General features: G+C 66.5%; 50 protein-coding genes, 1 tRNA gene and 1 pseudogene (2 of these 52 only partly in view). 36 read left to right on the top strand and 16 right to left on the bottom strand.

What is annotated here, in order from left to right; translation table 11 throughout:
* A protein-coding gene (locus ACYVJ8_RS14480) for a GH92 family glycosyl hydrolase (RefSeq protein WP_460713768.1) crosses the window boundary here: on the bottom strand, positions 1-408 show its start. The gene continues 2028 nt to the left of window position 1, outside the view; 408 of the gene's 2436 nt are visible here — the first part of the coding sequence; it begins with the start codon at positions 406-408; the stop codon falls past the left edge of the window.
* A gap of 283 nt (positions 409-691) precedes the next feature.
* Here ACYVJ8_RS14480 and ACYVJ8_RS14475 point away from each other — a divergent pair, with 283 nt between their 5' ends.
* From ACYVJ8_RS14475 to ACYVJ8_RS14460, 4 genes are read left to right on the top strand one after another with little or no spacing between them, the layout of a single operon-like run.
* Positions 692-1777, top strand: a complete 1086-nt coding sequence (locus ACYVJ8_RS14475) for a LacI family DNA-binding transcriptional regulator (RefSeq protein ID WP_460713591.1) — start codon at positions 692-694, stop codon at positions 1775-1777.
* 55 nt (positions 1778-1832) lie between these two features.
* Positions 1833-3104, top strand: coding sequence for a sugar MFS transporter (locus ACYVJ8_RS14470; RefSeq protein ID WP_460713589.1), 1272 nt, complete (start codon positions 1833-1835; stop codon positions 3102-3104).
* A gap of 45 nt (positions 3105-3149) precedes the next feature.
* Positions 3150-4133 (top strand): carbohydrate kinase family protein, encoded by a 984-nt coding sequence (locus tag ACYVJ8_RS14465; RefSeq protein WP_460713587.1) that lies wholly within the window; start codon positions 3150-3152, stop codon positions 4131-4133.
* 22 nt (positions 4134-4155) lie between these two features.
* The gene (locus tag ACYVJ8_RS14460; protein WP_460713585.1) at positions 4156-4896 is read left to right on the top strand and encodes a copper homeostasis protein CutC; all 741 of its coding nucleotides are present in this window, start codon (positions 4156-4158) and stop codon (positions 4894-4896) included.
* 13 nt (positions 4897-4909) lie between these two features.
* Here ACYVJ8_RS14460 and ACYVJ8_RS14455 read toward each other — a convergent pair whose 3' ends face one another.
* On the bottom strand, positions 4910-5905 hold the full coding sequence (locus ACYVJ8_RS14455) for a N(4)-(beta-N-acetylglucosaminyl)-L-asparaginase (RefSeq protein ID WP_460713583.1): 996 nt from the start codon (positions 5903-5905) through the stop codon (positions 4910-4912).
* 128 nt (positions 5906-6033) lie between these two features.
* Here ACYVJ8_RS14455 and ACYVJ8_RS14450 point away from each other — a divergent pair, with 128 nt between their 5' ends.
* On the top strand, positions 6034-7299 hold the full coding sequence (locus tag ACYVJ8_RS14450) for an AGE family epimerase/isomerase (RefSeq protein ID WP_460713581.1): 1266 nt from the start codon (positions 6034-6036) through the stop codon (positions 7297-7299).
* A gap of 95 nt (positions 7300-7394) precedes the next feature.
* Here ACYVJ8_RS14450 and ACYVJ8_RS14445 read toward each other — a convergent pair whose 3' ends face one another.
* Together ACYVJ8_RS14445 and ACYVJ8_RS14440 are read right to left on the bottom strand one after the other, a co-directional pair.
* Positions 7395-8927 (bottom strand): tryptophan halogenase family protein, encoded by a 1533-nt coding sequence (locus tag ACYVJ8_RS14445; RefSeq protein WP_460713579.1) that lies wholly within the window; start codon positions 8925-8927, stop codon positions 7395-7397.
* 130 nt (positions 8928-9057) lie between these two features.
* Positions 9058-12138 carry a TonB-dependent receptor gene (locus ACYVJ8_RS14440; protein WP_460713577.1) on the bottom strand — a complete coding sequence of 1027 codons (3081 nt, stop codon included), beginning with the start codon at positions 12136-12138 and terminating at the stop codon, positions 9058-9060.
* 591 nt (positions 12139-12729) lie between these two features.
* Here ACYVJ8_RS14440 and ACYVJ8_RS14435 point away from each other — a divergent pair.
* The gene (locus ACYVJ8_RS14435; protein WP_460713575.1) at positions 12730-14277 is read left to right on the top strand and encodes a discoidin domain-containing protein; all 1548 of its coding nucleotides are present in this window, start codon (positions 12730-12732) and stop codon (positions 14275-14277) included.
* Between the two features lie 72 nt (positions 14278-14349).
* Here ACYVJ8_RS14435 and ACYVJ8_RS14430 read toward each other — a convergent pair whose 3' ends face one another.
* Positions 14350-15933, bottom strand: a complete 1584-nt coding sequence (locus ACYVJ8_RS14430; protein WP_460713573.1) for a serine hydrolase domain-containing protein — start codon at positions 15931-15933, stop codon at positions 14350-14352.
* 138 nt (positions 15934-16071) lie between these two features.
* Between ACYVJ8_RS14430 and ACYVJ8_RS14425 the strand changes: the two genes are divergently transcribed.
* The 8 genes from ACYVJ8_RS14425 to ACYVJ8_RS14390 all read left to right on the top strand — a co-directional run bounded on the left by ACYVJ8_RS14425 (position 16072) and on the right by ACYVJ8_RS14390 (position 24528).
* Positions 16072-17232 (top strand): DUF819 family protein, encoded by a 1161-nt coding sequence (locus tag ACYVJ8_RS14425; protein WP_460713571.1) that lies wholly within the window; start codon positions 16072-16074, stop codon positions 17230-17232.
* Positions 17233-17234: 2 nt separating this feature from the next.
* Positions 17235-18626 (top strand): C40 family peptidase, encoded by a 1392-nt coding sequence (locus tag ACYVJ8_RS14420; protein WP_460713569.1) that lies wholly within the window; start codon positions 17235-17237, stop codon positions 18624-18626.
* 37 nt (positions 18627-18663) lie between these two features.
* Entirely contained in the window at positions 18664-19761 is a 1098-nt protein-coding gene (locus tag ACYVJ8_RS14415) for a dipeptide epimerase (RefSeq protein WP_460713567.1), read from the top strand.
* The gene (locus tag ACYVJ8_RS14410) at positions 19758-20537 is read left to right on the top strand and encodes a L,D-transpeptidase family protein (RefSeq protein WP_460713564.1); all 780 of its coding nucleotides are present in this window, start codon (positions 19758-19760) and stop codon (positions 20535-20537) included. The genes ACYVJ8_RS14415 and ACYVJ8_RS14410 overlap by 4 nt, the downstream gene beginning before the upstream one ends.
* Positions 20538-20587: 50 nt before the next feature.
* Complete coding sequence (locus ACYVJ8_RS14405) at positions 20588-21883, top strand: dicarboxylate/amino acid:cation symporter (RefSeq protein WP_460713562.1); 1296 nt, start codon at positions 20588-20590, stop codon at positions 21881-21883.
* Between the two features lie 93 nt (positions 21884-21976).
* Positions 21977-22552, top strand: coding sequence for a TetR/AcrR family transcriptional regulator (locus tag ACYVJ8_RS14400; RefSeq protein WP_460713560.1), 576 nt, complete (start codon positions 21977-21979; stop codon positions 22550-22552).
* Positions 22553-22649: 97 nt separating this feature from the next.
* Positions 22650-23486, top strand: coding sequence for an oxidoreductase (locus tag ACYVJ8_RS14395; protein WP_460713558.1), 837 nt, complete (start codon positions 22650-22652; stop codon positions 23484-23486).
* A 40-nt stretch (positions 23487-23526) separates the two neighbouring features.
* Complete coding sequence (locus tag ACYVJ8_RS14390; protein ID WP_460713556.1) at positions 23527-24528, top strand: NADP-dependent oxidoreductase; 1002 nt, start codon at positions 23527-23529, stop codon at positions 24526-24528.
* Positions 24529-24617: 89 nt separating this feature from the next.
* On the opposite strand, the gene ACYVJ8_RS14385 is transcribed toward ACYVJ8_RS14390, so the two are convergent.
* The 3 genes from ACYVJ8_RS14385 to dtd form a co-directional block, all read right to left on the bottom strand.
* A tRNA-Ile gene (locus ACYVJ8_RS14385) sits at positions 24618-24693 on the bottom strand.
* Between the two features lie 161 nt (positions 24694-24854).
* Positions 24855-26714 carry an RNA polymerase sigma factor RpoD gene (gene rpoD / locus ACYVJ8_RS14380; RefSeq protein WP_460713554.1) on the bottom strand — a complete coding sequence of 620 codons (1860 nt, stop codon included), beginning with the start codon at positions 26712-26714 and terminating at the stop codon, positions 24855-24857.
* A 133-nt stretch (positions 26715-26847) separates the two neighbouring features.
* Entirely contained in the window at positions 26848-27288 is a 441-nt protein-coding gene (gene dtd, locus ACYVJ8_RS14375; protein WP_460713552.1) for a D-aminoacyl-tRNA deacylase, read from the bottom strand.
* Positions 27289-27389: 101 nt separating this feature from the next.
* Between dtd and ACYVJ8_RS14370 the strand changes: the two genes are divergently transcribed.
* From ACYVJ8_RS14370 to ACYVJ8_RS14360, 3 genes are read left to right on the top strand one after another with little or no spacing between them, the layout of a single operon-like run.
* Complete coding sequence (locus tag ACYVJ8_RS14370; protein WP_460713550.1) at positions 27390-28319, top strand: lauroyl acyltransferase; 930 nt, start codon at positions 27390-27392, stop codon at positions 28317-28319.
* Between the two features lies 1 nt (position 28320).
* Positions 28321-28824, top strand: a complete 504-nt coding sequence (locus tag ACYVJ8_RS14365) for a PH domain-containing protein (protein ID WP_460713548.1) — start codon at positions 28321-28323, stop codon at positions 28822-28824.
* A gap of 40 nt (positions 28825-28864) precedes the next feature.
* Positions 28865-30346 carry a PH domain-containing protein gene (locus tag ACYVJ8_RS14360; protein WP_460713546.1) on the top strand — a complete coding sequence of 494 codons (1482 nt, stop codon included), beginning with the start codon at positions 28865-28867 and terminating at the stop codon, positions 30344-30346.
* 1 nt (position 30347) lies between these two features.
* On the opposite strand, the gene ACYVJ8_RS14355 is transcribed toward ACYVJ8_RS14360, so the two are convergent.
* The gene (locus ACYVJ8_RS14355; RefSeq protein WP_460713766.1) at positions 30348-31400 is read right to left on the bottom strand and encodes a CDP-glycerol glycerophosphotransferase family protein; all 1053 of its coding nucleotides are present in this window, start codon (positions 31398-31400) and stop codon (positions 30348-30350) included.
* On the opposite strand from ACYVJ8_RS14355, the gene ACYVJ8_RS14350 reads away from it, so the two are divergent.
* Positions 31396-32196: a glycosyltransferase family 2 protein gene (locus ACYVJ8_RS14350; protein ID WP_460713764.1), complete on the top strand. Its 801-nt coding sequence runs from the start codon at positions 31396-31398 to the stop codon at positions 32194-32196. The two genes, ACYVJ8_RS14355 and ACYVJ8_RS14350, sit on opposite strands and share 5 nt — an antisense overlap.
* A gap of 20 nt (positions 32197-32216) precedes the next feature.
* On the opposite strand, the gene ACYVJ8_RS14345 is transcribed toward ACYVJ8_RS14350, so the two are convergent.
* The 4 genes from ACYVJ8_RS14345 to def form a co-directional block, all read right to left on the bottom strand.
* The gene (locus ACYVJ8_RS14345) at positions 32217-33917 is read right to left on the bottom strand and encodes an ArnT family glycosyltransferase (RefSeq protein ID WP_460713544.1); all 1701 of its coding nucleotides are present in this window, start codon (positions 33915-33917) and stop codon (positions 32217-32219) included.
* Between the two features lie 71 nt (positions 33918-33988).
* On the bottom strand, positions 33989-35281 hold the full coding sequence (rsmB, locus tag ACYVJ8_RS14340; RefSeq protein ID WP_460713542.1) for a 16S rRNA (cytosine(967)-C(5))-methyltransferase RsmB: 1293 nt from the start codon (positions 35279-35281) through the stop codon (positions 33989-33991).
* Positions 35278-36198 carry a methionyl-tRNA formyltransferase gene (gene fmt / locus ACYVJ8_RS14335; protein WP_460713540.1) on the bottom strand — a complete coding sequence of 307 codons (921 nt, stop codon included), beginning with the start codon at positions 36196-36198 and terminating at the stop codon, positions 35278-35280. Before fmt ends, rsmB begins: the two co-directional genes overlap by 4 nt.
* Positions 36199-36213: 15 nt before the next feature.
* Positions 36214-36729: a peptide deformylase gene (gene def / locus ACYVJ8_RS14330; RefSeq protein ID WP_460713538.1), complete on the bottom strand. Its 516-nt coding sequence runs from the start codon at positions 36727-36729 to the stop codon at positions 36214-36216.
* 274 nt (positions 36730-37003) lie between these two features.
* Between def and ACYVJ8_RS14325 the strand changes: the two genes are divergently transcribed.
* From ACYVJ8_RS14325 to ACYVJ8_RS14260, 14 genes are all read left to right on the top strand, one after another.
* Positions 37004-38152, top strand: a complete 1149-nt coding sequence (locus ACYVJ8_RS14325) for a LysM peptidoglycan-binding domain-containing protein (RefSeq protein ID WP_460713762.1) — start codon at positions 37004-37006, stop codon at positions 38150-38152.
* Between the two features lie 141 nt (positions 38153-38293).
* The gene (dprA, locus tag ACYVJ8_RS14320; RefSeq protein ID WP_460713536.1) at positions 38294-39466 is read left to right on the top strand and encodes a DNA-processing protein DprA; all 1173 of its coding nucleotides are present in this window, start codon (positions 38294-38296) and stop codon (positions 39464-39466) included.
* A gap of 84 nt (positions 39467-39550) precedes the next feature.
* Complete coding sequence (locus ACYVJ8_RS14315) at positions 39551-40039, top strand: DUF494 family protein (RefSeq protein ID WP_460713534.1); 489 nt, start codon at positions 39551-39553, stop codon at positions 40037-40039.
* Between the two features lie 84 nt (positions 40040-40123).
* Positions 40124-40870, top strand: coding sequence for a GYF domain-containing protein (locus tag ACYVJ8_RS14310; RefSeq protein ID WP_460713532.1), 747 nt, complete (start codon positions 40124-40126; stop codon positions 40868-40870).
* Between the two features lie 16 nt (positions 40871-40886).
* On the top strand, positions 40887-41603 hold the full coding sequence (locus tag ACYVJ8_RS14305; protein ID WP_460713530.1) for a pilin: 717 nt from the start codon (positions 40887-40889) through the stop codon (positions 41601-41603).
* A 10-nt stretch (positions 41604-41613) separates the two neighbouring features.
* Positions 41614-42651, top strand: coding sequence for an RDD family protein (locus tag ACYVJ8_RS14300; protein WP_460713528.1), 1038 nt, complete (start codon positions 41614-41616; stop codon positions 42649-42651).
* A 216-nt stretch (positions 42652-42867) separates the two neighbouring features.
* Positions 42868-45381 carry a DNA topoisomerase I gene (locus ACYVJ8_RS14295; RefSeq protein ID WP_460713526.1) on the top strand — a complete coding sequence of 838 codons (2514 nt, stop codon included), beginning with the start codon at positions 42868-42870 and terminating at the stop codon, positions 45379-45381.
* A gap of 13 nt (positions 45382-45394) precedes the next feature.
* The gene (locus ACYVJ8_RS14290) at positions 45395-45958 is read left to right on the top strand and encodes a Sua5/YciO/YrdC/YwlC family protein (RefSeq protein ID WP_460713524.1); all 564 of its coding nucleotides are present in this window, start codon (positions 45395-45397) and stop codon (positions 45956-45958) included.
* 91 nt (positions 45959-46049) lie between these two features.
* Complete coding sequence (locus ACYVJ8_RS14285; RefSeq protein WP_460713522.1) at positions 46050-46664, top strand: DUF1579 domain-containing protein; 615 nt, start codon at positions 46050-46052, stop codon at positions 46662-46664.
* 122 nt (positions 46665-46786) lie between these two features.
* Positions 46787-47491, top strand: a complete 705-nt coding sequence (locus ACYVJ8_RS14280) for a DUF4124 domain-containing protein (protein ID WP_460713520.1) — start codon at positions 46787-46789, stop codon at positions 47489-47491.
* Positions 47491-48183 carry a DUF4124 domain-containing protein gene (locus ACYVJ8_RS14275; protein WP_460713518.1) on the top strand — a complete coding sequence of 231 codons (693 nt, stop codon included), beginning with the start codon at positions 47491-47493 and terminating at the stop codon, positions 48181-48183. The genes ACYVJ8_RS14280 and ACYVJ8_RS14275 overlap by 1 nt, the downstream gene beginning before the upstream one ends.
* 148 nt (positions 48184-48331) lie before the next feature.
* Entirely contained in the window at positions 48332-48733 is a 402-nt protein-coding gene (locus ACYVJ8_RS14270) for an OsmC family protein (RefSeq protein ID WP_460713516.1), read from the top strand.
* A gap of 13 nt (positions 48734-48746) precedes the next feature.
* Positions 48747-49157, top strand: coding sequence for an OsmC family protein (locus ACYVJ8_RS14265; RefSeq protein ID WP_460713514.1), 411 nt, complete (start codon positions 48747-48749; stop codon positions 49155-49157).
* Between the two features lie 28 nt (positions 49158-49185).
* On the top strand, positions 49186-49737 hold the full coding sequence (locus ACYVJ8_RS14260; RefSeq protein ID WP_460713512.1) for an NADPH-dependent FMN reductase: 552 nt from the start codon (positions 49186-49188) through the stop codon (positions 49735-49737).
* 4 nt (positions 49738-49741) lie between these two features.
* Here ACYVJ8_RS14260 and ACYVJ8_RS14255 read toward each other — a convergent pair whose 3' ends face one another.
* Complete coding sequence (locus tag ACYVJ8_RS14255; protein WP_460713510.1) at positions 49742-50518, bottom strand: SDR family oxidoreductase; 777 nt, start codon at positions 50516-50518, stop codon at positions 49742-49744.
* A gap of 69 nt (positions 50519-50587) precedes the next feature.
* On the opposite strand from ACYVJ8_RS14255, the gene ACYVJ8_RS14250 reads away from it, so the two are divergent.
* Positions 50588-50821 (top strand): hypothetical protein, encoded by a 234-nt coding sequence (locus ACYVJ8_RS14250; RefSeq protein WP_460713508.1) that lies wholly within the window; start codon positions 50588-50590, stop codon positions 50819-50821.
* A gap of 517 nt (positions 50822-51338) precedes the next feature.
* Here the strand turns inward: ACYVJ8_RS14250 and sppA are convergent.
* Both sppA and ACYVJ8_RS14240 read right to left on the bottom strand, forming a co-directional pair.
* Positions 51339-53258 (bottom strand): signal peptide peptidase SppA, encoded by a 1920-nt coding sequence (sppA, locus tag ACYVJ8_RS14245; protein WP_460713506.1) that lies wholly within the window; start codon positions 53256-53258, stop codon positions 51339-51341.
* 164 nt (positions 53259-53422) lie between these two features.
* On the bottom strand, positions 53423-54778 hold the full coding sequence (locus ACYVJ8_RS14240; protein WP_460713504.1) for an MATE family efflux transporter: 1356 nt from the start codon (positions 54776-54778) through the stop codon (positions 53423-53425).
* A gap of 181 nt (positions 54779-54959) precedes the next feature.
* On the opposite strand from ACYVJ8_RS14240, the pseudogene ACYVJ8_RS14235 reads away from it, so the two are divergent.
* The 3 genes and pseudogenes from ACYVJ8_RS14235 to ACYVJ8_RS14225 all read left to right on the top strand — a co-directional run.
* A pseudogene (locus ACYVJ8_RS14235) lies at positions 54960-55934 on the top strand (DUF3667 domain-containing protein); the annotation flags it as partial.
* Positions 55935-56191: 257 nt separating this feature from the next.
* Positions 56192-56521, top strand: a complete 330-nt coding sequence (locus ACYVJ8_RS14230) for a DUF4286 family protein (protein WP_460713502.1) — start codon at positions 56192-56194, stop codon at positions 56519-56521.
* 509 nt (positions 56522-57030) lie between these two features.
* Positions 57031-57032, top strand: a 2-nt sliver of a protein-coding gene (locus ACYVJ8_RS14225) for a primosomal protein N' (RefSeq protein ID WP_460713500.1). It continues 2185 nt past the right edge of the window; only 2 of the gene's 2187 nt are visible here; the start codon is cut by the window's right edge — 2 of its three bases fall inside, at positions 57031-57032; its stop codon lies beyond the right edge, outside the window.

Here is a 57032-nt window from a genome sequence, read left to right as displayed (position 1 = left end):
GACTTCGCCCGCATGCGAATAGGTCGCGGCGTAGCGCTTGTAGTCGAAGACTTCTTCCGGCTTGCCCTTGGTATCGAAGTCACCGCCAGGGCCGATCGTGCCGGTCACCGGCAACACGGCGACCTGGCCGCCCTGCTCCCAGCAGCCCGCGCCGGAAATGAAGGAATGACCGAAGCCGCGGATCTTCGCGTCGGTGTAGCGATAGCCCGCGTAGTGGTCGGTGATCGGACTGACCTGGATCAGGCCGAACGGCGCGGACGCGCCAGGGAACGTGTTGCCCTCGTCCTGCGTGCCGATGAAGGTGTTGACCTCGGCGACCGGATCGACGGCCGATGGGCCAGCGAGGGCGGAGAAGTAGGCGATGCCGCACAGGCAGCCCAACCAGCGCAGATGACGACGGACTCGCAACACTCGCTACCCCCGTGCAGAGCCGGAAATGCGCCGGCCGATGGGCCGGCCTGACGTCCGGCGATTCACGTTACGCGACACCGCCGAGCCGCCAATGCGACCGGCGTCCCGAATTAGAGCGATCTAATTTGACGAATGCAAGGGCGGGCGAAGTTACAAGAGGCTGGGCCGGCTCCGGCGGCCGCATTCCTTCGCATGTTGCAGTGCGGAAGCCGAAAAAACAGGCCCCAAGCCTCAGCGAGGCCGTTTTTTGCCCTTGCGGGCCGCATCCAGAACGGTCAGGATGGCTCCGTCTAGAACGATCCAAAAATGCGCTCCAGGGGGACGTCCATTGGCTAACAACCGCAAGGTGACTTTGAACGATATCGCAGAGGCCTGCGGTGTCTCCCGAGCCACCGTCTCCCTGGTCCTGCGCAATAGTCCGCTGGTGCACGCGGATACCCGCCAGCGGGTCAAGGACGAGATGCGCCGGCAGGGTTATGTCTACAACCGCGCAGCCGCCGGTCTGCGCACGCGGACCTCGTCCACGATCGCACTGGTCGTCAACGATCTGTCCAACCCGTTCTTCGCGGAATTCGCCGCGGGCGTCGACGAAGCGCTCGCCGCCGCGGGCTTCGTCACACTCCTGGGCAGCAGCGGTGAATCCGCAGAACGCCAGCAGGCGGTGCTCTCCTCGCTGGTCGAATACCACCCGGCCGCGATCATCCTCTCGCCCGCGGAAGTGAGCGACTCCGCCCGCATCGCGCAGGCGATCGGCCCTTCGACGCCGCTGCTGGTGTTCAACCGTCAGCTGACCGGCGACGCTCCGACGGACTTCGCCTATGACTTCCTCGGCCTGGACAACCGCGCCGGTGCACGCCGCGCCACCGAGCATCTATTGCAGCTTGGCCACAAGCGCATCGCGTTCTTCGGCGGGCACCAGGATTCGAGCTCGTGCCGCGAACGCCGCCTGGGCTACCTCGATGCGATGACGGAAGCGGGCCTCAAGCCCGAACCGCAGTGGACGATCGAATGCTCGCCGACGCGACTGGAAGCCGCAGCCCAGACCGGCGCGCTGTTCGTACGCGATCCCGCGCCCACCGCGGCGGTTTGCTACAACGATGCAGTGGCCTTGGGCCTGGCGCTGGGACTTGCGCGCCGCGGCCGCCATCCCGGCCACGATTTCGCCATCACCGGCTTCGACGACATTCCCGAAGCCGGCGCCAGCACGCCGCCATTGACCACGATGAGCGCCGAGCCGCGCGAGCGCGGCCGTCAAGCCGCGATGCTCGCCCTGCAACGCGTGCGCGAACCCGCCGGCGATCACGTGCACGTGATCGCGCCGGTGGAGCTGGTCGAACGCGGCAGCACCTGCCCACCCACTTCCTGAGCGCGCCGCCCCCACCGGCAGCTCCACCTCCGACGATCACACGGTTGGACATCGAATGACGACAAGACCGAACGGCAACAAAGCGTCGCTCGCCTTCGCGGCGGTGACCGCGATCTTTTTCATGTGGGGCTTCATCACCGAGTTGAACGACGTGCTGATTCCGCACCTCAAGTCGGTGTTCGAACTCAAGTACTGGCAGGCGATGCTGGTGCAGTTCTGCTTCTTCGGCGCGTATCTGGTGATGGCCTTGCCGGCGGGCGCGGTGGTCGCGCGCGTGGGCTACAAGGCCGGCATCGTGATCGGCCTGCTCGTCGCCGGCGGCGGTGCGTTGTTGATCCTGCCTGCAGCGCAGGCCGGCGTTTACATGATGTTCCTGGTGGCGTTGTTCATTCTCGCCAGCGGCATCGTGTTGCTGCAGTGCTCGGCGAACCCGTACGTCGCACTGCTGGGTGCGCCCGAACGCGCGCCCAGCCGACTCAATCTCGCGCAAGCGATCAACTCGGTGGGCCATACCATCGGCCCCTGGGTCGGCGGTGCGCTGATCCTCGGTGCCACACATCTGAGCGCACAGGAACTCGCCGCGCTGCCCGCGGCCGAGCGTGTGCACACCGTGCAGCCGCTGTACCTGGGCGTCGCTTCCGCGTTGGTGGTGCTCGCGATCGCGGTTGCGCTGTTCCGTCTGCCACCGCATGCGGAAGCCACGGAGAAGGCGGATCCCCAGCACCACACCTTCCGCGAGGTGCTGAAGCACCCGCACGTGCGCTGGGGCGTGCTGGCGATCTTCCTGTACGTGGGCGCGGAAGTCGCGACCGGCAGCTTCCTGGCCAATTACGCGATGCGCCCGGATATCGGCAACATCGCCCCGGACAAGGTCGGCCGCTTCGTGTCGATGTATTGGGGCGCGGCGATGATCGGCCGTTTCATCGGCGCCGGCTTGCTGCTCAAGTTCGATCCACGGCAAATGCTGCGGCTCTACGCGATCGTCAACATCGCCCTGATCGTCGCGACCAACGTGCTGGCGGGTCCGGCCGCGATGTACAGCGTGATAGTGATCGGGCTGTTCAACTCGATCATGTTCCCGACCATCTTCACCCTGGTGATCGACCGACTCGGCCCGCTGGTGCCGAAGGCGTCGAGCCTGCTAGTGATGGCGATCTTCGGCGGCGCGGTGATTCCGTTCCTGCAGGGCCACCTGGTCGATACGATCCAGGCGGCCACGGGCAACGAAACCACCGGCCTGCGCCTGGCCTTCGTGCTGCCGGCGCTGTGCTACGCCTATATCGCCTGGTACGGCTGGAAGGGCTCGCGCCGCGTCGCGGCGGCCTGAGCACCGCAGCGACACGCGGCACTACACAACGACAAGACGCAGGCAATGGGCCACATCATCTGTTTCGGCGAAGCGCTGATCGATTTTCTCGCCACCGAGAGCGCGCCCGGTCAGCCGCGCGCCTTCGTGCAACACGCCGGCGGCGCGCCGGCGAACGCGGCGGTCGCCGTTGCGAAACTGGGCGGCCGCGCCGAGTTCGTCGGCATGCTCGGTACCGACATGTTCGGCGACTTCCTGCTGCACAGCCTGGAAGAAGCCGGCGTCGGCACGCACCACGTGCATCGCACCAGCGAGGCGAAGACCGCGCTGGCCTTCGTCTCGCTGGATGCGCATGGCGAACGCAGCTTCAGTTTCTATCGCCCGCCCGCGGCCGACCTGCTGTTCCGTGCCGACGATTTCGACCCCGAGGCGCTGCGCCGCGCGAGCGTCTTCCACGTGTGCAGCAACAGTCTGACCGAAGCCGAAATCGCCGCGACCACGCTGGAAGGCATGGCGCGCGCCCGCGCGCACGGCGCGATCGTGAGCATCGACCTCAATCTGCGTCCGGCCTTGTGGTCGGCGAACGTGGACCCGTTGCCGCGCCTGTGGCAGGCGCTCGCCGCCGCGGACCTGGTGAAGCTCGCCGGCAACGAACTGGAATACCTCGCCGCGCATGAGCAAGGCGGGGCTGACGCCGTGATCGCACGCTTGCTGCAGACCGCGCGCCTGGTCGTCGTCACCGACGGCGCCGCACCGTTGCGATGGCATGCGCGGCAGGGTGCGGGCGGAACGTTGGACACCTTCCCGGTGCGCGCCGTCGACACCACCGCTGCCGGCGACGGCTTCATCGGCGGCCTCCTGTTCCAACTGCAGCAGCGCGATATCGATGGCGCGCGCCTGGACAGCTTCATCGCCGACCGCGACGCCCTTGCGGCGAGCCTGCGCTTCGCCGCGGCCTGCGGCGCGCTGGCGGTCACGCGGCACGGCGCCTTCGCCGCGCTGCCCACGCGCGACGAGGTCGACGCGCTGTTGAAAACCATCGCAATCTGAGCCGCATGCACGCGCCGGTGCCATGACCCAGCCCCTGCCCGCCCTGCTCGAAGTGGCCGCGAACTCCGTGGCTTCGGCGCTCGCGGCGCAGGCGGGGGGTGCGCAGCGTGTCGAACTGTGCACGGCGCTGGAACTCGGAGGCCTCACGCCTTCGCATGCGCAGATCGCGCAGGCGCGCGAGTGCCTGCGTATTCCGCTGTACGTACTGGTGCGGCCCCGCGCGGGCGACTTCCTCTACAGCGACGAGGAATTCGAAACCATGCGCCGCGACATCGAAGCCTGCGCCGCGCTGGGTTGCGATGGCGTGGTGCTGGGTGCGCTCGATGTCCATGGCGACATCGACGTCGTGCGCTGCGCCGAACTGATCGCCGCCGCGCAAGGCATCGGCGTCACGTTCCATCGAGCGATCGATGTCAGCCGCGATCCGCTGCGGGCGCTCGAGGACGCGATCGCCCTGGGCTGCGAGCGTTTGCTCAGCTCCGGGGCGCGATCCAGCGCGCTGGAGGGTTCGGAGCTGCTGCGCGAGATGGTGGTACGCGCGGGCGACCGCATCGTCGTGATGCCCGGCGCCGGGATCACCGCGGGCAATATCGCGCGGCTGCGCGAACTGACCGGCGCGCGCGAATTTCACGCCTCTGCGAAGTTCGCCCGGCCTTCAGCGATGCTGCATGCCGCCGATCCCGCGCTGGGCATGAGTGCGGGCGAAATCCGCACCGACGCCGACGCCGTGCGCTGCCTCGTCTCGGCCTTGCAGGACGGATGAGGCGATCGTGGACTCAGCTGCCCGCGTACACCGAGCGCGAGTCGAGCAGGGCATCCTGTTTCGCCGCGTCGCAGACCGCGTAGACGAAACCCTTGTGCAACGCGAAGGCACCCACCTCGCCGTCGCGATTCATGGCGAGGAAGCAGACCTGCAGGGTCTTGCTGGCTTCCGGACGCTTGCGCACCACGCGTTCGATGGCCTCGCGGCAGGCGTCCATCGGCGAGCGGCCCTGCCGCATCAGTTCGACGACGAGGAAGCTGGCCGCGTTGCGAATCATTTCTTCGCCCACGCCGGATGCGGTCGCCGCGCCGACTTCGTTGTCCACGTACAGGCCTGCGCCGACGATCGGGCTGTCGCCGACGCGGCCGTGCAGCTTCCACGCCATGCCGCTGGTGGTGCAGGCGCCGGCAAGGTGACCGCTTGCATCGAGGGCGAGGATGCCCAAGGTGTCGTGGTTCTCTTTGTTGCCGGGCAGCTTCGCGCGCTCGGCATTGATCTGCGGCTGGTACTTGGCCGTCTTCAGCCACTCCTGCCAGGCCTGCTTCGCTTCGGGCGTGAGCAGCGAGCGCTTCTCGTAGCCCTGCTGCACCGCGAATTGCTGCGCACCTTCGCCGACGAGCATGACGTGCGACGTCTTCTCCATCACCGCGCGCGCGACCGAGACCGGATGCAGGATGTCCTCCAGCGCCGCGACCGAACCGCACCGGCCGTCGCCGTCCATGATGCTGGCATCCAGAGTCTGCACGCCGTCGCGATCTGGATAGCCGCAGTGGCCCACGGTGGTATTGCACAACGTGCCTTCGGCCCAGCGCGCGCCAGCTTCGACGGCATCGAGCGCACTGCCGCCTTCGGCGAGTTTTTGCCACGCGGCCTGGTTCGCGCCGACGCCGAAGTCCCAGGTGGAGACGACACGTGCGAGCGGCGCGGCTTTCTTCGCCGCGCCCGCCGGCAGCGCCAAAGCCGTCGCGGACAGCAGGCTCGATTGCAGGAAACGGCGACGACTCGTCATGGCGTGTTCTCCCGATGCGGTGAGTGCCGACGGCGCGTTGCGTCGCACGCGGCGGTGTCCGCCAAGGTACAGGACGCTCGCCGCGCGATGAAGTCACTTCTTCTCTCACAGCTCAGACCGAGACTGACATGACCCCTACACCCGACTTCCGCAGTCAGGATTTCCTGCGCGACCACATCCGTACGACGATGGCGTTCTACCATCCGCGCTGCATCGATCCGGCGGGCGGCTTCTTCCACTATTTCCGCGACGACGGCAGCGTCTACGACGCCAGTCACCGGCATCTGGTCAGCAGCACGCGCTTCATCTTCAACTACGCGACCGCTGCCAACGAGTTCGGCAAGGAAGATCCGAAGCTGCACGCCGAATACCTCGAAGCGGTGCGCCACGGCCTGCGCTACCTGCGCGACAAGCATCGCGATCCGGTGTCAGGCGGCTATTTCTGGACGCTCCGCGACGGGCAGCCGGAAGACGACATGCAGCATTGCTACGGGGCGGCGTTCGTGCTGCTCGCCTACTCGATCGCGGTCAGCGCCGGCATCGACGAAGCCCGGCCGTGGATGGCCGAGCACTGGAACCTGCTGGAGTCGCGCTACTGGGAGCCGGAATTCGGTCTCTACCGCGACGAGGCCACGCGCGACTGGCAGTTCTCCGGCTATCGCGGGCAGAACGCCAACATGCATATGTGCGAGGCGATGCTCGCCGCGTATGAGGCCAGTAGCGAACCACGCTACCTGCAACGTGCGCTGACCCTCGCCGATCACATGACCCGCCGCCAGGCCGCGCAATGCGACGGATTGGTGTGGGAGCACTACGACACGCAGTGGCGGGTCGACACTGATTACCACCGCGACGATCCGAAGCACCTGTTCCGGCCGTGGGGTTTCCAGCCCGGCCATCAGACCGAGTGGGCGAAGCTGCTGCTGATCCTCGACGGCCACCTGCGCGCGACCGGAACGCCGGCCGACTGGCTGGTGCCGCGTGCGCGCGAGCTGTTCGATCGCGCCGTCGCCGCGTCCTGGGACAACGAATTCGGCGGACTGGTGTACGGCTTCGCGCCGGAGTCGCTGCGCAAGGACATTCCCGGCCCGTCGCTGCCAGGCGGCGAGTATTTCGTCTGCGACGACGACAAGTATTTCTGGGTGCAGGCCGAGTCGCTCGCGACCGCCGCGCGCCTGGCGGCAGCTACCGGCGAAGCACGCTATTGGCAGTGGTACGACCGCTTGTGGGATTACGCGTGGACGCACATGGTCGATCATCGCCACGGCGCGTGGTTCCGCATTCTCGATCGCGAGAACCGCAAGTACAGCGACGAGAAGAGCCCGGCGGGTAAGACGGACTACCACACCATGGGCGCTTGCCACGATGTGTTGCGGGTGCTGCGCGGCGGCTGAGGCCGCTTTCGCTTGTCATTCCCGCGTAGGCGGGAATCCAGTGTCTTGGCTTCTTGCAGCCAATGAAAGCAACAACAAAGTCGCTGGATTCCCGCCTACGCGGGAATGACGAGGGCCGGCGCCTTGCAGTGCCCGTCGATGAATTCCTGATGCGATGGCATCGCATCGACGCAATTGGCGACGACCTGACGTACCCGGTCGACGAATTGCACCAGCTCGCTTTCGGGCATTTCGTCGACGATCGGATGGTAGCTGCGCGGCACGATGCCCTGGCCTAGCATTACCTGCACCCAACTCGGCAACGCGAAGAAATCCTCGCCGTTGCGGAAGTAGCGGCCGCCATTGCGGAACAGGTCGATGGCGTCGCGCAGCGTGTCCGGGATCGACATCGTGCGGCAGTAGTTCCAGAACGGCGTGTCGTCGCGCCGGGTCGCGTGGTAGTGCAGGATCAGGAAGTCGCGGGTCCGTTCGTATTCGAACGTGCTGTCGCGATTGAAGCGCTCGGCCAGCAAGGGATCGAAGTTGCGATCGGGGAACAGCCCCAGCAACCGCTGCAGGCCCGACTGGACGAGATAGATGCTGGTGGATTCCAGCGGCTCCATGAAGCCGCTGGCCAAGCCGAACGCGATCACATTCTTGTTCCAGAACTTGTTGCGGCGGCCCGTCGTGAACCGCAGCGGACGCGGATCGGCGAGCGGCTTGCCGTCGAGATTCCCAAGCAGGGTCGCGGCGGCCTCGTCGTCGCTGATGTGCTTGCTGGAATACACGTAGCCGTTGCCGACGCGGTGCTGCAGCGGGATGCGCCATTGCCAGCCCGCCTTCAGCGCGGTCGAACGCGTGTACGGCGTCAGCGGACCGGCGCTTTCGCACGGCACGGCCATCGCGCGATCGCAGGGCAGCCATTGCGTCCAATCGACGTACCCGGTCTTCAGCGTCTGCTCGATCAGCAGGCCGCGGAAGCCGGAGCAATCGATGAACAATTCGCCCTCGATACGCTCGCCGCTTTCCATCACGACCGCTTCAATGAAGCCATCGTCCGGACGCTGGATCACTTCGGCGATCTTGCCTTCGGTGCGCTTCACGCCGCGGCGCTCAGACAGATTGCGCAGGTAGCGCGCATACAGGCCCGCGTCGAAGTGATAGGCGTAGGCGATGTTCGACAGCAGCGAGCCGGCCGGTGCATTGCTCGGGCTGACCATGAACTTGTTGCGCGGCGCGGCCGTCGTTTGCAGCGAATAGGCGCCGATGTCCGATGCGCGTCCCGACAGGAACAGCTTCAGCCAGAACTGATGGAACGGCAGCGGCCCGATGCCCTGCCCAATCGTGCCGAAGCCGTGGATATACGTGTCGCCGATGCGGCCCCAGTCCTTGAACTGGATGCCCAGCTTGAAGGTGCCCTGGGTGTTGGCGACGAAGTCGGCCTCCTTGATGCCCAGCATGTCGGCATTGAAGTCCTTCATGTACGGGACGCTTGCCTCGCCGACGCCGACGATGCCGATTTCCTCGGATTCGATCAGGCGGATGGACGCGCCCTTGCCCAGGTAGGTAGCCAGCATCGCTGCGGCCATCCAGCCGGCGCTGCCGCCGCCCACGACAACGACGCTCTTGATTCGGTTGTCGGTGCTCATCACTGCAAGATACCTATTCACCAAGAAAAACGGCAGCGGCCGAGGAGCGGCAGCTGCCGGTGGAAGCCTCGCGCCGGGGGAGGGAACCGCGCGAGGAGAGAGGTCTGACATCCGTGACCCGAATGTACGATCAGAACTTGTACGTCAGACCCAGGTACAGGATGCGGCCCGCGTAGTTGCCGGAGTAGAAGCGCGCATCGGTGTCGTTGCCCAGGTGGGAGCGCTCCTCCTCCTTGGTCACGTTCAGCACCGAGGCGTTGACGCTCAGGTTCTCCAGGAGGTTGTAGCCGAAGTTGAGGTCGATCTGCGTGTACGGCTCGGTGTAGACGCTGAGGCCGTTGGTCAGGGCGCCCACGATTTCACCGCGGCGGTTGTACGACGCACGCGCCAGGAACTTGTCGGTTTCGTAGAAGACCGTGAAGTTGGCCTGGTTCTTCGCACTGCCCGGCAACGGCGTCTTGCCGAGTTCCGTGCCGTCAGCCAGGACCACCTTGGCCAGGTTGGTGTCGTTGTAGGTGTAGTTCGCCTGCAAGCCCAGGCCGAAGTCGAAGGTGTGCTGCGCGTACACTTCGACGCCCTGGGAGACGCCGTCGCGGCCATTGACCTGGGTCGAGAAGTCCTGGACCGTCACCGTCTGGCCATCGACTTCCAACTGCTGGTCGAAGACCGCATCCACGATGAAGTTCTTGACGTTCTTGCGGAACAGGTCGATGCCGGCGACCGAGCCGGGATGGAAGTACCACTCCACGCCGATGTCGTACTGGGTGGCCTCGAACGGATCCAGATCGCGATTGGCGCCGCTGCCGGACCAACCTGCCTGACCACCGCCGCCGATCGCGGCGCGGTCCGCCGCGTACTGATCGCTGATGAACTGAAGGCCGCCCGGGCGGGCGATGTCGGTAAAGACCGGCCGCGCGATGACCTTGGACGCGGCGCCGCGCAGCACGATGTCGTCTGTCACGTCCCAAGCGATGTTGAAGCTGGGCAGCACGTCGTTATAGGTCTTGTCCAACGAAACCAAGTTGAACGACTTTTCGCGTTCGTCCAGCCACACGTAACCACCCTGGCAGCTCCTGCCGGGCGGCGGGTTGCTGGCGTCGCACGGAATCAGGACGCCGTTCGCGTCCCGCTCCAGCAGGCGCTGGAACTTCTCGACAGAGTCGGTCGCTTCGGCATGCTGCTTGGTATTCACCAGCCTCACGCCGACGTTGCCGCGCAGGCGTTCGGTGCGGAAGTTGGCCTGGAAATAGCCGGCATTGATTTCTTCGCCGACGTTGTAGATGAAGTCGGGCTCCCGACGGCGCTGCGCACCACCGTAACGGTTGTTCAGGTAATCGATGTAGGCCGGGAAGTCGATGCCGGGGAACACGTTGGCGTTGAAGCCGCCCGCGATGTTGTCGATCGGATTGGACAGGAAGAAGCCCGGCTGGGCGGTGCCGGCGGTGGGATCGCAACCCGTCTGGTAACGCTGGCTGTAGTCCGCTGGATCCGCACCCTGGCAAACCCAGTAGGTGTTGCCGGTGTTGCGGTGCACCCTACCGTCACGGAACTTGACGCCGAACTGCAGCGAATCCAGCCAGCCGCTTTCGAACAACTTGGTAGCGTCGATCTGGAAGTGATCCTGCGTGACGCTGGTTTCCATCCAGGACGAGTCGGTCGAACCCAGGTCGATCTCGGCCACGCCGGACTTCAGCACGTCCTGCAGGTTCGGCGACACCGTCAAGGTCGGCGTGCCGGTCAGGTCCCATCCACTGTAGGTGTTGCCGGCTTGCCAGGCGCCGTTGATAAACCGGCGCGGCTTGGCCGACATGCGGAAATTCATCGACGGACCGCCACTGGACCAGGTCCGGCCGCCAGCCGCGTGCAGGCGGAACAGCTCGCTGACATTCCAGTCCATCTCGATGTCGGCGACTTCCGCCTTGGTCTTCTCGCGGCTGTAGCCGCCGGTAAGCTGCGGCGTCGGCACGGTGCAATCGTCCGAGCCGAATCCGGGCGCGTCGCAGATATACGTCTTGCCGGGCAGCTTCTCGTATTGGGCGCCGGTGACGATCGTGCCGCTGGGGTCGAAGAAAAACTGGTTGAGCAGCTTGCCGGTCTGCCACTCAGTGGGATATTCGCCGGCCCAGTCGGCCGAAACGCGGGCGAGGTTCCACTCGGGAACCTTCAGCTGGTTGAAGGTGTAGTTGCCCTTCAGGTCGAAGCGGAAGTAGTTCGCGGTCAGGGTCAGGTCGTCGCTAGGCTTGAACTGGTAGGTCAGTTGCAGGCCCGTGCGCTCGCGCTCTTCGTCACGCACGCCGAAATTGACGGAGGTCGGCAGGGCGAAATTGTTGTAGTTCTGCTGGGGAGTGTTCTGCCCGGTCTGGGTGTTGATGCCATGGTCGCCGCCCCACCAGGTGTTGAGACCACCGTTGGAGTAGGCGTGGCCATTGACATCGGTCTGCGGCGTGGTGCCATCCGAGTACCAGTTCCAGTTCTCGGTGTCGACTTCCATGCGGCGGGCGGTGCGCTTCTGCTTGGTCGCACCCACCAGGAAGCCGAAACGCTCGTCTTTGCTGTGCCAGGCGTACTGGGCCGACAGCTGCGGATCGGTGGTCTTGCTGGTGTCGGAGTAGGTGCCTTCCAGCGAGACGTAGCCCGAGTTGGATTCCATCTCCAGCGGACGGCGGCTGTGCAGGATCACGGTGCCGCCGATGCCGCCTTCGTCGAGGCGCGCTTCCGGCGACTTGAACAGTTCCGCGCTGCCCAGCATGTTCGACGGCAGCAGCGTGTAGTTGAAGGAACGCGAGGCCTCGCTATTGCTCTCGGACGAGGCGATGTAGTTGCCGTTCAACTCGGTCAGGGTCAGGTCCGAAGACAGGCCGCGGACGCTGACGTGCTTGCCCTCGCCGCCGCTGCGATCGATGACGACACCCGGCACGCGCTGCAGTGCGTCGGCGACGTTCTTGTCGGGGAACTTGCTGACGTCTTCCGCCGTAATGACGTCGACGATCGCGTTGGCGTTGCGCTTCTGATCGAGGCTCTTCTCGATCGAGTAGCGATAGCCAGTGACGGTGACCTCCTCCAGCGAGGTGGCATCGCGCTTCTTCGCATCGGTTTGTTCCGACGCCGTCGAGGCTGCGGCTTCCTGCGCCATGACGGCGGGGCCGTACAGCGAAGCCGCCAGCGCGACCGCCAGCATCGTCGGCGTATGACGCACGTGTTTCATACCCATGTCTCCCCTCAATCGACTGTTGCGTTGCACTGACGGCGTAATCGATCCAATTGCGTCACTGATGTGCTGCCGAACTGCCTGGCTGCGGCAATTGCCTCGACCTGAAAATTTGATCGATCTAAAACGACTTTGCCGAGTTTGTAGCACGACCTCGAGCCGATCGCATGCTGCTGCGCAACAGAAGTGGGGATTCTCGGGCATTTCGGTTCCAGGCGATGCGGTCGGAGCGAAACGGCGCAGCTACGAAAATTCAATGTAACTTTTTGACTTGCAAAGAAAATCTAGAGGCTCGATTGGCGTGCCTGGCGCAAAAACCTTGCTGCACTGCGGCGATAGCCGGGCCCTCGTCCTGACCTGGCCGTGCTCGAGCCGAGCCCGCTGTTGAGCGGCAACTCCTTGATTCTTCCGAGAGTTGGCTAGGCCGAAAGACCAATTGGATCGTTTTAAATAATTTATATCGATCCAAAATTTGACCGGCAAACGGACTCGGTCGAATAGTCCGCGTCCGCCGCAGTCCGCGGCGACTGGCGCGGAGTGCGCTCGTTCGACGGCACCGACCGCGCCATCGGCCACTGACGAAAGGAGTTCATTGTGTTCAGTCGAATTCGCAGAAATGCCCTGCTGTCGGTTTTCCTGCTCGGTGCCTGTCTGGGGCCGCCGAGTGCATCGGCCGACTCGGCGATCTTTGGCGGTGGCCCGTTCTATAGCGGCGGCCAGGCGGTGATGGACGACCTGCGCGCATCCGGCTTCACGACCGTGATGCTGTGGAGCATTCACGTCGAAGCCAACACCGGCAATCTGTATCTCAACGACAAGCTCGTCGCCTCCAACGGCGCCTACGTCGGCGACGCGGCTTGGTCCACGCGGCTGGCTACGCTGAAGCAGGCGCCGACCTCGGTGAAGCGCATCGAAATCTCGATCGGCTCCGGCGGCGTGGCCGACTTCGAACACGTCCGCGACCTAATCGCGGCGCAGGGCACTGGCTCCACCAGCATCCTCTACCGCAACTTCCAGGCGCTGAAGGCCGCCACCGGCGCCGATGCGGCGAACTTCGACGACGAAAGCGCCTACGACCTCAATTCCGCCACGCAGTTCGGCAACATGCTGTGGAATCTGGGCTACTCGATCACGTTCACGCCCTACACCCAGCAGACGTTCTGGCAGAACCTGAAGAACAACCTGGCCGGCAAGGTCGACGGCATCTATCTGCAGGTCTACGACGGCGGCGCGTTCAACGATCCGGGCCAGTGGTCGACCGCGATGGGCATGACCGTCGATCCCGGCCTGTGGTCCAAGCACGGCACGGGCTGCAGCTCGGGCGACAGCCCCGCCACCGTACAGAGCAAGATGACCAACTGGGTGACGTCGGTAGGCATCGCCGGCGGTTTCATCTGGCTCTATGACGATATCCAGGCGTGCTCGGCGCAAGGCACGGCCGCGCAATACGCCGCGGCCATCAACAACGCCGTCGACGTCGGCAAGATTCCGGTCGCCAACTTCAGTTATTCCGTCAACGGCACCACCGTCACCTTCACCGATGCTTCGACGGATCCCGACGGCACCATCGTGTCGCGCAGCTGGAACTTCGGCGACGGCAGTACCTCCACGGCGACCAGCCCGATCCACACCTATGCGGCGAACGGCGGCTATACGGTGACGTTGACTGTGACCGACAACGACGGCCGCGTCGCGACCCGCACCGACACCGTATCCGTGGGCGAGATCAATCTCGCACTCAACAAGGCGGCAACGGGTTCCACCGCGTGCAATGCGAACGAGGGCCCGGCCAAGGCGGTCAACGGCAGCGTATCCGGCGGCACTACCGATAAGTTCTGCTCGCTCGCCACGTCCAAATGGCTGCGCGTGGACCTGGGTTCGTCGCAGACCGTGAAGCGCTTCGTGATCAAGCATGCCGGCGCCGGTGGCGAGTCGGCGGCCTGGAACAGCCGCGACTTCAACATCCAGGTATCCAGCAACGGCTCGTCCTGGACCACGGTGACGACGGTCAGCGGCAACACCGCCAGCACGAGCACGCACGCGATCACCGCCCGCACCGCGCGCTATGTACGGCTGAACATCACCACGCCAGCCCAGGATGGCAATGCGGCGGCGCGAATCTACGAGTTCGAGGTGTATTGATCAGCCACAGCCGCGCATCCAAGGCTGTGCACTACCGGGATGGCGCGGTCGTTCGTCGACCGCGCCATCGAATTACGGACACGCGCGCAGGCGGGTGAACGCCAGATCCTCGTAGTCGTAGCTGAAGTCGGCCTGCGGATCGACCTTGCTCATGCGCAGGTCCGGTTGCGCCTTGCCGCCGCCGAACTGCAGCCAGGCTTCGACATCGACGCTGACGTCGTCCCAGTCGACCAGCCAGCGTTCGCCCACGCGCTGCACGACGCCGTCCAGCAGCGGGGAGCGCGCGGCGCGCAGGCGCACGCCCTCGCCCGCGGGGCACAGCGAGATTTCGCCGAACCAGGGATCGCGATAGACGCCTAGGCGCGTCCGTAATTCCGCAGCAGTGGCCTTGCGCCGATTGGAGGTATCGGGCGCCTTTTCGCCCACCGGCCGTCCCGCCTCTTCCGCTGCAATCAGACCGGCGTAGTGCGCAACCGTCAGCGCCGGATCGCGCCGGGTGTAGTGCTTGATCAGCACCTCCGTCAGCACCGCGCGCGCCTCGTCGCCATCGCCGCTGATCAGGATCACGAAGCCCACGTTCTGGTCGGGCAGCATCGTCACCGCCGAGTACATCCCCATCAACGTGCCGGTGTGCGCGACCTTGAAACGGCCGTCGACATCGGCCAGCCGCCAACCGTAGCCGTAGGCCGAGAAGTGACTGCCATCCCACTCGCGCATGCGCTTGGACAAGGGCATCGCCATTTGCGGCGTCCACACTGCCGCACGCTGCGCCGGCGAGAGCCAATCCTTCGCCGCGCCTTGCGGCGACAACCACGCCCGCATCCAGACCAGCATGTCGTCCAGGCTGCAGCGAATACCGCCCGCCGCCTCCATGGTGCTGGCACGGACCACGTCGCCGTCGCTTCGCACGGGCACGTTGCGTCCGTCCTGGCGCATGTGCGGTTGCGCAACGTTGCCGACTTGGTCCGGGCGCCACTCCCCCACCTGGCAGCGCTTCATGCCCAATGGCTCGAATACTTCGCGGCGGACCAGGGTTTCGTAAGGCGCACCGCCCGCGGCGGCCGCTACTTCGCCGGCGACGATGTACAGCAGGTTGTCGTAGTCGTAGCGCGAGCGGAAGCTGTACTGGGGCTTCAGATACGACAGGCCGCGAATGATGTCGGTGCGCGTGAACGTATTCGGCTCCGGCCACAACATCAGGTCACCGGCGCCGGCACGCAGACCGCTGTTGTGGATCAGCAGGTCGCGAACCTGCATGTTCTTCGTCACCCACGGGTCGTACATGCGGAACTGCGGCAGGTATTTGACCACCGGGTCGTTCCACTGCAGCTTGCCTGCATCGACCAGCCGCGCAAGCAAGGCCGTGGTCATCGCCTTGGTGTTGGAGGCGATCTTGAACAGCGTCTGCGAATCGACCTTATGTCCCTCGCCCGCGACGAGCTCGCCCGCCGTGCGCGTGTAGACGATCCGACCGTTCTCGACGACGCCCACAGCCAGGCTCGGCACCCGGTAGCGCGCCATGATGTCGTCAACCGCCGCGTCGAACGCCGGCTCCGCCGATGGCCCGGCCGCCATCGCGGCCGGCGTAAGCAACAAACCTAGCAGCAAGGTGCAGAGGATCTTCATGCCGGGCCGCGCGTTGTAGTTCGAACTCATGGACGCACCTTAGGCGCCGGCACCGGCGATCAGCAACAGGTCATGCTCCTGCCCTGGCTTGGTGCGGATTGACTATCTGAAACTAAAAAGCTTCCATTCCGAAGGTCGGACGGCACGTCCCGGGGAACCAGCAAGCGGATGATCGACACGGTTTGGCCCTACGTCGCGGTGCTGCTGCTTGCGGCTGGCCTGTTCCCAACGCTGGAGCGGCGCTATGGGTGGCGGCTGTTCTCGGTGCTGCCGCCGATCGTCCTGACTTACCTGTTCGTCACTGCGCTCGCCGTGTCCGGGACCTGGCAGGCGAGCGATGACATAACCGCTGCGCAGCGCACGCTGACCGCGCAGTTGCTGCCGGCGCTGCTGTTCCTGCTGATGATAGGTTGCGACCTGCGCGCGATTCTCAAGCTCGGGCCGCGCATGCTCGCGGTGTTCGCCTGTGCGATGGCGAGCATCCTGGCTGCGATCGCGATCGTGTACCTGCTGTTCCGCCATGCCTTGCCGGCGCAAGGCTGGATGATGCTGTCGGCGTTGAGCGCGACATGGACGGGCGGTTCTGCCAATCTCGTCGCGGTCAAGCAGTCGATCGGCCTGCCCGACAACCTGCTGCCGTCGGTGCTGCTGGCCGACGCGCTGTGCTATTCGGTATGGGTGGTGGTGCTGTTCTCGGCGGCGCGCTTCGCGCCGGCGTTCGATCGCTGGACTCGCGCCGACACGCGCCCTCCTTTGCCGGTAACGGAAGCGCATCCCACCGGCACCGCGGGCGCGGGCAACGTGCTGCTGTGGCTGGGCGTCGCACTTGCGGTCGGCAATGTGTCGAGCGTGCTCGCGGCGCGGCTGCCGGTGAGCGGCATGCTGACAGCGACGGCATGGACGGTGCTTATCGCGACGATCGCCGGACTGGTGCTGGCGCGAACGACGGCGGCGCACTCGCCGGTGCCTGCGCCCCTGGCCAGCGCCATGCTGGCGTTGCTGGTGGCGGTGCTCGCCTCGCAGAGCAATTTCGCGGGCCTGGCGACCGCGCCCTTGTTCGTCGCGGCTGGCTTCTGCGTGCTGCTGTTGCACGTCGTGCTGCTCGCCGCGATGGCACGGCTGTTCCGCTTCGATCTGCATCTGTGCGGTATCGCGTCGCTCGCGCAGATCGGCGGCGTCGCGACCGCGCCGGTGCTGGCCGCCACGTATTCGCGGGCGCTGGTGCCGGCGGCGGTGTTGCTGGCGACGCTGGGCCTCGTGCTGGGCACGGGCGTAGGCCTGTCGATGGCCGGCTTGCTGTCCTCGCTGTCGCCCTCTCCCGGAATCTGATCATGCGTCTTCGCGCCTGCTTCGCCGTTGCCCTGCTGCTCGCCGCGCTGCCGCTGCAGGCACGCGACTGGAAGGTGCCCGCAGACACCGGCGTGATCGGCGTGGAAGCGGCGCAGTTGGAGCCGCAGTACTGGATCGACCGCCTGCCTGATGCCGATCGCGTCGTGCTCGATACACAGGCGATCGCGGCGCAGAACGCACGCCTGCATGCGCTCGACAAGAGCATGCACGACCTCGACGCGCTACCCGCCGCGTTGACGCGAGAAGCGGTGCTGCAGTGGCTTGCGCCGCTGTCGACGCCGCCGAGCAAGCCGCTGTTCGACGAGCAAGGGCAGCCCGTACCAGCGTCGACGATCGCCGCGGCCGTCGACAACGCGAATCTCGCCAATGTGCCCGCCACGCGCGACACCCGCTACGGCTTAGTGGTGCACCGCGCCGCACTACGCACTTTTCCAACCGCGCAGCGCGTATTCCGCTCGCCGGACGACCGCGACATCGACCGCTTCCAGGAAAGCGCGCTGTTTCCTGGCGACCCGGTCGCGATCGCGCACGAAAGCCGCGACGGCGCCTGGTGGTTCGTGGTCAGTCCGCGCTATGCGGCCTGGATCGAGAAGCGCTTCGTCGCTATCGGCGCGAAGGATGTGGTGCTGGCCTACGGACGCAAGACGCCGTATCGCATCGTCACCGGCGGCAAGGTGCAGACCGTGTTCACCCCGGAAGCGCCGGCCGTGTCCGAACTGCAGATCGACATGGGCGCTCGCGTTCCCGTGCTTGCCAACTGGCCGAAATCGGAGCCGGTCAACGGCCAGCACGGCTATACCGCGCACGTGATCGAACTGCCGGTGCGCAGCGATGACGGCAGCTTGCGTCTGACACCCGCGCTGCTGCCGCGCCGGGAAGCCACCGGCAACGATTACCTCCCGCTCACCCAGGCCAATATCATTCGCCAGGGCTTCCGCTTCCTGGGCGAGCGCTACGGCTGGGGCCACGGCTACGATGCGCGCGACTGCAGCGGCTTCGTGTCCGAGGTGTATCGCAGCATGGGCGTGGAGCTGCCGCGCAATACCGGCGACCAGGCCGCCAGTCCCGCGCTGATGAACCGCATCGCGCTGAGCGGAAAGGACAATCGCACCAAGCGCATGACGCTCGTGCGCGAGCTGCAGGTCGGCGATCTGATCTACATCCCGGGTCACGTGATGATGGTGATCGGGCAGGTCGACGGCGAGCCCTACGTGATCCACGACACCACGGGACTCACCTGGCGCGACGCCGACGGTACCGAGCGCCGTGCCAAGACCAACGGCGTCACCGTTTCGCCGCTGACGCCTTTGCTGTTCAACAGCAAACAGACCTACGTCGACCGCATCACCGACATCCAGCGCATCCGCCCCTGACAGCTGTTATCGGCCTCCACTCCCCGCGCAAGGCTGCATGAAAATCACCGACATCCGCTTCGGCCTGCTGAAAGTCCCGCTGAAGACTCCCTTCAAGACCGCATTGCGTACGGTCGCCGCGGTCGAGGACATCGTCGTCGAACTGCATACCGACACCGGCCATGTCGGCTATGGCGAAGCGCCGGCCACGGCCGTGATCACCGGCGATACGCACGGGTCGATCCTCGAAGCGATCCGCAAGTTCATCGCGCCGCGGGTGATCGGCCAGGACGTCGCCAACCTCAACCGCATCACCCAGCTGATCCAGGGCGCGCTGGAAAAGAACACCAGCGCCAAGGCCGCGGTGGAGATCGCGGTGTACGACCTGTTCGGCCAGCTCCACGGTGCGCCCCTCTACAAGATGCTGGGCGGCGGCGACCCGGTGATCACCACCGACATCACCATCAGCGTCGACGACATCGACAAGATGGTGGCCGATTCGATAAGCGCGGTGGACCGCGGCTTCGAATCGCTGAAGATCAAGGTCGGCAAGCACATCGGCGTCGACATCGAGCGGGTCAAGGCGATCTACGCCGCGGTCGAAGGCCGCGCCCTGCTTCGCCTAGATGCCAACCAGGGCTGGACCGCGAAGCAGGCCGTCTACGCCATCACCATGCTCGAGGAGGCGGGCGTGCGCCTGGAGCTGGTCGAACAACCGGTGAAGGCGCGGGACCTGGATGGCATGCGCTACGTCACCTCGCACGTCCACACCCCGATCATGGCCGACGAAAGCGTGTTCGGCCCGGCTGAAGTCATCGACCTCATCCGCATGCGCGCGGCCGACATCGTCAATATCAAACTGATGAAGACCGGCGGCCTGTCCAACGCGATCCGCATCGCCGACATCGCCGCTCTGTACGGCGTGGAGTGCATGATCGGCTGCATGCTCGAATCCAGCATCAGCGTCGCCGCGGCCGTGCACCTGGCGGTGGCGAAGTCGGACGCGATCACCAAGGTAGATCTCGACGGGCCGTCGCTGTGCGCCTACAACCCGGTGGAGGGCGGGGTGAACTTCAACGAGTCGGAAATTTCGGTTACCGACGCGCCGGGCCTGGGCATCCGCCGGATTCAGGGACTGGAGCCGATTACGGCATGATGACCTTTCACCGCCGCCCGCATCGCTTCGCGCTTGCCGTATTCGCGCTGTCGCTTGCCGCATGCGCAAGTGCGCCACGCAGCGCGCTGCCCTGGTCGAACGCGCGGCAGCTGATCGTGGTAACCACAGCCGACTGGAATGTCGACCGCGGCGAACTGCGCCGTTTCGAGAAGCCGTCAGGTGCGCGCTGGCGTGAAGTCGGCAGCGCCGCACCGGTGATGGTTGGGCGTGCCGGCACCGCCTGGGGTATCGGCCTGCATCCCGCCCAGGCCAGCGGACCGCAGAAGCGCGAGGGCGACGGCCGTGCGCCGGCGGGCGTGTTCACCTTGGGCACGGCGTTCGGATACGCGGGTGACGCGATGGGTGCGTGGCCGTATAGCGCCATGGACGCTGGCGATTACTGCATCGACATTCCGGCGTCGCCGCTCTACAACCGCATCGTCGATGCGCGGGACGTGGGCGAGCAGGCCGTGGCCGGTTCGACCGAACCGATGCGCCGCGACCTGCATGCCAACGGCGATGCCCGCTATCGGCTCGGCTTCGTCATCGAGCACAATCCCAACGCGCAGCCGGGTGCGGGCAGCTGCATCTTCGCGCATTTGTGGAAGATGCCCGGCGAGCCGACGTCGGGCTGCACTGCGATGGCGGACGCAGTCATGGAGCAGATGCTTGGCTGGCTCGACCCACAAGCCAAGCCTGTGTTCGTGCTGTTGCCCGACGCCGAGTACCGGCGTTTGCGCAAGCAGTGGGACTTGCCCGCATTGCCTGAGCACTAACCACCCGCCCGTTGCGGGCGCTTGTTTCCGTACTGATTCCAGGACTGCTTGTGTCGACCACTGCCCGCGTATTGCTCGGACTTCTTCTCGGCGCCGTTGTCGGCCTGGCGCTCGCATGGTGGGATCCGGGCGTCGCCTCGCAGGTGGCAGAGGCGGTGCAGCCGGTCGGCCGGCTATGGCTCAACGCGTTGCAGATGACGGTGGTGCCGCTGGTTGCGGCGCTGGTCATCCTGGGAGTGAATACGGCGCGCGACGCCGCCGCGTCCGGACGCACCGCGCGCCACGCGATCGTCTGCTTCCTGGTACTGCTCTCGGTCGGCGCGGCACTGGCTGCAATTGCCGCGCCGCTGCTGCTATCGCTGCTGCCACGACCGGAAGGGCTCGCGGAATCGCTGCGCTCGGCGGATGCAGCCGCGTCGGGCCTTAGCGTCCCGTCGTCGCTGGGCGAATGGTTCACTGCGATCATCCCGAGCAACGCGCTGGCCGCCGCGGCGCAGAGCGCGATGCTGCCGCTCGTAGTGTTCGCACTGTTCTTCGGGTTTGCGGTCGCACGCATCGAGCCTGCACGCCGCCAGCGCCTGCTCGAAATCGTGCAGGCGATCGTCGACGTGATGATCGTGATCGTGCGTTGGGTGCTGTGGGCTGCGCCGCTGGGCGTGTTCGCGCTGGTGCTGGCGGTGTGCGCGCGCGTTGGCGGCGGCATGCTCGGTGTATTCGGTACGTACATCGGCCTGCAGATCGTGTTGTATGCCAGCGTGACGGCGCTGATGTATCCCATCGCCGCCTTGGCCGGCCGCGAACGCGTGCGCCGGTTCGCCGCCGCAATTTTGCCGGCGCAGGCGATTGCGGCCAGCACGCAGTCCTCGCTCGCTTCGATGCCGGCGATGATCGAAAGTGCCGGCGCGCGACTGGGCTATCCGCTGCCGGTGACGTCGTTGGTGCTGCCGATGGCGGTGTCGCTGTTCCGCATCACCAGCCCGATGCAGTACATCGGCGTGGCCGCCTTCATCGCCTGGGCGCATGGCGTGGACCTGACCACTGCGCAGCTGGTCGCCGGCGCTGCGCTGGCGGTGGTGATCAGCATGGGCTCGGTCGGGTTGCCGGGCCAGGTGAGCTTCATGGCCACCAACATGCCGGTAGTCCAGGCAATGGGCCTGCCGGTGGAACCGCTGGGCGTATTGCTTGCGCTCGACACGATCCCGGATGTGTTCGCGACCGTCGGCAACGTCACCGCCGACCTGACCGCGACCAGCGTGGTCGCGAGGCAGCATCCCGAAGCGGCTAAAGACCTCGCCGACGCGTCGCAAGACGGCGTATCCGCGGGCGGAGGTTCGTTAAAGCACTAAATAACCGCAGTTATCGGCGTCCCGGCACACCCCCGATCGGGGGATGGGTAGCCACTTGTCCCCGGCGACTCGACCAAATATGATGATCGTCATATGAAGAAGGCAGGCACCCGATCCAAGGAAGTGACGCACGATCGCATCGTCGATGCGGCGGCGCGCGCCATCCGGCGTAGCGGCTACAACGGCACCGGCGTTGCCGACATCATGAAAGAAGCTGGTCTGACGCACGGGGGCTTCTACGCCCACTTCCCATCTCGGGAGGCGATGCTGGCCGAAGCTGCCGATCGTGCGGGTGGTGAAGCCGTGGCGATGATGGAGCGCATAGCGGCTAGCACCCCGCCGGACCAGGTGCTCTCCGCCATGATGCGCGCCTATCTCTCCCAGGAGCATCTGGAAGCGATCGAGACCGGATGTGCGACCGCCGCGCTCGGTTCCGAGATGCCGCGCCAGGCGCCAGAGGTAAGACGCGCCGCCACGCGCCGCATCAAGGAGATGATCGACCTCGTTGCTCGTCAGTCGCGCGACTGGGGACAGCCGGCGGCACACGAGCAGGCCCTTGTCGCCATTTCGACGATGGTTGGCGCACTGATCCTCGCGCGCGCTGTCGACGACCCCAAGCTTTCCGAGGGGCTACGCGAAGCGGCGCTGAAACATCTCGCTCCCACCTAGGACGTCCCCCCGGATTCGGGGTCTTTCGCCTTACCCGAAAATATGATGATCGTCATATATACCGCATGACTCTTCGCTCCAACTGAAAGGCATACCCATGAAAATCAAAGGATCCGTCGCGCTGGTAACAGGGGCTTCATCCGGCATCGGCGAGGCCACCGCGCAGCGGCTCGCAACGGCGGGCTACAAGGTGTACGGCACCAGCAGACGCGGTGCCCAGCCGGGCTCGCAGTCTTTCGCAATGTTGCCGCTTGACGTGACCAGCGATGAATCGGTCGAAGCAGCGGTGACAGAGCTCATTCGGCGGGAGGGTCGCATCGACTTGCTCGTGAACAACGCCGGATTCGGCGTTGCGCCAGCCGGAGCGGAAGAAAGTTCGATCGAGCAGGCCAAAGCCATCTTTGAAACCAACTTCTTCGGGCTAATTCGCATGACCCGTGCGGTCGCGCCGCATATGCGGCGCCAGGGAAGCGGTCGCATCATCAACATCGGCTCGGTGCTTGGTTTCCTTCCAATGCCTTACGGGGCGCTCTATGCCGCAACCAAGCATGCGGTTGAAGGCTATTCGGAGTCGCTCGATCACGAGTTGCGCACAAGAGGCATCCGGGTCTCGGTGATCGAGCCGGCCTACACGAAGACGCAATTCGAGACGAACTTTCTGGCTCCCGATTCGAAGCTCGATGAGTATCGCGACGTTCGCGCGCTCCTGGACAAAGTGCTCAAGCAGGTAATGGCAACTGCTGATGAGCCGGCCGTCGTGGCCGACGTCGTACTGCAAGCGGCCATCGCCGTCCAGCCAAAACTCCGGTACACGGCCGGCGGGCTCGCGAATCGCCTGCGATTGCTTCGCAGATTTGCGCCGACTCGATTGGTGGACGCTGGCATTCGAAAGGATCTTCGGCTCGATACGTTGCCGGCGTACGCCGGCTCTTGAAAGAGTGCCAGTTGTCCATTCAGAGAAATAGGAGAGCAACATGAAAGCACTCACATTCAAGCGCTACGGCAAGTCACCCGAGATCGGGTTCGCCGACGTTCCCCGCCCTGTGCTGAAACCCGACGAGTTGCTGGTTCAAGTCCACGCTGCGGGCGTGAATCCGATCGACAACATGATTCCGACGGGGACATTCAAACCCGTCCTGCGGTTCCGACTGCCGGCCACGCTGGGCAGCGATCTGGCCGGCGTGGTGACCGAGGTCGGCAGCCGCGTAACTCGTTTCAAGCCAGGCGACGCCGTCTTCGCCAGCATCTTCGACCTTGGTACGGGTTCGATCGCCGAGTTCGCGGTGGTGCCGGAGAGCGCTGCCGCGCTCAAGCCGTCCAACCTGGATTTCGTGCAGGCGGCTTCGATCCCGATGGTCGGGCTCACCTCGTGGCAGGCGCTGAAGGAGCGCGCCAATCTCAAGGCTGGCCAGAAGGTGTTCATCCCTGCAGGGTCCGGCGGTATCGGCACGTTTGCGATTCAGCTGGCAAAGCACCTCGGTGCCAAGGTGGGAACTACCACCAGCACGGGCAACGTCGAACTGGTGCGCAGCCTTGGCGCAGATGAGGTGGTCGACTATAAAAAGGAAGAATTCGAAACAGTGCTGCGCGGCTACGACGCGGTGCTTGGCACCGTGAGGGGTGACGCGATTGAGAAATCTATCGGCATCCTCAAGCCTGGGAGCGTGATTGTCTCTCTCATCGGGCCGCTGGACGCGGCGTTCGCTCGCGCTCGACGGCTGAACTTCTTCCTGGCGTTCGTGTTCGGACTGATGAGCCGCAAGATCATGCGCCTTGCGAGAAGACGGGACGTCGCCTACTCATTTCTCTTCGTGCGTCCCGATGGCGATCAACTCGCCGACATAGGCGAACTCCTCAAGGCGGAGCGCATCCGGCCAGTGATCGACAAGGTGTTTCCGTTCGAGCAAGCAAAGGAAGCGCTTGCATACCTTGCCCAGGGACGCTCCAAGGGCAAAGTCGTCATCAGCATGAGATGAATCGCGCATTCGCCATGGCGAATCGAGCGGTCCGTTACGTCGAAAGCGGACATCCGCACTTGCGATCAGGAAGATCGACGCCGCCGCGATGGTGGGCCCACCAGGACTCGAACCTGGAACCAAAGGATTATGAGTCCTCTGCTCTAACCATTGAGCTATAGGCCCGCGGCAGACGAATGATAGCGGCAGCGCGGCACCGCCTGCACTCATGGCGAGCAGCAGGGAAGTTCTCGGCGTAGATAGCCTAGGGGGATCGGCGGGGCCTCAAAATGAAAAGGCCCGCCATGGGACGGGCCTTTTCGAACGCCAATGCACAACCAGCGCGATCAGTCGATATCGAGGAACGAACGCAGCTGTTCCGACCGGCTCGGGTGACGCAGCTTGCGCAGCGCCTTGGCTTCGATCTGACGAATGCGCTCGCGGGTGACGTCGAACTGCTTGCCGACTTCTTCCAGCGTGTGGTCGGTATTCATGTCGATGCCGAAGCGCATGCGCAGCACCTTGGCTTCGCGCGGGGTCAGGCCGGCGAGCACATCGCGCACGGTTTCCGAGAGGTTGATGTTGGTCGTCGCATCCACCGGGGACTCCACGTTGGTGTCCTCGATGAAGTCGCCCAAGTGCGAATCCTCGTCGTCGCCGATCGGCGTTTCCATGGAGATCGGTTCCTTCGCGATCTTCATGACCTTGCGGATCTTGTCTTCCGGCATGTCCATTTCCTTGGCCAGCTCCTCCGGCGTGGCCTCGCGGCCGTACTGCTGGAGCATCTGGCGGGAAATGCGGTTGAGCTTGTTGATCGTCTCGATCATGTGCACCGGGATGCGGATGGTGCGCGCCTGGTCGGCGATCGAGCGGGTGATCGCCTGGCGGATCCACCAGGTCGCATAGGTCGAGAACTTGTAGCCGCGACGGTATTCGAACTTGTCGACCGCCTTCATCAGGCCGATGTTGCCTTCCTGGATCAGGTCGAGGAACTGCAGGCCGCGGTTGGTGTACTTCTTGGCGATCGAGATCACCAGGCGCAGGTTGGCCTCGACCATTTCCTTCTTGGCCTTGCGCGCCTTGGCTTCGCCGTAGGCCATCGCACGGCTGATGTCCTTCATGTCGGACAGGGTGAGGAAGTTCGCCTGCTCGATGGAAATCGTCGCTTCCTGCTCGGCGATGATCTGTTCCTTGACGTCGCGCAGGCCGGACGACCACTTCTGCTTGCGCTTGAGCACGTCGTCGACCCAGCCCAGGTTGGTCTGGTTGCCTTCCCACGCGCGGATGAAATCCTTGCGCGGCATCTTGGCGACGCGCGTGGACAGGTCGAGGATGCGGCGCTCGTGTTCCTTGATGTGGTTCTGCACGTCGCGCAGGTTCTTCACCAGCGTGTCGGTCAGGCCCAGCGGCAGCTTGAGGGTGACGAACACCTCGGCCATCTCCTCGCGCGCCTTGACCACGGTCTTGTGGCTCGGGCCATGCTTGGCGTAGCCCTTCTCGAAGCGGCCCCAGGCGTCGGCGATCTTCTCCATGCGCGCGGCGACTTCGACCGGATCCGGACCGGTCGGGCCTTCGTCGGCAGCTTCGTCGTCACCGGCGACTTCGACGTCATCGTCTTCGTCTTCCTCTGCGGCGACTTCGGCGACGGCAACCGGCACCGGCTCGGGTTCGGGTTCGGCGTCGAGGAAGCCGACGACGATTTCGGCGAGGCGCTTCTTGCCGGTCTTGTGGGTTTCGTAGTCGGTCAGGATCGTCTGGATCGTGCCCGGGAACGAAGCCAGCGCAGCCTGCATCTGGTTCAGGCCTTCTTCGATGCGCTTGGCGATGGCGATTTCGCCTTCGCGGGTCAGCAGCTCCACCGTGCCCATCTCGCGCATGTACATGCGCACCGGGTCGGTGGTGCGGCCGCCTTCGCCGTCGAGCGCGGTCAGCGCGGCGGCGGCTTCTTCGGCAGCGGTTTCGTCGACTTCGCGACCGCCGGGGCTGGCTTCGCCGGCGAGCAACAGCGTCTCGGCATCGGGCGCAACTTCATGCACCTCGATGCCCATGCCGTTGATCATGCCGATGATGTCTTCGATCTGCTCCGCGTCGACGAGGTCGTCGGGCAGGTGGTCGTTGACTTCGGCGTAGGTCAGGTAGCCCTGCTCCAGGCCCTTGCTGATCAGCTGCTTGATGTCGGACTGGGGCGCTGGACGTTCGTTGGCCATGGGCTGGACACCGGGTAGTGCTTAGGGAACCCAGCATTATACCGCGCCGCGGGATGCTTGGGGCTATGTGACTGATCAACGCGCCGCAGCGCGTAGGAGCGCTGGCCTATGACGCTTTTAGCCCGCCCGGGGCTCAAGCCCGTAGCAGGAAAGTCACCGGCCCGTCGTTGATCAGGCTGATCACCATATGGGCGCCGAACCGCCCCGTTTCCACCCCCGCCGCATGCTTTTGCCGGCACGTTGCAAGCAACCGGTTGAACACGGGTTCAGCCAGATCCGGCGCCGCCGCGGTGGAGAAGCCGGGGCGCATGCCGCTGCGGGTGTCCGCCGCCAGGGTGAACTGGCTGACCAGGAGCAGGCCGCCGCCGGTGTCGGCCAGGCCGAGGTTCATCTTGCCCTGCGCATCGGCGAAGACGCGGTAGCCGAGCAGGCGCTCGGCCATGCGCGCGACCTGGGGCTCGCCATCGCCCGGCTCGACCCCGACCAGGGCGAGCAGGCCGGGGCCGATCGCGCCAACGGTTTCGTTGTCGACGGTGACGCGGGCTTCGGTGACGCGTTGGATGAGGGCGAGCATGCGGTCGGACAAGTAGCCGGGAGTGCGCATCGTAAGAGCAACGCCGCCGCGCGGCGCGAATCGCATGGCCGGTCGTGCGCGGACGCTACACTCGCGCCCCAATGGCCGACCTTCTCGCACGTCTCCTCTACGTCATCGCTTCCCTGCTCACCCGGCTGCCTTGGCCGTGGCTGCTGCGCCTGGGCGACGTCATCGCTGCGCAGATGCTGCGGCGGGAAACGCGCGAAGCCCGCGTCGCCCGCCGCAACCTCGAACTCATCGACCCCGGCATGCTGCCCGCGCAGCGCGAAGAGCTGCACCAGCGCATCGTCCGCACCACCGCGCGCCAGGCGCTGGAGACGCTGCGCCTGTGGACGCGCCCGCATGCGGAAGGTCTCGCGCTGATTCGCGAGCAACACGGCGTCGAGTTGTTCGACGACGCCATCCGCGCCGGCCGCGGCGTAATAGTGGCTGCGCCGCACTACGGCAACTGGGAACTGTTGAACCAGTGGCTCGCCGCGCATACGCCGCTGGCGATCCTGTACGCGCCGCCGGAGTCGCCGATCGGCGACGCCTTCCTGCGCCGCGTGCGCGCCGACGACGCCAACGCGCAGCGCGTCACCCAGGTGCGGGCGGAAGGCCCCGGTGTGCGCCAGTTGTTCAAGATCCTCAAGGATGGCGGCGTGGTCGGCATCCTTCCCGATCAGCAACCCAAGCAGGGCGATGGCGAATTCGCCCCCTTCTTCGGCGTGCCGGCGTTGACGATGACCTTGCTGGGACGGCTGGCGCACCGCACCGGCGCCGCGGTCGTGTTCGCCTATTGCGAGCGCATCGATGGCGGCCGCGACGGGCGCCCGGCCTTCGCCCTGCACATCGAACCCGCAGCCGCAGCGGCCGCCGATGCCGATCCGATCGTGGCGGTCGCCGCACTCAACGAGGGACTCGAACGCATCGCGCGACGCGATCCTTCGCAGTACCAGTGGACCTACAAGCGCTACACGTTGCGCCCGCCGGGCAGTGGCGAAGACAATCCGTACCGGGGGATCCGCTGACATGCACGAAGCCGCAACGGCGCCGACGACTTCCTTGACCGAAACGGGCTGGCAGCCGCTGCCGGCACGCGCGCGCTGGCTGTTCGCGCTTTCGCGCGCGTGGTTTGCGTTTCCGATGCTGTTCGCGGGGTTCGTGCTGTGGCAGATCTTTGAATTGCCGGGGCTGATCGGCGCGCTCTGCGGTGCGCTCGTGCTTGGCCTGGGCGGTGTGTGGGTGGGCCTGCGCCAGTTCCGCCACGTCGCCTGGCGCCTGGACGAAGACGGCCTCGCCATTCGCCGCGGCCGCATGTTCCAGCGCGAAACCCGCGTGCCGGCGACGCGGGTGCAGCACCTGGATCTCAAGCGCGGCCCGCTGCAGCGCCAGCGCAACCTCGCCACGCTGATCGTGCACACCGCGGGGACGCGCCACAGCGCCGTCACTCTGCCGCATCTGGATGCCGATGACGCCGAGCGGCTGCGCGATGTGCTGGCCCGGCAGATCGACATCGAAGACGACGGCGCCTGAGCCGGCCTGCATGACCGCGGCGCACGAGCCTTCCGAAAGCATGCCCTCCGCGAGCGAAGCCGCGCAGGCCGATCATCGCCTGCATCCGATGTCCTGGCTGTTCGTGCTGCTGCAGCAGCTCAAGCAGTTCATCTTGCCGTTGGTCGCGGCGTTCTTCTTCGGCGGCGATCGCAACGAGCTGTGGCCGCTGATCGGCGTCGGCCTGCTCGCCGTGACCTCGGCGTGGCGCTACTTCACCTACCGCTACGGCTTCACCGGCGACGCGTTGGTGGTGCGCAGCGGCATGCTGGAGCGCAGCGTGCGGGTGATTCCCTTCGCGCGCATCCACAACGTCGGCCTGCAGCAGTCGGTGCTGCATCGCCTGTTCGGCGTGGCCGAAGCGCGCCTGGAATCGGCCGGCGGGCAGAAACCGGAAGCGGAAATGCGTGTGCTCAAACTGGCCGATGCCTTGGCGCTGGAGGCCTTGGTGCGTCGTCGCGGCGCAACCAGCGAATCCGTCGCCGGCACCGCGACGCAAACCACCACGCTGCTGGCGCTGACGCCCGGCGAAGTGGTGCGGCTCGGCCTCATTTCCAATCGCGGCCTGATCGTCGCGGGTGCGGCCGTGGGCGGCCTGTCGCAGTTCAATCCGCGCATCATCCCCAATTTCATGGAGTACTGGGGCAAGTGGGCGCTGGGCTGGGCTTCGCACAACGGCACGCACGGACCGCTGTTCTTCGCGACCGCCGGCATCAGCCTGGTGCTGCTGGTGATCGCCTTGCTGCGCCTATTCTCGGTGGTGCTTGCCCTGTTGCAGTACTACGGCTTCAGCCTGAGCGAAACCGGACGCCGCCTCACCGTCGAACGCGGCCTGGTCGGACGCTGGCGCACCAGCGCCTCGCGCCGGCGCATCCAGGCCTGGACGCTGCGCGAAACCGTCATGCATCGCCTGCTCAAGCGCCGCAGCCTGGAGATCGATACGGCCGTGGCCGAACAGCAGAACCAGCAGCGCGCGCTGCGCGAGTTGGCCCCGGTCGCAACTCCGGCGACCTGCGACGCGTTGATAGAACATCTGCTGCCGCGCGCAGGGTGGTCGCACCTGGAGTGGCGCGCGTTGCCCGCCCGCTCGTGGTGGCGCCTGGCCTGGCCGGGGGTGCCCTTCATCGTCGCGGTCGCGGCGTTGGCGAGCTGGCTTGCGACGCCGTGGGCGCTGCTTCTCCTGCTCTGGCTGCCGTGGAGCGCCTACGTCGCGCGCCGGCACATGCGCAACGCGGGCTATGCACAGAACCGCGACGTGATCGCCGTGCGCGAAGGCTGGTGGAGCCGCCACTGGCGCTTCGCCGAACTCGACAAGTTGCAGGCGCTGCAGCTCACGCGCAATCCGCTTGATCGCCGCTGCGGCACGGCCACGCTGTGGCTGGATACGGCCGGCGCCAGCGCGATGACACCGCCCTTGCGAATCCGCTTCCTGCCCGACGCCGAGGCGATCGCACTCTACGAGCAATTGTCGCGGACCCTCGCGAAACGCCCGCTGCGCTGGTGAGTCAGCGGCCCCAGTAACCGAGATCGCGTCGGATCTGCAGCCGGCGCCAGATCGATCCGAACGGCTTGCGCGACAGCGTGCCCAGCTCGCCACGCAACAAGGCTTCGGTCGCGGCGATCACGCGTTCGGACGAACGCCCGTCGCGATACGGATGGATCGCATCGGCGTAGGCGTCCAGCGCGGCCTGCAGCGCCGCATCGGGTGCGAACGCGCGCGCCAGCATCGCCGGCAGCTGCGCGGCATCGGTGAAATCCAGCATGTGCGGCTTGGGCGCGCGATTGCGGAAGGTCACCACTGGCTTGCGCTGCACGACGAACTCCGACACCACCGACGTGGTATCCGCGACCAACACGTCCGCGGCACGCTCGGCGGCAACCAGTTGCTCGGTCTCAACGAAGGCCGCATTCGGTCCGCTCAGGGCGCGATAGCGCTCGAACAGCGCCGGCGGACACTTGGGATGCAACGTCAGCAGCCAATAGCGGTCGCCACGCGCGACTTCCGCGGCGATGGCGTACAGCAGATGCGGCGCCGCGCTCAGGCGCTCGGTGAAGGTGGAGGCGAACATCACCACCGGCCGCGCTCCGGCCGGAGCCCGCAAAGCCGCCGCACTGCCGTCGTCGTCGCGAAACAGCGGATCGAGCTTGGGCCAGCCGGTTTCCACCACGGCGAAATGCCGCTCCTGCGCGGCCAGCGCCTGGAACGGCGCCGTAGTCGCAGGCCCTTGCGTGCAGTACAGATCGAACAGGCCGCGCACGCGGAAGTGGCCGCGCTCGTCGGAGCGCTTCTCGACATTGAAGCCGTGGAACAGTTGGACCTTGGCACCGGCCACGAACGTCGGCACCCAGTTGGCCGCGCTGAAAACGGCGCGCGGCTGCAAGGCCACCGCCTCGCGTAGTCCGACCATGCGCACCGGCGCCGGCAGCGCGGCGCCGGCAGCGCCGTCCACGAACCAGGCATGCACGTCGTGGCCCGCGGCTTGCAGCGCATGCGCCAGCGGTTGCAGGATGGGCAGCGCATAGCGCTCGGTCGCGAACAACAGGTAATCCGCCATCAACGCTTCCCCACCCTCTCCGTCGGCCGCGACGTCGGTCCGCCCGCTCTCAGCCTGCATTATCACGTTCAACGAGGCCGACCGCATCGCCGACTGCATCGCCTCGCTGTCGTTCTGCGACGAAGTCGTGGTGGTCGACTCGCATTCGACCGACGCGACCGTGGAGATCGCACGCGGCCTGGGCGCGCGCGTGCTGCTGCGGCCGTTCGATGGCTTCCGCAGCCAGAAGCAGTTCGCCATCGAACAGGCAGCGCATGATTGGGTCCTGTGCCTGGACGCCGACGAACGCGTCGATGCCGCGTTGCGCGCGTCGATCGAGGCCGAGCGGGCCCGCGGTTTCGGCGGAGCGGCGGGCTTCCGCTTCGCCCGCCTGAGCGAGTACTTCGGCAAGTTCCTGCGCCACGGTAACGCCTATCCGGACCGCGTCCTGCGCCTGTTCGACCGCCGTCGCGGCGGCTGGCGCGGCACCCGCGAGGTGCACGAAGCGGCCAGCGTCGACGGCGAAGTACGCACCCTGCGCGGCGACCTGATCCACTATCCCTACCGTTCGCTCGAACAGCAGCTGCAGAAGACGCAACGCTACGCGCGAATGATGGCCGAGCACGATTTCGCCCGCGGCAAGCGCGCGACGCTGGGCAAGCTGATCGTGTCGCCGGCGTGGCGATTCTGGCGCGGCTACCTGCTGCGCGGCGGCTTCCTCGACGGCTGGCACGGACTGGTCTATGCCTACGTGCGCGCCAACTACGTACGGCAGAAGACCATCATGCTGTGGCTGCTGCAGAACGGGCAGAAGCCTTAGCTCCTACGTCGTCCGCCCTTCTAGCCCTCGTCGGTTCCCAGCTCCAGTTCCTTGCCACCCGGCACGCAGCCGGGAACGACCGCGGTCGCCGGCACCAGCCACCACTTGCGCCGGTTGGAACGGCCGGCGAACTCCGCCTTGCTGCGATCGATGCATTGCGACAGCGCCGGCTCCTGCACCAGCAGCCAGCGCTGGCCCGGCGCTTGCGCCTGCCACGCGATGCCATGGCGCAACTGTTCGCCCCAGGGCATCTTGAAGCCGAACGTCGTCACGTTGCGCGGCGCCATCAGCAGGTTTTGCTCTTTCCACGCGACGAGGCCGAGTTGCGACTGCGCAGGCAGGCGACGGTCGATGTCGTTCATCAGTCCGCGTGCGGAGCTGGAATCGTTCAACAACGGATAGAGCAGCAGGCCGTACAGCACCCAGACTACGCTCAACGTCGACAGCATCGCCGCCACCGGCCGACGCCAGCCGAACCACAGCAGGCTCGCCCAGCCGCCGACGCCCATCGCGATCAACGACCACGCGAACGGCGCGGAATTCATCGTGAGGCCGCGATCGCCGATCAGCTTGTCTTCGAAACTCGGATGCCCGAACAGCATCCACAAGCCCGCTATCGTCATCGCCAACGCAAACATGCTGGCGAAGCCGAGCGCAATGCGGCGCGGCCAGACCTTGCGCAGGATGCCCGGCAACAGCGGCGCGAACGCCAGACATGCCATCGGCAGTGCCGGCAGGATGTAGACGTCGCGCTTGCCGTGTGGAATCGAGAAAAACAAGATGATCAGCAGCCACCACGCCAGCGGCAGCAGATAGCGCGGATCGCGACGCTGCAGGCGCCGCTTCCATGCGGGCAAGGCCCATGGCAGCGCGAACATCAGCGGCAGCCACATCGATAGCATCACGCCGAGGTGGTACCAGGCCGGCTGTTGGTGATCCCACGACTTCGCGTAGCGGCCGGCGGTCTGGTGGAACAGGATGTCGTCGAGGTAGGCGCGGTAAGCCGGATCAGGATGGTGCAGGGCGCTGGTCACCATCGGCACCAGCCACAGCGCCAGGGCGAACACGAATGCCAACGGCCCCAGCAACACCTGCCAGCGACGCAGCGGAAACACCACGCCCGGCCATTGCCGCACTACCGCGAAGGCTGCGGGCGCCAGCATCAGCAACGCCAGCGCGCCCACGCCCTTGGTGATCGTGCCCATACCCGCGGCGAACCAGCCCAGCATCCACATACGCCAGTCGCCGCCGCGCAGCAGATGCCGCAACAGGCCGTAGTTGGCGAGGGTGATCCAGAAGACCACGGTCGGATCGATCTGCGCCTTCTTCGCCTGATAGACGAAGTGCAGCGTGAACAGCAAGGCATAGCCCGCATACAGGCCGATGCGTCGCGTCCACAGGCGCTTGCCCAGATCGACCACGCACCACAGCGTGCCCAGCGCCGCCAGCAGCGAAGGCAGAAGAAAGGCGACGCGCCAGTTGCCGAACACGGTATACGCGGCGGCCTGCAGCCACATGAAGAACGGCGGTTTGTCCGAATACAGCTCGGTGCCGCGGTGCGGGAACAGCCAGTCGCCGCTTTCGACCATATGTTTGGCAACGAGCGTGAAACGCGGCTCGTCGGCGGGCCAGGGGTCGCGCAGTCCCAGGCCGGCGCCGAGCACCAGCAGGGCAAGGATCCAGAACAACCAGGTTTCGCGGGAGCGGGTGGTCTTCAGCATGCGAGGAATGATAGCCGCGGCGTGTCGGACGCAGGTCGAAGCGAGCCCATCGGTGTAGCGTCGATGGGGCGTTACGGCAGTTTGCGCAAACGGGCGTAGAAGAAACCGTCGCCGTCCTGCTCGCCCGGCAGGCGCTGGCGACCGGCGCCGCTGGGGCGGCCGAAGCGCTCGTCGAGCGCGTCCACGCGTGCGTCGGCGGTGCGGGCGAGGAAGGCATCGACCTGGCCTTCGTTCTCCGCCTTCAACACCGAGCAGGTCGCGTACAGCAGCACGCCGCCGGGCGCGAGCGTCGACCACAGCGCGTCGAGCAGGTGCGCCTGGGTGGCCAGCAACGGAGTCACGTCGGACTCGCGACGGTGCAGCAGCACGTCCGGCTGCCGCCGCACGATGCCCGTCGCCGAGCAGGGCGCGTCGATCAGCACCGCATCGAGGGGAGTGCCGTCCCACCAGGTTTCCAGGCGACTGGCGTCGGCGCTGCGCAACTGCGCCGCCGGGAGCCCCAATCGCGCCAGCGTGCTGCGGACGCGATCGAGTCGCTTGTCGTCGACGTCCAGCGCAACCAGCTTCAAGGCCGGATCGCGCTCGAGCAGATGCGCGGACTTGCCGCCCGGCGCCGCACACGCATCCAGCACGCGCGCCCCGGAAGGCAAGGCCAGGGCGTCGGCGACGAACTGCGCGGAGATGTCCTGCACGGAAACCGCACCTTCGGCGAAGCCCGGCAGTTGCGCGACCGCGACGCTGCCGTCCACGCGCAAGGCATCCGGTGCCGCCGCGTCTGGATGCGAAGCGATGCCGGCTTCGAGCAGACGCTCGCGATACACCTCGCGCGACTGCTGCAGGCGGTTGACGCGCAGCCACATCGGCGGCGTCTGCGCGCTGGCTTCGAGGATGCGCGTGTGGTCCTGCGGCCAATCCTGCTGCAGGCACGTGCGCAGCCATTGCGGCCAATGCGCGGCGGGATCGCCGGGCGGGAGGCCTTCGCGCTGGGCACGCCGCAACAGCGCATTGGCCATGCCGGCCTGATGCGCACGACCCATTGCACGCGCGGCTTCGACCGTCGCGGCGACGGCCGCGTGCGGCGGTAATGCCAAAGGATCCAGCTGCGCGAAGCCCGCATAGAGCAATGCGCGCAATTCGTCATCGCGCCTGCCCAGCGGCCGCGGCACCCACGTTTTCACCGCCGCTTCGAAACGGGCGGGCTGACGCAGGACGGCGAAGCAGATCGCTTCGACCAGCGCGCGATCGCGCGGGTCATCCAGTGTCGGCAGCTGCGCCGCAAGCTCCGCCTTGAGGGAGCGGCCGCGATGCAGCACGGCATCGAGCACGCGCGCGGCGACCACGCGCGGGGCGCTGCCGGTACTCACGCGCTCCTCAGGTCGGGGCGGCCGTTGAGGTAATCCGCCGCGGTGATCGCCTTGCCGCCTTCGCGCTGCAGGACGCGGATGCGCAGCGCGCCTTCGCCGCAGGCGACGTCCAGGCCATCACGGCCGGCGCGCAGCAGCGTCCCTGGCGCAGCGCCGTGCACTTCGTCCAATGCGATCGCGCCGTGCAGGCGCAGGCGTTCGCCCGCCACCATCGCTTCCGCCATCGGCCAGGGATTGAACGCGCGCACTTTGTTGGCCAGCACGATGGCCGGCTGCGACCAGTCGAGTTTTGCCTCGGCCTTGTCGAGCTTGTGCGCGTAAGTGACGCCGACTTCAGGCTGCGTCTGCGGAATCGGGCGCACGCCCGCGCGCAGCAGCCCCAGGCCATCGGACAACACTTGCGCGCCCAAAGCGGCCAGGCGGTCGTGCAACTGTCCGCCGGTCTCGCTCGCGCCGATGTCGAGCGACTGCGACAGCAGCACCGGCCCGGTATCCAGGCCCTTCTCCATCTGCATCAGGCAGATGCCCGACGCGCTGTCGCCGGCTTCGATCGCACGTTGGATCGGCGCGGCGCCGCGCCAGCGCGGCAGCAGCGAGGCATGCACGTTCCAGCAACCATAGGTCGGAATGTCGAGCACCGACTGCGGCAGGATCAGTCCGTAGGCGACGACGATCATCAGGTCCGGCTGCAGCGCGCGCAACGCGTCCTTGGACAGCGCGGACTTGAAGTTCTCCGGCTGCACCACCTCGATCCCGCGCAGCAACGCCTCGCGCTTGACCGGCGAGGGGGTCAGTTCGCGGCCGCGGCCGGCGGGACGATCGGGCTGCGTGTAGACCGCGACCACTTCATTGCGCTGCGCGGCGGCGCGCAGGCTGGGCACGGCGAAATCCGGCGTGCCGGCGAAAACAATGCGCATGGATGGGCTATGCCGTCAGGCCGCGGCCTGGCGGCGCGCCTTCGCCAGCTTCTTGCGCACCATCTCGCGCTTGAGCGGCGAGAGATAGTCGACGAACAGCTTGCCGATCAGGTGATCCATTTCGTGCTGGACGCACACCGCGAGCAGGCCGTCGGCGTCCATCGAAAACGCCTGGCCGTTGCGGTCGATGGCCTGCACGGTGATCTGGTTGGAACGGGTCACGTCGGCAAAGATGCCGGGCACCGACAGGCAGCCTTCCTGGTAGACCTGGTCGCCGTCGCGCGCGGTGATTTCGGGGTTGATGAACACCAGCGGCCGGGTTTTGTCTTCGCTCACGTCTATGACCATGAAGGTCTTGTGGACGTCCACCTGGCTCGCGGCCAGACCGATGCCCGGCGCGTCGTACATGGTCTCGAACATGTCGTCGAGCAGCTGCTGGAACGCCGGGTCGGCGATCTGCGACGGCTCGACCGGAACCGCCTTGGTACGCAGGCGGGGATCGGGGAATTCAAGGATGGGGAGCAGGGCCATGGTCGGAATCTCTGGGGCCCCTCCAGCGAAGGGGCAGCCGGTCGGCGCTGGCGCGATCGGCGTGGTGGGGGAAACATGCAACCGGTCACTGAAGCGCTGTGCGGTCCAGCAGATGGCTTCCCGGGAAAATGGGGGCCACGGTCACATCGTCAAGCACAGGTGCGATTGTAACGCCGGCAAGCCCCGGAAAAGCTTGCAAAGGCGCGCATCTTCTGGGCTATAGTGCCCGGGCCTGCGGGGAAAACTGGCAAGGGGAATCAGATACATGGCCGCCATGCTTAAACCAATTCGCACGGTCTTGACCGCTGCGCTCCTGACCATCGCCACTGTGGCCGTCGCGCAGGAAATGCGCGGTGATCATCCGGATACCTACACGGTCCGCCGCGGCGACACCCTGTGGGATATCGCCGGCAAGTTCCTCAAGCGTCCGTGGCTGTGGCCGGAGATCTGGCAGGCCAACCCGCAGATCAAGAATCCTCACCTCATCTATCCGGGCGACGTCATCTCGCTGGCCTACCTGGACCGTGTGGCGGTGACGCCCGGTCCGCGTGAAGAGGCCCCGCTGACCGGCGTGCCGCTGAAGGACGTCGAACGGTTCCTCAAGGACCTGCGCGTCGTCGACGAATTCGAAGACCTGCCCTACGTGGTCGGCCTGGAAGAAGACCGCCTGCGCGCCTCGCTCGACCAGGTCGTCTACGTGCGCAATCTGGCCGGCGCCCAGCCGGGCCAGCGCTACGCGATCGTGCGTCCGACCGTCCGCTACAACGCGATCAACCCCAAGCGCTGCTGCGACGTCACCACGACCAAGCCGGAAGACCTCGATTTCCGCGGCCGCACGACCAAGTTCACCGAACAGCTGTGGAATCACCTGATTCCGGCCAGCAAGGGCGAGTTCCTGGGCTATGAGCTGATGCAACTCACCACCGCGACGGTCACCCGCGTGGAAGGGGGCCAGTACGAGGCCACCACGCTGGTGGTCGACCAGACCGGCCGCGAAGTGCGCGAAGGCGATCGCTTGATTCCGGTCGAGCCGCAGCCCTACGACCTGCAGTTCTTCCCGCATCCGCCGAAGCAGGAATTCGCCTACGGCAAGGCCAAGGTGCTCGCCGTGGCCGACATGATCAGCACCGGCGGTCCGCGCGACGTCGTGGCGCTGTCGGTGGGTGCGCGTGATGGCATCGACAACGGCACCGTGTTCTCCAGCTGGCGCGTCGGTTCCAACGCCGTCGACCGCGTGGCGGTCGGCGTCGACCGCAGCCCGGACAGCGTCGGCAACGGCAACAAGGTGCGCCTGCCGGACGAATTCGCCGGCCACATGATGGTGTTCCGCACCTTCGACAAGGTCAGCTACGCCCTGGTGATGGACAGCATTCGTCCGACCCGCGTGGGCTACGAGCTCAAGCACCCGGACGCGTCGAACTAACCGACGTCCCGCACGATCAACGGCGCCGCAAGGCGCCGTTGTCGTTTCTGCGCTCTCGCTTTCGGTTCGCGGCGTTTTCCTACGCCAGGAACAGAAGGCGCCCGGCTGTATGCACATGGCCCGACGCATAGCCTGGTCGGCATGCAGATGGACGATACCGAGGCCTTGTTGCGCCTGGCGGCCGCCGGCGGACCGACCGGCGTGCGCAGGGCGCTGCTGGAGCGGCTCGGGCCTCCGTCGGCCGCACTGGCCGCTGGCGTTTCCGCGTGGCGCGCCAGCGGCCTGCTGGACGCCCAGATCGATGCTCTGCTCGCGCCCGACGCGCTCCGACTGCGGGCCGCACACGTATGGCTCGCACAGCCTGGCCATCACCTGCTCGCATGCACCGATCCCGACTATCCGCCCTTGCTTCGGCGCAGCCCGAACGCGCCGCTGGCGCTGTTTGTCGCCGGCGACCCCACGCTGCTGTGGCGGGCGTCGATCGCCATCGTCGGCAGCCGCGCCGCCACGCCGGGCGGCCGCGATAACGCCGCCTTGTTCGCGCGCACGCTGGTGGCCGCCGGGTTCTGCATCGTCAGCGGGCTCGCCTCAGGCATCGATGCGGCGGCGCACGAAGCCGCATTGGACGCCAGCGGCGCCACCGTCGCCGTGCTCGGCACCGGTCCGGACGTGCCTTATCCGCGTTCGCACACCGGTCTGCACGCGCGCATCGTGCGGAGCGGCGCGATCGTGAGCGAGCACCTGCCGGGCACCGGCGCGCGCGCCGAGCATTTCCCTAGCCGTAACCGCATCCTCGCCGGACTGGCCCTGGGCACGCTGGTGGTCGAAGCCGCGCAGCGCTCCGGCGCGCTGATCACGGCCCGCCTGGCGGCCGAGGCGGGGCGCGAAGTCTTCGCCCTGCCCGGCTCGATCCACAACCCGTACGCCCGCGGCTGCCATCGCCTGATCCGCGACGGCGCGGCGCTGGTCGAGACCCCTGCGGAGGTCACCGCGGCGCTGGCATCGGCCGCGGCCGAACTGGCCGGCGACTTGCGACTGCGGTTGCGGGACCCCATCTCTGCGTCGCCGCACCTTGCCGAAACCGGTCATGGCGAGGGTTCGACCCAGTCAGCAAACGGTCTGGAAGGCCAGGACGCCAACTACCAGACGTTGTGGAAGGCGCTCGGCCATGACCCCACAGATATGGATCAACTGGTCGTTCGGACTGGATTGACGCCCGCCGAACTGTCATCCATGCTCCTGATCATGGAGCTTGACGGCCGGGTCACCACGCAACACGGCCGGTACCACCGGAGTCGTCGATCCGCGGGTTGATTCACGTGTGAGGCACGGTTCTTGCGGCACCCCGACTAAGCCCCAACCCGCCCATCGCGCCGTCAGCGGCGCAGGCCGAGGGAAATGAAAGAGAGCATCCTGGACGTCCTGCTGTACCTGTTCGAGCACTACTTCACCGAGGACGCCGACCTCGTCCGCGACCACGATTCGCTCCGCAGCGGCCCGCTCTTCGAGGAGCTCGGCCAGGCCGGCTTCAGTCCCGCCGAGATCAACAAGGCCTTCGAGTGGCTGGACGCTCTGGCGTCGCAGCGCCCGAGTACCGCCACGCCGCGCGCCAACGGCCCCACCCGCATCTACTTCGGCCCCGAGCTGGACAAGCTCGACGTGGAATGCCGCGGGTTCCTGCTGTTCCTCGAGCAGCACGGCATCCTCGACGCCGACCAGCGCGAGCTGGTGCTGGACCGCGCGATGGCGCTGGACCAGGACGAACTCGACCTCGACGACCTCAAGTGGGTCGTGCTGATGGTGCTGTTCAACCAGCCGGGCAGCGAAGCCGCCTATGCCTGGATGGAAACCCAGATGTTCGCGGACGAACCCGAACCGGTACATTAGTCACACTTTGCCGCCGACGCGCCGGGGAGGGAGCGTCGGATAAGGCAAGCACCGGTTTTCAGGGAAGAGTTTCAGGGGAAGGCAATGATCGACTGGTATTACCACGCTCCCGGCGAGGGGCGCGTCGGGCCGCTATCGGCCAATGATCTGCGCGAGCTCTATCAAGAGCGCCGCATCCAGCGCGACACGCTGGTATGGCACCACGGCCTGCGCGAATGGCAGCCGCTGGAGCGACTCGAGGTGGAGATCGGCATCCTCGGCATGCAGCAGGATACGTCTGCACCGCCACCCATGCCTTCGAACGCGCCTGCGCCGATCGCGCCGCAACCGATACGGACCGCACCGCGCGGCAAGTACACGCGCGCGCCGCTACGCGAGAAGAAGACGCTCTCCGGCGGAGCGATCGCATTGATCGCCATCGCGGTCATCGTGATCCCGGGGGCAATGATCCTGGGCTCGATCATGCTGTCGTCCTACAAGGACTACGCGCAGCGCGCGACGAGCATCGGCAAGGTCCAGGGAATCGCGAACGGCCTCAAGCAGGTCGTCGCCGACTACGCGCTGCGCAGCGGCCGCTGTCCCGTCGATGGCGATCCGGGCGTGACGCAGCTGCAGAGCAAGGTCCGGCAGCAATTCGCCATGAACGTGAGCTTCGAGCGCACCGGCAACGGTTGCGCGTTCGAGGTCGCATTCAACGCCGACGGCAAGCCGATCGACGGCAAGGCATTGCGCTACGAGGGCCATGCCGAAGGCGATGGCTTCGCCTGGGAATGTCGCGGCGGCGACATGCCCGACAACCTGCGTCCACGCGACTGCCGCAGCGGCGGCTGATGTCCGGAGAGTTTCGATGACCCAGTGGCACTACGCCGACGACGCCGGCAATCGCGTCGGCCCGATTTCCTCCGAAGAACTGCGCGAGCACTACCGCCAGCGCCGGCTCCGCCTCGACAGCCTGGTCTGGAGCGAGGGGATGGTGCAATGGCTGCCGTTGGAGCGGCTCGCGATCGAACTCGACATCGACTCGATCACGCCCGACGCCACGCCGCCGCCGCCGCTGCCCACCGGCCCTGCGGCGCCGGTGCAACCCACGCGCGCGGCGGCCCCGCCGAAGAAGGGCATGTCCGGCTGCATGATCGCCTTGCTGGTGTGCGCCGCGCTGGCCATACCGATGGTGGGCATCCTCGCCGCGATCGCCATTCCGGCGTACCAGGATTACGTGCAACGCGCGAAGGTCGCCGAAGTCATGATCGCGGCGGTCCCGCTGAAGACCGCCATCGCCGAACACATGGCCAGCGAAGGCAATTGCCCGAACGATCAGAGCGGCGACCTGGCGGCTGTGCTCGCGCAGCTCACCCAACATCCACGGATCAGCGGCGTCCGCGTAGGGACCGTAGAAGGCGGCCATTGCGCCTTCGAAATCACCTTGCGCGGCCCGGGCGCCGTGGAGGGGAAGACGCTAATGTTCGAAACTGACGCGGACGCAAGCCAATGGGACTGCAGCGGCGGCGACCTGCCCGCGCGATTCCGTCCTATCCAGTGCCGCGCCACCTCAACTCCCACCTGAGCACCCAGTAATGAGCCAGTGGTACTACAGCGACTACCAGCGCAACCGCCTCGGCCCGGTTGCGGCCAGCGACCTCGCCGATCTGCACAACGCCGGCCAGCTGCAGCCGGACACCCTGGTGTGGCGTGAAGGCATGCCGCAGTGGCGGGCCTGGCGCGAAGTTATGACGCAGGCGCTCAACGAAGCCGCCGGCCGTGCGCCGGTCGAAGCCGCGCCGCTGTCGGCGGGCGTGAATCCGTACGCGATGGCCGAGCCGCTCACCGCCGCCGCGACGCCGGCCCCCGCGATGGGCGGGGCCGCCGCCACCGCTCCGCTGGGCACCCTGTCGTCGACGACCACGCTGAGCGCGGGCGCCAATCCTTACGCCGCCGCCGAACCGAGCTCGCCCTACGCGCCGCCGCGCGCCACGGTGAGCGCCGGCAGCGAATACGTCGCCGGCGGCGAGGTCGTGTACGCGGGTTTCTGGAAACGCTTCGCCGCCAACTTCATCGACGTGTTCGTGATCGGCATCGTGACCTGGATCGTGCAAATGATCGTCATGGCCGGCTTCGGTGTGAGTGCGACCCTCTCCGCGCGCAGCGACCCCAGCGCCATGATGGCGGGCGCGGGCCTGTTCGGCATGCTGCTCGGCATGTTCCTGATACCGCTGGCGATGCAGGCGGTCTACTACGCCTGGATGCACTCCTCCAGCCGCCAGGCCACGCTGGGCAAGATGGCGGTAGGCATCAAGGTCACCGACGACGACGGACAGGCCATCAGCTTCTCCCGCGGCATCGGCCGCTACTTCGCCACGATCATTAGCAGCCTGACGGTGGGCATCGGCTACATCATGGCCGGGTTCACCGAGCGCAAGCGCGCGTTGCACGACATGGTCGCCAGCACGCTGGTCGTGGACCAGTGGGCGTTCACCGCCCATCCCGAGCGGCAGCGGCATGAGCTGGGCACGGTGACCGTGGTGATCATCGTCATCGCCGGCGTGTTCATCATCGGCTACCTTCTGCTGATTGCGGCGATCGTCGCCGCCGGAATAGCCGGCGGCATGCATTAACCTCGTGCTCCGGCTGCGGCCGGGGTCACACCCGGCCGGGCTCCGGTCGAGGGGTGGCGGTCCTCCCAGGCTTGACAGGCCTGGCCGCCTCGTGATTCCACTAAAAAAAGAACAAGATCCCGACGCCCGTGGCCCCAGGCCCCGGGCGTTGCCTTTCCTGATGTCGTTTGGCGTTCCTCCCCCATAGCCCGGGAACGCCCGGAACCGGACTCCCCCATGGCCAAGAACCTCCTCATCGTCGAGTCGCCCGCCAAGGCCAAGACGATCAACAAGTACCTGGGCAAGGACTTCACCGTCCTGGCCTCGTACGGCCATGTGCGCGACCTGGTGCCCAAGGAGGGGGCGGTGGACCCGGACAACGGCTTCGCCATGCGCTACGACCTGATCGAGAAGAACGAGAAGCACGTCGACGCCATCGCCAAGGCCGCCAAGGGCGCCGACGCCCTGTTTCTGGCAACCGACCCGGATCGCGAAGGCGAGGCGATCAGCTGGCACATCGCCGAGATCCTCAGGGAGCGCGGGCTGCTCAAGGGCAAGACGCTGCAGCGCGTGGTGTTCACCGAAATCACGCCGCGCGCGATCAAGGAAGCGATGACCCAGCCGCGCGACATCGCCAGCGACCTGGTCGACGCGCAGCAGGCCCGCCGCGCGCTGGACTACCTGGTCGGCTTCAACCTCTCGCCGGTGCTGTGGCGCAAGGTGCAGCGCGGCCTGTCCGCCGGCCGCGTGCAGTCGCCGGCGCTGCGCATGATCGTGGAGCGCGAGGAAGAGATCGAAGCCTTCGTCGCCCGTGAATACTGGAGCGTCGAGGCCGAGTGCGCGCATCCCACGCAGGCGTTCACCGCCAAGCTGACCAAGCTGGACGGCAAGAAGGTCGAGCAGTTCACGATCACCAATGGCGAGGATGCCGAAGCCGCCCGCCAGCGCCTGGTCAAGGCCGCCGCCGGCGCGCTGCACGTCACCGACGTCGCCAGCAAGGAGCGCAAGCGCCGCCCGGCGGCGCCGTTCACCACCTCCACGCTGCAGCAGGAAGCCGCGCGCAAGCTCGGCTTCACCACGCGCAAGACCATGCAGGTCGCGCAGAAACTGTACGAAGGCGTGGCGATCGGCGAAGAAGGCACGGTCGGCCTGATCACCTACATGCGTACCGACTCGGTCAACCTGTCGCAGGACGCGCTGGTCGAGATCCGCGACGTGATCGCCCGCGACTACGGCACCCGCGCGGTGCCGGACAAGGCCAACGTCTACACCACAAAGTCGAAGAACGCGCAGGAAGCGCACGAAGCGGTGCGTCCGACCTCGGCGCTGCGCACGCCCGCGCAGGTCGCACGCTTCCTCAGCGACGACGAGCGCAAGCTGTACGAACTGGTGTGGAAGCGCGCCGTCGCCTCGCAGATGGTTCCGGCCACGCTCAACACCGTGTCGGTTGATCTGGCCGCCGGCAACGAGCACAGCTTCCGCGCCTCGGGCACGACGGTGGTCGATCCGGGCTTCCTCGCGGTGTACGAGGAAGGCAAGGACACCAAGAGCAGCGAAGACGAAGACGAAGGCCGCAAGCTGCCGGCGATGAAGGTCGGCGACCGCGTCCCGCTCGACCGCATCCACGCCGATCAGCATTTCACCCAGCCGCCGCCGCGCTTCACCGAAGCGGCGCTGGTGAAGGCGCTGGAGGAATACGGCATCGGCCGTCCCTCCACCTATGCCTCGATCATCCAGACCCTGCTGTTCCGCAAGTACACGGAGATGGAAGGCCGCAGCTTCCGACCCACCGACGTCGGCCGCGCGGTATCGAAGTTCCTCAGCAGCCACTTCACCCGCTACGTCGACTATGACTTCACGGCGAAGATGGAAGACGAACTCGACGCCGTCTCGCGTGGCGAAGAGGAATGGGTGCCGTTGATGGAGAAGTTCTGGGGCCCGTTCAAGGAGCTGGTCGAAGAGAAGACCGAATCGGTCGATCGCAGCGAGGCCACCGGCGCGCGTGAACTCGGCACCGATCCCAAGAGCGGCAAGCCGGTGAGCGTGCGCCTGGGCCGCTTCGGGCCCTACGCGCAGATCGGCGACAAGGACACCGATGAGAAGCTGGAGTTCGCCTCGCTGCGCCCCGGCCAGTCGATGCACACCATCACGCTGGAGGATGCGGTGGAGCTGTTCAAGCTGCCGCGCAAGCTCGGTCTGAGCGACGGTCACGAGGTCAGCGTCGGCGTCGGCCGATTCGGGCCGTTCGCCAAGCGCGGCAGCGTCTACGCCTCGCTGAAGAAGGAAGACGATCCGTACACGATCGACCTCGCCCGTGCGGTCTTCCTGATCGAAGAGAAGGAAGAGATCGCGCGCAACCGCATCATCAAGGAATTCCCGGGCAGCGACATCCAGGTGCTCAACGGCCGCTTCGGTCCGTATCTGTCGGACGGCAAGCTCAACGGCCGTATTCCCAAGGACCGCGAGCCGGCCTCGCTGACGCTGGAAGAAGCGCAGCAGCTGATGGAAACCACGGGCAAGCCGATGCGCGGCCGCTTCGGCAAGAAGGCCGCGGCGAAGAAGGAACCTGCAGCGAAGAAGGCGGCCGCGAAGAAGGCCGCGGTCGAGAAGCCGGTGGCGAAGAAGGCAGCCAAGAAGGTCGCGAAGAAGGCCACCAAGAAGGCGACGACCAAAACCGCTGCCAAGAAGGCAACGACGAAGACCGCCGCCAAGAAGGCAGTGAAGAAGGTCGCGAAGAAGACCAAGGCGTAACGGTCTTCGCCTCATGCCCGCCCCGCTCTCCCTGACCGACGCCGCCCGTGTCCTGCACGACGGCGGCGTCATCGCCTACCCCACCGAAGCCGTGTGGGGCCTGGGCTGCGATCCCTTCAACGAAGCCGCGGTGCTGCGCCTGCTCGCGATCAAGCAGCGCGAAGTCGCCAAGGGCCTGATCCTCATCGCCGCCCGTCGTGCGCAGTTCGACGGCCTGCTCGACTGGAGCGCGCTGCCGCCCGATCGCCTCGCCGCCGTGGCAGACAGCTGGCCCGGCGCCAACACCTGGATCGTGCCGGCGACCGCGCGCGTTCCGCGCTGGATCACCGGCGCGCATACCGGCGTCGCCGTGCGCGTCAGCGCGCATCCTGTCGTGGCGGCCCTGTGCGAAGCCTTCGGCGGTCCGCTCGTCTCCACCAGCGCCAACCTTGCGGGCGAACCGCCAGCCTTCCTGCGCGAGGCGCTCGACCCGGCCTTGCTCGCGCAGCTCGATGGCATCACCGAAGGCGAGACCGGCGGACTCGAAGCGCCCACGCCCATCCGCGACGCACTGAGCGGAGCGGTGCTGCGGCTTTGATTCGCCGCACCACGACGAACGCGGCTTTAACGAAACCCAGCGTAGCGTTCGCCCGCCGGCCGCCCTCGCGGCCTACCAGGGAGAGGACGCAATGAAGATCCACCGCATTGCCGCGCTCACGCTCGGCTGCCTGCTTGCAACGACCGCCTTCGCCAAGGACAAGAAGGCCGCGGCACCACCGCCGATGACGCCCGAACAGCAGGCGATGATGGAAGCGTGGCAGAAGGCCTCCACGCCCAACGACAAGCACAAGCAGCTGATCGCGGAGTTCGAGGGCACCTGGAACACCAAGATGACCTCATGGATGGATCCGTCGACACCGCCGCAAGTCGAGACCGGAAAGTCGGTCAACACCGCCGTATTGGGCGGCCGCCAGTTGCGCATGGACTACAGCGGGCAGTTCATGGGCCAGCCGTTCGAAGGCGTGGGTTACTCGGGCTACGACAATGTGACCGGCAAGTACTTCAGCACCTGGTCGGACAACATGTCGACCGGCCTGTTCGTGTCCCAGGGCAGCTACGACCCGGCGAGCAAGAGCTACACCTACACCGCGCAGATGCCCGACCCGATGCACAACGGCGCGCTGGTACCGGTGCGCGACACCGTTCGCATCGTCGACAAGGATCACGTCACCTTCGAGATGTACGAAACGCGCGACGGCAAGGAACGCAAGAGCATGCAGATCGAATACACGCGGGCGAACTGAACGGTCGCATCGCCGCGCACGCGAGGGCCGGGCAACCGGCCCTTCGTGTTGTCGCCTGAATTGCGCGCAACGTCCGCCGCCGGCGGCTTCCCACCGCCCCGGCGCGAGCGCAAGATGCCGGCATGACGCGCGCCGGCCGCCATTCGATCGCTTTTTCCATCATCGCCATGGCCGCGTTGGCTGCGGCGCATGCGTACGCCGGCGACGTCACCATCTACCGCTGCACCGACGCCAAGGGCCAGCTGACGCTGCGCGATACCCCGTGCCGCGCCGGCGAGAAGCAGGAAGCACGCAGCATGGTGCGGCCTACCGACCCGCCGCCGCGGCCCGCACCGCCCGCCGCATCGGTAGCACCCAAGCCTGCCGCCGAACCCGCGCAGCGCTACGTCGTGATCACGCCGCCGCAACCGCTGTACGAATGCGTCACGCCCGACGGCGAGCGCTATACCAGCGAGTCCGGCGAAGGCCGCGCACACTGGGAGCCGATGTGGACGTACGGTTACCCGGCCTATCCGATCCAGCCAGGCGGCGGCTTGAGCGCCAACGTCGGCTTCCGCAGCGGCAACGTCGCCGGCCACGTCCGCATCGGCGATCCGAACCACCCGACCCAGCGTCCGCCGGTGCTGGTGCCCGCGGTGCCCACCGGGCAATGGGTGCGCGACGAATGCAATCGCCTGCCGCAGGCCGAGGTCTGTGGGCGCCTGCGCGACGAGCGCTATGAACTCAATCGCCGCTGGAACATCGCCCAGCCCAGCGAGCGCGCGCAAATCGATCGCCAGACCCGTGGCATCGACGCACGCCTGGCCAACGACTGCGGAGACAGTTGATGCCGTTCGAAATACCTGGTCGTCGCCCTCTCACGCGCATTGCCGCTGCAGCGGCCTTGTTATTCGCCATCGCGATGCCTTCCGCGCATGCACAAGGCGTCGTGATCTATCGCTGCACCGACGCGAACGGCGCGCTGACCATCCAGAACGGCACGCCCTGCCCCAAGGGCAACAAGCAGGAACGCCGCGTCATCGAATCCGCGCCGCCCTCCTCCGCGCCGCCCTTCGTTGCGCCGCCGGCGCCGCACAAACCCGCCGTCGCACCACCGCCGCCTCGCGCGCCGACGCCGATCGCAACGAGGCCGCTTCCGCCGCCCGAACCGGCGGTCGAGTCCGAACCCGCCATCGCCGACGCCGACCGCCTGCCGCCGCCATGGCTGTACGAATGCCACACCTACGACAACGACAAGTACCTGAGCGAGGACGGCGATCCGAAACAGCGCTGCGTGACGCTCACCACCACCGGCCTGGGCGGCCTGGTCGAAAACAACAACAACACCGCGGCCTGCGAAGTGAAGATCGACCAGTGCCAGCGCGTGCCCGACGGCGCCTTGTGCGACGGCTGGCGCCGGCGCCTGCGCGATGCGCAATCGGCACTGCGCTTCGGTGTCGTCGACGACCGGGCCAAGGCGGAGGCGGAAGTGCGACGCATCACCCGCGTCGTTCGCGAGAGCACCTGCGCGCGTCAATGACGCCGGCCTCATGATGGCCTGCCGAAGTCGATCACCGGTCAAGTGACGGCACGCGCGAAGGAGTGTTTCCGCCTTGCATTCCCCGCCCGCGCCGGGATGGCGTAACGTCTGCAGCCTCACCGCAGGTCGTGCTCATGGAAATCGCCTCATGAAGAAGGTCAACCTCGCCACGGTGGTCTCCACCGATACGCATTACCTGCACCACATCCACGTCGGCCACTTCGACCTCGACACCGACGAGCCGCGCGCGCTCGGCGGACAAGGTGCGGCACCGGCTCCCTTCGATTACTACCTCGCCTCGCTGTCGGCGTGTACCGCGATCACCTTGCGCATGTACGCCGAACGCAAGGGCTGGAACCTGGGCGAGTTCCGCGCCGAACTGGCACTGAGCTTCGGCGACGACGGCAAGCCGCACGTGCATCGCACGCTGCATTCGGACCAGTCGCTCAGCGACGAGCAGTGGAACCGTCTGCTGGAGATCGTCGCCAACACCCCGGTCACCAAGGCGATGCGCGAAGGCGCGGTAATCACCAGCGAACGCGGCAGCTGACAGGACCCTACGCATGAGCACGATTTCCACCGTCCACGCCCGCAGCGGCGATGTGCCCTACACCGTCCACCTGAGCGACGACCTGGCCCACGCCTGGCTCGGCGACGAGCCGACGGACAAGGGCGGCGGCAATGTGGGCCCCGATCCCACGCGCCTGCTGCTATCGAGCCTGGGCGCCTGCACCGTGATCACCTTGCACATGTACGCCGCGCGCAAGCAGTGGCCGCTGGCGTCGGTAAACGTCGAGCTGCAGTTCAATCCGGCGGGCAAGCCGAAGAGCGGTACCGACATCACCCGCCGTGTCACCCTGCACGGCGAGCTCGACGAAGCGCAACGCGCGCGCCTATTGCAGATCGCCAATGCCTGTCCGATCCATAACGTACTGGTCGGCGAAGTACGCATCGACACGTCGCTCGCCGACTGATCTCGGCCACGTTCACAGGAGTCCACGCATGGTCAGGATTCTCGGCATCTCCGGCAGCTTGCGCGCCCGTTCGTTCAACACCGCGCTGCTGCACGCCGCGCAGGAGCTGGCGGGCGCGGACGTGCAGTTCGACGCCGCCACGCTGCACGGCATTCCGCTCTATGACGGCGATCTGGAGCAGCGCGAAGGCCTGCCCGCCACGGTCGCTGCGCTGAAAGAGCGCGTGGCCGCCGCCGACGGCGTCCTGCTGTGCACACCCGAGTACAACAACGGCATCCCCGGCGTGTTCAAGAATGCGATCGACTGGTTGTCGCGGCCCGCGGACGACATCGCCCGTGTGTTCGGCGATCGTCCGTTCGCCGTCATCGGCGCGTCGCCCGGCGGCTTCGGCACGATCCTGGCGCAGAACGCCTGGCTGCCGGTGCTGCGCACCTTGCGCGTGCGTTACTGGTCCGGCGGCCGCCTGCAGGTCTCGCGCGCGCACACCTTGATGGATGCGGACGGCAAGCTGGCGGACGAGGCCACGCGCAAGCTGGTGGGCGAATTCGTCGCCGGCTTCGCGCGCTTCTGCGCGCGCTGACGATTCAGAAGCCGTAGCGCAGGAAGCCGCCGTCCACCGCGATGCATTCGCCGGTGACGTAGCTCGATGCCGGCAGACACAGAAACGCCACCGCTGCGGCCACTTCTTCCGGCTCGCCGATGCGTCCCAACGGCGTGCGCAGCAGCACTTCATCTAGGTAATCGGGATCGGCCAGCTTGTCGGAAGTGCGCCGCGTGCGGATATACCAGGGAGCCACGCTGTTCACCCGCACACCGTCCTCGGCCCACTCCACCGCAAGATTGCGCGTCATCTGGTGCATCGCCGCCTTGCTCATGCCGTACGGCGCGCCGCTGCGCACGTGGGTGATGCCGGAGACGCTGCCGACGTTGACGATGCTCGACGCTGCATGCTTCGTCAGCAGCGGATAGGCGTAACGCGACAGCTCGAAGGCGGAGAACAGGTTGATCTCGAAGATCTGCCGCCACTCGTCCTCGGTGTAGTCGTTGGCCGCCTTGGTGAGATTGCCGCCGGCATTGTTCACCAGGATGTGCAGGCCTTCGCCGAAGTCCTCCACCCAATCCAGCAGTTCGCGCCGCTGCTCGTCGTCGCCGACGTCGGCGACGAAGGTCTGGATGTCGCGCTCGCCGAAGTCCTCGGCCAGTTCCGCGCGTGCGTTGTCCAGCCCGGTTGCGTCGCGTGCCGCCAGCAGCACGTCGGCGCCGAAGCCGAGCAACTCGCGCGCGATCGCCCGGCCGATGCCGGCGCTACCGCCGGTGACCAGGGCCAGCTGCCCGTCCAGCCGCCAACGCTTGGGGTCCATGTGCTCTCCATCTCGATGCGGCCTGCGCGACCGGCGTAGCATAGCCGCGACCCGGATTGGAGACCTCCCATGGTTCGACCGCTGTTGTGCGCGCTGCTGTCCTGCTCCTTGCTGCTGGGCGTCGCCGCCTGCTCCAAGCCGAAGCCGCCGGAGAAGGAGCGGCCGGTCGACCCGCAGGCGCAAGGCCATACGGAATTGCGCGACGCCATCCAAGCGCCGATCGAAAAGGCCAAGAAGGTCGAAGACACCACGGAGAAAGCCAAGGAGGCCCAGGACGCGGCGATCGAGGCACAGGGCGGCTGAGCCGCACTCCTTTTGTCTCTGTTGGTTTTTAGAGCGTGTCGGCTTCGTTGGGACGCGCTACCCGACGCGATGGGGGTGCTCCGCCCCTCCGGATGGCATCCCTGCCTTTAGTCGGGGCCGCGGACCATCCTGGTCCGCTCTCCGCACCCCCATCGCGCCGGGCAGCGCTTAGCGCGAGCGTGTAGAGCGCCGCTTCGGTAAAAGCTTTTTATTTCGCTTTCAACGCGTCCGAGATGTGTGGGAGGGCAGGCGGCGCCGGTGGGTAGGCGCGACTGTCGGCGGCATGGATGCCGCCGATCAAGCCGCGCCCCCGTGAAACGCAGTTACGACCGCGCCGAACGCGCCGCAGCGCGTGTCTGCGGTGAACGATGGGGCGGATTCACGGCGTGTCGCGACTGCCCACCGGCGCCGTCTGCCCGCCTGGTGCAGCCTGCCCGCCCGGTGCAGCACAGGTCGCGGCATCACAAAGAAAAAGCCCGGCAATGCCGGGCTTTTCTTTACCGCGACGAGACCTGCGTCAGAGCCCGCAGAAGCAGTACGCCAGCGCCTTGACCGGTACGCCGCGCGTCGGCTCGATCGCGCTCTGCAGGAAACGCAGGTCCTGCGCCGTCTGCGGCAGCGCCTTCGGCACGAACGTCTGCGCCAGGCCCTGGGCGAACGTGGAGTGCTGCAGCCACTGTGCCCCGATGCGGCTTTCGGCGAAGCGCGAGAAGAACTGCGCGAACGGCGGCGCGTTCTTTTCCAGATAGCGCACCTGGTAGCTGGCCGGCTTGCCGAGCTTGGCGCGCTGGGCGACGTCTTCGATCGCCATCTGCAGGCCGCCGAACGCATCGACCAGGCCGCGCTCCTTCGCCTGCGCGCCGCTCCACACGCGGCCGCGGGCGACTTCGTCGACCTGTTCGACGCTGCGCTTGCGCGCATTGGCGACGCGGCCGGTGAAGTCGCGGTAGCCCTTGTCGATCACGGTCTGGATGACCTGGCCGACTTCCGGCTGCAGCGGACGGGTGATGTCGAAGGCGCCGGCGAACTTGGTCGTGCCCACGCCGTCGCTATGCACGCCGATCTTGTCCAGCGCGCGCGGCAAGGTCGGGATCAGGCCGAAGATGCCGATGGAGCCGGTGATCGTCGACTCGTCCGCGTAGATGCGGTCGGCGTTCATCGAGATCCAGTAGCCGCCCGACGCGGCGAGATCGCCCATCGACACGACCACGGGCTTGCCCGCCTTCTTCAGGCCGACGATTTCGCGGCGGATCTGCTCGCTGGCGAAGACTTCGCCACCGGGCGAGTCCACGCGCAGCACCAGCGCCTTGACGTTGTCGTCCTCGCGCGCGTTGCGCAGCAGCTCCGCGGTGGACACGCCACCGACGTGGCCCGGCGGCTGTTCGCCGCCGCTGATTTCGCCTTCGGCCACGACCACTGCGACCTGCGGACGCTCGTCGAGCGGATTGACGTTGGTGTTGAGACGGCGCAGGTAGTCGTCGAACGACACCTGGCGATAGCCGTCTTCGGCATCGCTGTCGGCGGCGCCGCGCTCGGCGAGCATGTCGCCCACTTCCTCGTCGGTCTTCAGCCCATCGACGAGTTTTTGCTGCACGGCGTACTTCGCCAAGTCGCCTTGCGCGGCGGTGATGCCGGCGGGGAGTTGCTCGATGCCCTGCGTTATGGCGTCGGCATTAAGCTTGCGCGCCTTGGCGATGTCGCCGAGGTAGCGCTGCCACACGTCGCTCATCCAGTACAGGTCAGCTTCCTTCGCCTGCGGCGAGGCCGCGTCGAGCACATAAGGCTCGGCCGCTGACTTGTATTCGCCGACCTTGAACAGGTGCACGTCGACGCCGAGCTTGTCCTGCAGGCCCTGGCGGTAGTACTGGCGATAGCGGCCAAGACCTTCGAGCAGCAGGCCGCCCATCGGATCCAGGTAGACCTCGTTGGCCTGCGCGGCGAGCAGGTACTGCTTCTGGTCCATCGCTTCGCCGTAGGCGACCACTTCCTTGCCGCTGGCCTTGACCTTCGCGATCGCCGCGGCGACTTCGCGCAGCGAGGCCATGCCGCTGCCCTGCATGCGATCGAGCTTGAGCACGACGCGTTCGATGCGCTTGTCGTCCTTGGCCGCGTCGAGCACGCGCAACAGATCGCGCAACTGGATCTCGTCGCCTTCGCGATCGCCCAGCGCGTGCTTGAACGCACGCTCGGCCGGATCGGCGGAGAACTGTTCGACCAGCGGGCCGGTCGGTTCGATCACCAGTGCGGTGTTGTCGAGGATCGGCTTGGTGCCGCCCGCGCCGGCAATGGCCAGCATGAACAACAGGAACAGCAGCAACAGGCCGAAGAAGATCAGATTGATGATCAACCGGCGGGTGAAGTTCATCACCGTCCACAGGCCGACGAAGAACTCCGCGATCGGACCACGACGGGCGCTGGGCCCGGTAGGGGTATTCATGTATTTGACTCCATAACCATGGCAGCAGGTTACCCGCCTGGTGCTGCGGTTTCACCCGCCACACGTCATCGTGACCTCATGGCTGTTGAGCTTGTGTAACCCGCGGGCGGGCCCCGACTGCAGGATTGGCCTTGCCGAATGAGCTGTTTCCAGGTCGAGGCGCCCTACAGTCGCCGGCTCGACCGCCAGAAACGCGCGCACAGCAGCACGGCCGCCATGGTCAGGCCGAAGATCAGGCCCACCCACATGCCGCGCGGGCCCCAGCCCAGCCCCAGTCCCAGCCCCGCGCCCACCGGCATGCCGATGCCCCAGTACGCCAGCGCCGCCAGCAGCATCGGTACGCGCGTGTCCTTGAGCCCGCGCAGCGCACCGGCCGAAAGCACCTGCACGCCGTCGGGAAACTGGAATGCCGCCGCGTACAGCAGCAGCGAGGCTGCCAGCGCGGCCACGGTCGCGTCCGCCGTGTAGAAACCGACCACCAATTCGTTGCCGGTCAGCAGCAGCAGCGCCGACAGCGCCTGCGTCCCCAGCACGATGGTGTACCCCGCCAGCGCCGCGCGCCGCAGGCCGAAGGCGTCGTCACGACCCAGAGCGTGGCCGATGCGCACGGTCGTGGCCTCGGCCACGCCCATCGGCACCATGAAGCACAGCGACGCCACATTGATCGCGATCTGGTGCGCGGCCGCGGGCAGTTCGCCCAGGCGACCGATCAGCAACGCGGTGGCGATGAACAGGCCGCCCTCCATGGTGACCGTGACGCCGATCGGCAGACCGGTGCGCAGCAGCGTCCGCAGGGTCGGGCCGTGCGGGCGATCGAAACGAGCGAACAAGTCCAGGTCGGCAAATCGCTTCGCCTTGGACAGGTACCAGGCGAAGGCCAGCGCCTGCGACCACATCATGATCGCCGAGGCGATGCCGAGCCCGCCCGCCCCCATTTCCGGCAGCGGCCCGACGCCGTAGGTCAACACGTAACCCAGCGGCACCAGCACCAGCAACCCGCCGAAACCGAGCAGCATCGTCGGCAGCGTCCAGTGCAGGCCGTCGCTGAGGTAGCGCATGGTCAGGTAGAGCGTGAGTCCGGGCACGCCCCAGCGGATGCCGTGCAGGAACGCCACCGCGCCCGGACGAATCTCCGCGGCGATGCCCATCGGCTCCAGCGCATACACCGCCACGCTGAGGAAACCGAACAACAGCACGCCCAGCACCGATGCCAGCCACAGCCCCTGGCGGAACAGCGCGCCGATCTCGTGACGGCGGCCGGCGCCGTCCAGCTGCGACACCGCCGGCGGCAGCGACATCAGCGTGCCCATCGGAATCATCATCGGCAGCCAGAACAGGGCCGTGCCCACCGCGACCGAGGCCAGCGTCGCGGTGGTGTGGTGGCCGGCGATCACGCTGTCGACGAAGCCGATCAGGCCGGTGGACACATGGCCGGCGACCAGCGGTGCGGCGAGCACGGCGGTGGTGCGCACTTCGTGGGCGAAGCGGGGGGGCGCTGGGAGAATGGATTCGATGGTCATGGGGGAGGGAAACGGAAACTGGAGCAGGCGCGACGTGCGGGACCGCTAGGGATCAAACGCTCGTGGTTCGCCGCTATCAGCCGCGGGGGCGGCGCGAACACTTCCGTCTACCTACCGAAGTCGCGGCCCGCTATCTTAGCCGCCCTGCCATTCGCGGCAGCGGACCGAACGGGGATGCGGCATGAGCGGAACGGATGCGCAACACGCGCCGGCAAACTGTGAAAACTGCGGCACGCCGCTGCAGGGTCACTATTGCCATGAGTGCGGCCAGTCGATCCACAGCCCGACGCGCCATTTCGGCCATGCGCTGGAGGAAGTGTTCGAGTCGTTCTGGCACCTCGACGGGCGTGTGTTCCGCAGCCTGCGCGACCTGATGATTCCCGGGCGCATCGCGCGCAACTATCTCGATGGCAAGCGCACGCGCTACATCGCGCCGCTGCGCCTGTTCGTGATCATGAGCCTGCTGACCTTCTTCGTCGGCAAGCTGGTCGTGCACGTGGATGGGGACCCGGTCCGTTTCGACGGCGCAGGCAGCGCGGCGATAGAACGTGCGCAGAGCGTCGAGGAAGTGCATCAGATCGAAGCGCGCCTGCTCAAGGAGCTCGCGGTCGAAGAGCGCAAGGCGACCAAAGTTGCGGGCGTCAATGCCGCCCTGATCGCCACGCGCGCGAAGATCCAGGGCGTAGCCGCCAACCGCATCGTCGAGCTCGAGGCGGAAGCGAAAAAGCATCCCGCGGGCACCTCCGCAACGGCGACGCCACCCGCGGCCAGCGAAGCAGGCAAACCGCCGGCACCTGCGACTGCGAATACCCAGACAACTGCGCCGCCCAAGCCAAAGCGGAGCGGCATCTCCATGGACGACAGCGACTGGCGCTTCAACGGCCGCACCTGGGACGAAAAGACCAACCCGGTCGACGTGCCCTTCATGCCCGCGTTCGTCGACCGCTGGTTCAACCACAAGATCGCCCGCGCGAAGTCCAACATGGAGCACATGGACAACGCCAACGAGTTCGTGCAGTCCGCGCTGAGCGCGGTGCCGACGGCGCTGTTCGTGCTCATGCCGGTCTTCGCCCTGCTGCTGAAGGTGCTTTACCTCGGCTCCGGCCGGCGCTATCTGGAGCATCTGGTGGTCGCGCTCTACAGCCACGCCTGGCTGCTGTTCGCGATCCTGCTGATGTTCGTGATGAACGCCCTCGACGATGCGGCCGGCGGCAAGGGCTGGGTGCCGGTCCTTACCTCGCTGATCGACGCGGCTATCTGGATATGGATTCCGGTCTACCTGTTCCTGATGCAGCACCGGATCTATCGCGACCATTGGGCGCTGACCGCGGTCCGCTACCTGGTGATCGGCTCGATCTACATGGTGCTGGTGATGTGCGTGGTCGTGTTCGCGGTGCTCGCGGGGATCGTGGCGTGAGCGCCGCGGGCGTGGTCTACGAGGTCAACCTCGACCTCGACGCCGCCATCCGGGCCGAGTACCTGGACTGGCTCGCCGCCCACGTGGCCGAGATCTGTGCCCTGCCGGGCTTCCTCGGCGCGCAGGTCCTGGAAGTGGCGGACCCGCCGGCCGCGTCGGGCCGCGTGACCTTGTGCGTGCAATACCGGCTGACCGGACCGCAGGCCCTGGGCATCTATCTCGCCGAACATGCGCCGCGCCTGCGCGCCGAAGGCCAGGCCCGTTTCGGCGACCGCTTTTCGGCCTCTCGGCGGGTACTCGCGCCGGTGCCGGAAGCGGCTTCCTAGGGGCGGCTGTCAGACTCCTCTGAACGGGGGAAAGCCCTCCTTGACACCACCGGATTTGCTGCTCCTCCAGACGTGGCGCGGCCTGTGTGCGGAGCAGTTGTGCACAGCAGTAACAACTCCGTCACTCAAGCCGGATTTAACGCGCGCGCACCCCAGGTGACAACGGTGTTTCACGGGCAAGCATTTGATTCTGAAAGGAATAGCGCGGTTGGCACTTTTTTCACCAACCTGTGCAGGGAGCTTGTGTTTACGGCTTTGCGCGCGCGTGGAGCACGAGATTCCACAGACTTATCCACAACTGGTGTGGATAAACCCGAATCCCCTTTTGCATCCGATAGTTGCGTGACGTACGTCATGTTTGAGGGAAGAATGACGCGCAACTGTGGCGTCGCCCGGACGGGTGAGGTAGAGCAGCAGCCTGAATGGGGAAATGGCCAGATCAGGGCCATCGGCCTGAACAGGCAGAACAGCCGCTCAAAGCGGTGGCCTTAGGCCATCATGGCTCGCCGAT

It is taken from the genome of Lysobacter terrae (assembly GCF_054782215.1).
This window is presented reverse-complemented; position numbering and strand designations above follow the sequence as displayed.

Coding starts and splice junctions, on each gene's coding strand:
- ACYVJ8_RS14300 (WP_460713528.1), top strand. CDS start 41,614: ATGAGCCAGTGGTACTACAGCGACTACCAGCGCAACCGCCTCGGCCCG.
- ACYVJ8_RS14400 (WP_460713560.1), top strand. CDS start 21,977: ATGAAGAAGGCAGGCACCCGATCCAAGGAAGTGACGCACGATCGCATC.
- ACYVJ8_RS14395 (WP_460713558.1), top strand. CDS start 22,650: ATGAAAATCAAAGGATCCGTCGCGCTGGTAACAGGGGCTTCATCCGGC.
- ACYVJ8_RS14430 (WP_460713573.1), bottom strand. CDS start 15,933: ATGAGTTCGAACTACAACGCGCGGCCCGGCATGAAGATCCTCTGCACC.
- ACYVJ8_RS14365 (WP_460713548.1), top strand. CDS start 28,321: ATGCACGAAGCCGCAACGGCGCCGACGACTTCCTTGACCGAAACGGGC.
- ACYVJ8_RS14260 (WP_460713512.1), top strand. CDS start 49,186: ATGGTCAGGATTCTCGGCATCTCCGGCAGCTTGCGCGCCCGTTCGTTC.
- dprA (WP_460713536.1), top strand. CDS start 38,294: ATGCAGATGGACGATACCGAGGCCTTGTTGCGCCTGGCGGCCGCCGGC.
- ACYVJ8_RS14285 (WP_460713522.1), top strand. CDS start 46,050: ATGAAGATCCACCGCATTGCCGCGCTCACGCTCGGCTGCCTGCTTGCA.
- ACYVJ8_RS14410 (WP_460713564.1), top strand. CDS start 19,758: ATGATGACCTTTCACCGCCGCCCGCATCGCTTCGCGCTTGCCGTATTC.
- ACYVJ8_RS14415 (WP_460713567.1), top strand. CDS start 18,664: ATGAAAATCACCGACATCCGCTTCGGCCTGCTGAAAGTCCCGCTGAAG.
- ACYVJ8_RS14390 (WP_460713556.1), top strand. CDS start 23,527: ATGAAAGCACTCACATTCAAGCGCTACGGCAAGTCACCCGAGATCGGG.
- ACYVJ8_RS14420 (WP_460713569.1), top strand. CDS start 17,235: ATGCGTCTTCGCGCCTGCTTCGCCGTTGCCCTGCTGCTCGCCGCGCTG.
- ACYVJ8_RS14240 (WP_460713504.1), bottom strand. CDS start 54,778: ATGACCATCGAATCCATTCTCCCAGCGCCCCCCCGCTTCGCCCACGAA.
- ACYVJ8_RS14445 (WP_460713579.1), bottom strand. CDS start 8,927: ATGAGCACCGACAACCGAATCAAGAGCGTCGTTGTCGTGGGCGGCGGC.
- ACYVJ8_RS14475 (WP_460713591.1), top strand. CDS start 692: ATGGCTCCGTCTAGAACGATCCAAAAATGCGCTCCAGGGGGACGTCCA.
- ACYVJ8_RS14255 (WP_460713510.1), bottom strand. CDS start 50,518: ATGGACCCCAAGCGTTGGCGGCTGGACGGGCAGCTGGCCCTGGTCACC.
- ACYVJ8_RS14440 (WP_460713577.1), bottom strand. CDS start 12,138: ATGGGTATGAAACACGTGCGTCATACGCCGACGATGCTGGCGGTCGCG.
- ACYVJ8_RS14290 (WP_460713524.1), top strand. CDS start 45,395: ATGCCCGCCCCGCTCTCCCTGACCGACGCCGCCCGTGTCCTGCACGAC.
- ACYVJ8_RS14360 (WP_460713546.1), top strand. CDS start 28,865: ATGCCCTCCGCGAGCGAAGCCGCGCAGGCCGATCATCGCCTGCATCCG.
- ACYVJ8_RS14370 (WP_460713550.1), top strand. CDS start 27,390: ATGGCCGACCTTCTCGCACGTCTCCTCTACGTCATCGCTTCCCTGCTC.
- fmt (WP_460713540.1), bottom strand. CDS start 36,198: ATGCGCATTGTTTTCGCCGGCACGCCGGATTTCGCCGTGCCCAGCCTG.
- ACYVJ8_RS14460 (WP_460713585.1), top strand. CDS start 4,156: ATGACCCAGCCCCTGCCCGCCCTGCTCGAAGTGGCCGCGAACTCCGTG.
- ACYVJ8_RS14275 (WP_460713518.1), top strand. CDS start 47,491: ATGCCGTTCGAAATACCTGGTCGTCGCCCTCTCACGCGCATTGCCGCT.
- ACYVJ8_RS14265 (WP_460713514.1), top strand. CDS start 48,747: ATGAGCACGATTTCCACCGTCCACGCCCGCAGCGGCGATGTGCCCTAC.
- ACYVJ8_RS14425 (WP_460713571.1), top strand. CDS start 16,072: ATGATCGACACGGTTTGGCCCTACGTCGCGGTGCTGCTGCTTGCGGCT.
- ACYVJ8_RS14325 (WP_460713762.1), top strand. CDS start 37,004: ATGCTTAAACCAATTCGCACGGTCTTGACCGCTGCGCTCCTGACCATC.
- ACYVJ8_RS14305 (WP_460713530.1), top strand. CDS start 40,887: ATGACCCAGTGGCACTACGCCGACGACGCCGGCAATCGCGTCGGCCCG.
- ACYVJ8_RS14295 (WP_460713526.1), top strand. CDS start 42,868: ATGGCCAAGAACCTCCTCATCGTCGAGTCGCCCGCCAAGGCCAAGACG.
- ACYVJ8_RS14345 (WP_460713544.1), bottom strand. CDS start 33,917: ATGCTGAAGACCACCCGCTCCCGCGAAACCTGGTTGTTCTGGATCCTT.
- def (WP_460713538.1), bottom strand. CDS start 36,729: ATGGCCCTGCTCCCCATCCTTGAATTCCCCGATCCCCGCCTGCGTACC.
- ACYVJ8_RS14465 (WP_460713587.1), top strand. CDS start 3,150: ATGGGCCACATCATCTGTTTCGGCGAAGCGCTGATCGATTTTCTCGCC.
- ACYVJ8_RS14280 (WP_460713520.1), top strand. CDS start 46,787: ATGACGCGCGCCGGCCGCCATTCGATCGCTTTTTCCATCATCGCCATG.
- ACYVJ8_RS14450 (WP_460713581.1), top strand. CDS start 6,034: ATGACCCCTACACCCGACTTCCGCAGTCAGGATTTCCTGCGCGACCAC.
- ACYVJ8_RS14310 (WP_460713532.1), top strand. CDS start 40,124: ATGATCGACTGGTATTACCACGCTCCCGGCGAGGGGCGCGTCGGGCCG.
- dtd (WP_460713552.1), bottom strand. CDS start 27,288: ATGCTCGCCCTCATCCAACGCGTCACCGAAGCCCGCGTCACCGTCGAC.
- sppA (WP_460713506.1), bottom strand. CDS start 53,258: ATGAATACCCCTACCGGGCCCAGCGCCCGTCGTGGTCCGATCGCGGAG.
- ACYVJ8_RS14455 (WP_460713583.1), bottom strand. CDS start 5,905: ATGACGAGTCGTCGCCGTTTCCTGCAATCGAGCCTGCTGTCCGCGACG.
- ACYVJ8_RS14470 (WP_460713589.1), top strand. CDS start 1,833: ATGACGACAAGACCGAACGGCAACAAAGCGTCGCTCGCCTTCGCGGCG.
- ACYVJ8_RS14250 (WP_460713508.1), top strand. CDS start 50,588: ATGGTTCGACCGCTGTTGTGCGCGCTGCTGTCCTGCTCCTTGCTGCTG.
- rpoD (WP_460713554.1), bottom strand. CDS start 26,714: ATGGCCAACGAACGTCCAGCGCCCCAGTCCGACATCAAGCAGCTGATC.
- ACYVJ8_RS14270 (WP_460713516.1), top strand. CDS start 48,332: ATGAAGAAGGTCAACCTCGCCACGGTGGTCTCCACCGATACGCATTAC.
- ACYVJ8_RS14315 (WP_460713534.1), top strand. CDS start 39,551: ATGAAAGAGAGCATCCTGGACGTCCTGCTGTACCTGTTCGAGCACTAC.